Raw genomic sequence first — 57671 nt, 5'->3', positions numbered from 1 at the left:
CCAACTCACCCTGGTCGATTTCGACAAGGTGGAGCTCTCCAATCTGCAGCGTCAGGTGTTGCACAACGATGAGCGCATCGGTCACTACAAGGTGGACTCAGCAGCCCAGTCGCTGCGCGCGCTCAATCCCTGGCTCAAGGTGGAGACCCACGCTGCCGTGGCCGACGAGGCGCTGCTCGATACCCAGCTGCCCCGACATCAGCTGGTGCTCGACTGCACCGACAACCTGGCCATTCGCAACCTGCTCAACCAAAAGGCACGCCAGCATGGCGTGCCACTTGTCAGCGGCGCCGCCATCCGGCTGGAGGGGCAGCTCTGCAGCTTCACCTGGCAGGAAGATGAGCCCTGCTACGCCTGCCTCAGCGCCCTGTTTGGCGAGCAGGCCCTCACCTGCGTCGAAGCCGGTGTACTCGCCCCCGTGGTGGGATTGGTGGGCAGCCTGCAAGCGCTTGAAGCTATCAAGCTCTTGGCAGGCATGGGCAAAAGCTACAGCGGCCGCCTGCTGATGATCGACGGCCTGAGCGGCACTTTCCGCGAGATGAAGCTGCCCAAGCGCCCCGACTGCCCGGTCTGCTCCCACCCTTGACGCAAACGGGATCAAAAAAGCCGAACCCTGTGGTTCGGCTTTTTGGTACCTGCACCTAACAACCCCTTCCTCAATGGGTCGTGAGGATCCTTTGCAACAGGTGATTAAAGCCCGAGGGATCTTCCGCAGGCCAGGCGTGGTGGCCGTTGGGGGTGTGGATGGTGGCGTTGGGCAAGGCGGCAAACTGCTCTACTCGTTTGGCCAGCGGCAGGTAGTCGTGACTGGAGGAAATGATGGCCACCGGCTGCCAGATGGAGCCGAGCCGGGCCCGTACCGACCAGCCGGGTAACGCCTCCAGCAGCGCCTTGTAGGTTTTCTTTTTATTGCGCACGAAACGCAGCCGGAAGGTGTGGCGCACCTGTGCCAGATCCGGGCCCGGGAAGAGCTCGCGTCCCAGCCACCAGGCGAGCGGGCGCATGCCAAACCAGCGCAGCCACTTGAGGCGCTGGGCGTAACGCTCCTGCTCTTTGGGGGTCTCCAGCAGAAACTCGCTAAAACCGTTGACCAGCACCAGCCCCTGCACCTTGTGGGGCAGTTGCAGCGCCAGCTCCAGCGCGACCATGGCCCCGAGCGACAATCCGACAACCCAAGCGGGCTCCGGCTGCTCGTCGAGCCAGTTCACCACATCGGCTGCCAGGGTCGCCACATCGAACGGCCCCTCCTGCATGCTCTGGCCGTGGCCGCGCAAGTCCAGAGCCACCACCCGGTAGTGCTCGGAAAAATGCTCTATCTGTGCCTGCCAGTCGAGGCTGGAGGAACCCAGCCCGTGCAGCAGCAACAACAAAGGGCCCTCCCCCGCACTGCGCAGGGCAAGACCGTTGGATTTCATCACCTGATTGCGGCGCATCTGTTCACTGCCTCTCGACTCATCCGCTGAACCATCCTGTTGTTCGTTTTTTATGCTTCAACCAGATATATCCCGCTCAGCCCTCGCTGACCAGACTCACCGCCTTGATATAAGCGTAGATCTGCTGCTCCGGCACCAGCGCCAGCCGCCTGGCGGAGCGGCTGGTGATCCGGGCCAGCAGTATCTGCTGACCCAGCTCCAACTGCAACAGGGTCTGGCCGGGGCGCACCTCGCGCACCGCCAGCAGACGGGTGACGAGACAGTTGGAGAGACTGGAGTGCTCGATGGGGGCGGTAGCGATCACCACATCGCGCCCCGCCACCTTGATCTGCAAGGGGCCGCTCTCGTCCGGAACATGGGTCATGGTGACCCGCAGCTGCTGCTCACCGAGTTGCAAGGTCGCCATCTGCTCGCCGTCATCATAGTGGGCCAAGGTGGCATTCAGCATCACCCCGGCATCGTCACGGCTTGCGAGCGAGAGATCGGTGCGGGCGAAAATCTCGCTCGGCCTACCTTGCGCCTCCACCCTGCCACCTTCCAGCAACACCAGCTGATCGCAGAGCAGGCTCACCTCCTCCATGGCGTGGCTGACGAAGATCATCGGGATACCGCTCTCCTGCTGCAAGCCCTTGAGCACATGGGCCTGATGGATGCGGCTGCGCCGATCGAGCGCAGAAAAAGGCTCATCGAGCAGCAGCAGATCAGGCTCGGCCAGCAGCGCCCGCCCCAGCGCTACCCGCTGGCGTTGACCGCCAGAGAGGGCATGGGCAGGCTGCCCCAGCAGATCGACAAAACCGAGCCGAGCCGCCAGCGCTTCGGGCTGCCAGCGCCCTCGCCCCTTGCGGGCCGCCAGTTGCAGATTGCCGAGCACCGTCAGATGGGGGAAGAGCCGCGAGTCCTGAAATACCAGTCCGATCCGGCGCGCTTCGGGCAGCAGTTGAGCATACTCCCGATCGCGCCACCGCAAGCGATCCCCGCTTTGGCGATCGAGCCCGGCGATGATGCGCAGCAGGGTGCTCTTGCCGCAGCCGGAGGGGCCGAACAGGCCGAGGATCCCCCCCAGTTCGAGGGTCAGTGCGCAGTCGAGGGTAAAAGGGCCAAACTCGCGTCGGGCATGGAGGTTCAGGGCATGGCGGTGCGGCACGTTCACAGGCGGCATAGTGGCGGGCTGGTTCATCCAAACACTCTCCGCTGTCTGCGCTGCAACACACCATAGACCAGCACCAGCATCACCAGCGAGAAGGCCATCAGGCCGCCCGCCAGATAATGGGCTTGTCGGTAATCCATCGCCTCCACATGATCAAACAGGGCGATGGAGAGCACCTGGGTTTCGCCGGGGATATTGCCGCCAATCATCAGCACCACGCCAAACTCCCCCAATGTATGGGCAAAGCCGAGGGCCGCCGCCATCACAAAGCTCGGCAGGGTCATCGGCAAGATGATGTGGAAGAAGCGCTCCAGCGGGCCGAGCCCCAAAGTAGCGGCGGCCTCCAATTCCTTGTTGCCCATGTTGACGAAGGCGGAGGTGAGCGGCTGCACTACGAACGGCAGCGAATAGAGGATGGAGGCAAACAGCAGGCCGAGAAAGCTGAAGGCAAGAGGGGTACCAAAGGTGTCGCGCCACCAGGCGCCGAAGCCATATTCAGGGGAGAAGGCGAGTAGCAGATAAAAACCCAGCACTGTGGGGGGCAGCACCAGCGGCAGCGCCACCAGCGCCTCCACCAGCGGCCGCAGCCGATTCTGACTGCGCGACAGCCACCAGGCCAGCGGCGGAGCCAGCAACAGCAAAATCGCTGTGGTACTGGCCGCAAGCTTTAGGGTGAGCCAGACCGCCAGCAGATCCCCTTCACTCATTGCCGACCTCCCGGTTGATAAATGCCTCCAACGGCATGGTCTCCATCCTCATTGCAAAGAGTGGCCGACCCGAAGGCCGACCACTCAGGGTATCGCATCAGGCCCATCCCCTTATTGGGGCAAGGCATAACCAGCTGCCTTGATCTGCGCCTGACCCGGCCCCTTGAGCCAGGCCACCAGTGCCTCGACCGCGGCACCTTTCTTCAATACCAGCCCCTGCTGCTCGATGGGGGGATAGAAGCTCGCAGGCACTGCCCAGGCTTCACCGGTCTTGCCCGCTTCCACCAGATTGGCCCAGGCGACAAAGCCCAGCTCGGCATTGCCGGTGTCGACAAATTGCCAGGTCTGGCCGATGTTGGCGCCGGTCAGCAACCGGTACTGCTTGGGATCGATCTTGAGATGGGTGAGGGTCGCCATGGCGGCAGCACCATAGGGAGCTGTACGGGCATTGGCGATGGCGAGGTTGCCTTTCCAGCTACGCAGGGTCGCCTCGTCAGGGGCCGGCCCCCCCTTCTTCCACAGCCCCAGCTGGCCGATGGCGTAGGTGAAGCGATCGCTCCCCTTGCCCTCTTTTTCCAGCTTCTCGGGGGTCGCCGCATCGGCGGAGAGGAAGAGATCGAACGGCGCGCCGTGACTGATCTGGGTGTAGAGCACTCCGGTGGCGGCAGACGAGATGGCCAGGGTGTGGCCGGTCTTGGCGGTAAACTCCTTGCCAATACGCTCGATGGTTCCCTTGAAGTTGGCAGCCACAGCCACCTTCACTTCATCAGCCTGCACGGCACCGGTATGCAAGGTGGCGGCGCAGACGCCGGCGATGACAACAGATAACAGCGGTTTCATTCCCTTTCTCCTGATGGGGCCCGCACATCCGCGCCCCTTGGCGGGGCCGTGGTTCCCGTTGAACCTGTGCCCCTCGTGATGAACAGGTCAGGCTTGCCAGCGGGCAGCGGCGGCGTTGTCGCTCTCCTTGGCCTCGACCCAGCGTTGCACACCCTCGGCGGTCAGCTCTTTTTTCCAGAACGGCGCCCGGGTTTTCAAGAAATCCATGATGAAGTGGCAGGCATCAAAGGCTGCGTCGCGGTGGGCACTGCTCACCGCCACCAGCACGATTTGATCGCCAAGCCACAGCTCGCCGATACGATGAATGAGGGTACACTCCTGCAGCGGCCAGCGGCGGCAGGCCTCCTGCACGATATCGGCCAGCGCCTTCTCGGTCATACCAGGGTAGTGCTCGAGGGCCAGCCCCTTCACCTCCTCCCCCTGATTGAAGTCGCGCACCTTGCCAACAAAAGTGACGATGGCGCCACTGTCGGCGCGGGTGGCGAGGCGGGCATATTCGTCCGCCAGCGAGAAATCTTCCCGCTGCACCAGAATGCGATCTGTGATGGCTACGTCGCTCATCCTTAACCTCCGGTCACCGGTGGGAAGAAAGCCACCTCATCGCCATCGTTGATGGAGGTATCGAGGGGCACCAAGGTCTGGTTGACCGCGACCAAGAGCTTGCCTACTTCCAGCGCCAGCGCCCACTTGTCGCCGCGCTCACAGAGCGCTGCGCGCAGTTGTTCGGCGGTGGCGTAGTCGCACGGCAGGTTCAGCTCGTCACACGCCACCAGCTCTCTTACTTGCGCAAAAAATAGTACCTTGATCATGCTTGCTCCCCGCTATTTGACCCCAGCTGAAAATGGCCGGACTTGCCGCCCTTTTTCTCTACCAGCCGCACCTGTTCGATCACCATGTCTTTTTGCACCGCCTTGCACATGTCGTAGATGGTCAGCGCCGCAACAGATGCCGCCGTCAGCGCCTCCATCTCCACCCCGGTCTTGCCGGAGAGCTTGCAGAGGGTGCGGATATGCACCCGATTCTGCTCGGCCAGCGGCACTATCTCCACCTCGACTTTGGTCAAGGCCAGCGGATGGCAGAGTGGGATAAGATCGGAGGTCTTCTTGGCGGCCATGATGCCGGCGATACGGGCGGTGGCGAACACGTCACCCTTGTGGTGCTGGCCGCTCAGGATCAGCGCCAGCGTCTCGGGGGCCATGGCAACAAACGCTTCGGCACGGGCTTCGCGCTCGGTCACCTGCTTGTCGGTCACATCCACCATATGGGCTTCGCCGCTCTGGTTCAGATGCGTCAGGTTGGGCTGGGTCTGCTTGGGATCGGTCTGGTTCATCGTTTGCTCTCAGAGGTGGGAGACAAAGTTGCACGGCTTGGTGCGGGCATCGAGCTGATCGCGGATCAGTTGCTCCCAACCCAGCTGGCAAGCGCCGGTGGAGCCGGGCAGACAGCAGATCAGAGTGCGATTGGCGAGTCCCGCCAGCGCACGGCTCTGCATGGCGGAGCCTTTAATCTCGGCAAAAGAGAGTTGACGGAACATCTCGCCAAAACCCTGTACGGTGCGTTCGAACAGCACACCGACCGCTTCCGGTACCCGGTTCTGTTCATTGAAGCCGGTACCGCCGTTAATCAGTACCACCTGCACCCCCTCATCGGCGATCCACTCGCTCACCCGCGCGCGGATGCGAAACAGGTTGTCGGGGCAGAGCGCCCGATCGGCCAGCTGATGGCCCGCGTCGGTAAGGGCCGAGACCAGATAGTCGCCCGAGCTGTCATCGGCGGCGGTGCGGCTGTCGGAGACCGTCAGCACGGCGATCTTGAGGGGAATAAATGCGTTGTGTTTCTGTCCCATCGGGCAGCTCCTTGTGGCTATGGGCCGTCAACGAGGCAGGAAGAGAAGGGGTATGAGAGGCCAGCTGTCAGGGCGCAAAAACTGATGCAGACAGAGGTGACCAACTTGCTCAAGCGTGTGACGGCGGGCTGATTCTATCAAAGGTTTCACGAGATATGGGATTTAAAAGACACACAAATCTGATGCTTGTCCCATATATGAACAAAACGCAGGCCGGGCAAACCCGGCCTGTCGTCGCAGGATCAGAATCCTTTCACCCCGGTCATGTCGGGCAGCTGGTGAGCAATCCCCTTGTGACAGTCGATGCAGGTACTTTCACCACTGGCCAGATTGGTAGAGTGCATCTTGGCGGCACGCTGTCCTTGCAGGGAGAAGTCCATGTACTCGAAGTTGTGGCAGTTGCGGCACTCGCGCGAATCGCTCTCCTTCATCCGCTGCCACTCCCGCTCCGCCATCTCGCGTCGGTGTGCCTCGAACTTCTCGCGGGTATCCACCTTTCCGGTGATCATGCCCCAAAGCTCCTTAGAAGCCTGCACCTTGCGGATGATCTTGTAGGTCCACTCATGGGGCACGTGGCAATCCGGGCAGCTGGCCCGTACACCGGAGCGGTTGGCGTAGTGGATGGTATCGCGATACTCCTCGAACACATTGTCTTTCATCTCGTGACAGCTGGTACAGAAGGCCTCGGTATTAGACGCTTCCATGGCGGTGTTGAAACCACCCCAGAAAATCACGCCGCCGAAGAAGCCCATCAGCAGAATGACCCAGAGAGCCGCCTTCGACGGTGACTTGAAGGTGGTCCACAGACGCTGCACAAAACCGGGTAATTTCATCTATGGGCTCCTTAGTTCAGCGCTTCAACGGGCTTGAAGGTATTCTCCACCAAGGGCTTGGCATCTGTTTGCGGCACGTGGCACTGCAAGCAGAAGTAACGACGTGGGGAGACTTCACCCAGCGTCATGCCATCGCGGGTCTCGAAGTGAGTCGGGCTGATCTTGGGTGCCTTCATGGCGCTGGCATTCTTGAAGCTGTGGCAGGCCAGGCACTTGTTGACCTTGGTATCCACTTCGTAGTTGCGAATGTCGTGTGGGATCAGCGGCGGCTGATGCATGTACTGGCGGTCGTAGGGCGCGCCATCCTTGCGGAAGTTTTTCAGCGGCGCGGCGGTGGAATCGGTCACCAGATCGGTGGCGCCCCGCTCGGACTTGAGGCCACCGGTACTGTTGGTGATCTCGGGGGCCGCTGCCATCAAGGATCCCGCCATCAGGCAGGCCAGCATTGCTCCAATCAGCTTTTTCATTATTTTTTCTCCGACGTTTTTTCTGCCTTGACGGCAAAACCTACAGTGATTTCAAAAACTTGTTCCGCGCAAACATCAATGCAGCGGCCACAGTTGGTACACTCCTGAGCCGCAATCAAGGGCCCGTGACCGCGCTTGGCACCGTGAACAGGCCCGCGCAGGATGGGACGCTCCGGGCAGACCGCATAACAATCCATGCAGTTGTTGCACCGCTCGCGCCCCTTGGCAGAAATCTTGATAAATCCGACCCGATTGACCAGGGCATAGAAAGCCCCCACTGGACAGAGATGACCACACCAGCCCCGCTCAACCACGAAAAGATCGAACAGGAACAGCGCCACCAGCAGAGCCCAGCCCGCCCCCATGCCAAACAGCAAACCGCGCATGGCCAAGGACACAGGATTGACCAACTCCCACGCCATCACCCCGACCACCGCTGGCACCACCAGCACCATGGCCAGCAGCCAGTAGCGGGTCGCACGGCTGAACTGGCCATTGCCCTTGAGGCCAAGTCGCCCCCTGAGCCAAGCTGCGGCATCCGTGATGAGGTTGACCGGACAGACCCAGGAGCAGAACACCCTCCCCCCGACCAGCCAGTAACCGGCCAGCACAATGGCAGCCCCCAGCCAGAGAGTGGTGATGGGCCAGTGACCCGCCGCCAGCGACTGCAACAGCGTGAGGGGATCGGTGAGCGGCACCGTCTCCAGCAACAGGGAGCTGGAGAGGTTGCCCTTGAGGATCCAGATGCCCGCCAGCGGCCCCAGCAAAAACAGCCCGAGCACGCTGAACTGGCTGAGCCGACGCAGCAACAGGAAGCGGTGGGAACGCCACCACCCCAGCTTGATACGAGCCTCCTCTCCCGGATAACGACTCATAGTCCCTCCGGTTTGCGGGTGGGCAGGGTGAGCCTGTCGCCGATGATCGACTTGTTCCCCGCCTTGGCCTTCTCTTCCCAGCCGAGCCGGTAGTGATGACCCAGCTCACCTTTGGCAAGCTGGCGTGGCACCACCTTGATGGCGGCCTTCTCCAGCACGCAGGCGTGCTCACACTTGCCACAGCCGGTACAGACATCGCTGTGTACCGTGGGCAGGAACATGGCGTGCTTGCCGGTACGCTGGTTATGCTGCAGCTCAAGAGTGATCGCCTTGTCAATCAGCGGACAGACCCGATAACAGACATCGCAGCGCAGACCCAGATAGTTGAGACAGGTCTCGTGATCGATGAGCACTGCCACCCCCATCCGGGCCTGATCGATGTCGGTCATCTGCTGATCCAGCGCCCCGCTCGGACAGGCCACCACACAAGGGATGTCATCACACATCTCGCAGGGCACGGCACGCGCCTTGAAATAGGGGGTGCCAGTGGTCACAGGGTCAAACAGCCGGGCGAGCTTGAGGGTGTCGTAGGGGCAGGCCTCAACGCAGAGCCCGCAACGCACGCAGGCACCGAGAAACTCCGCTTCATCGAGGGCGGCGGGCGGACGCAGCGCCTGGGCAGGCACAGCTTGTGCCTGCTGGCGGGCCACGCCACCAAGCCCCACGCCAAGCAGGCCCACACCGCAGGCCCCCTTGGCCATGTCGACCAGAAACTGGCGACGACTACGACTCATCTCGCACTCCCCCGCCTTAAGCCTTCATCACCTTGACGGCGCACTTCTTGTAATCGGTCTCTTTCGAGAGCGGATCGGTGGCGTCCAGGGTCAGCTTGTTGACCAGCTGGCTCGCATCAAAGAAGGGCATGAAGACCAGTCCTTTCGGCGGACGGTTGCGACCACGGGTCTCGACCCGGGTCTTCACCTCGCCACGGCGGGAGGAGACGATCACCTCTTCGCCACGACGCACGCCACGGGCCTTGGCATCGTCCGGGTGCATGAAGAGCACCGCATCCGGGAAGGCACGATAAAGCTCGGGCACCCGACGGGTCATGGTGCCGGTGTGCCAGTGCTCCAGCACGCGGCCGGTGGAGAGCCACAGGTCGTACTCTTTATCCGGCGACTCGGCGGCGGGCTCGAACGGCAGGGCGAAGATGACCGCCTTGCCATCGGGCTTGCCATAAAAACGCACCCCCTCGCCCGCTTTCACATAGGGGTCAAACCCTTCGCGATATCGCCACAGGGTCTCTTTGCCATCCACCACCGGCCAGCGCAGACCGCGCGCTTCGTGGTACTGATCGAACGGCGCCAGATCGTGGCCATGGCCGCGACCAAAGGTGGCGTACTCCTCAAACAGACCCTTCTGGACGTAGAAACCGAAGTGCTCGGCTTCGTCGTTCAGCAGCCCTTTGCTCTGCTCTTTCGGGAACTGGTTGACCTGACCGTTGGCATAGAGCACGTCGAACAGGGTTTTGCCCTTCACTTCCGGCATCTTGGCAATCAGCTCAGCTGGCCACACTTCCTCGACCTTGAAGCGCTTGGAGAACTCCATCAGCTGCCACAGGTCGGACTTGGCCCCTTCCGGCGCTTTCACCTGCTGGTGCCAGAACTGGGTACGGCGCTCGGCGTTGCCGTAGGCTCCCTCTTTCTCCACCCACATGGCGGTGGGCAGGATGAGGTCAGCGGCCTGGGCAGTGACGGTCGGGTACGGGTCGGAGACCACGATGAAGTTGCGCGGATCGCGATAGCCAGGCAGGCGATCGGTATTCATGTTGGGGCCGGCCTGCATGTTGTTGTTACACATCACCCAGTAGGCATTGAGCTTGCCGTCCTTGAGCATTCGGTCTTGCAGCACGGCGTGGAAACCCACCTTGTCGGGAATGGTCCCCTCCGGCAGTTTCCAGATCTGCTCGGCAATGGCGCGGTGCTTGGGCTCGGTCACCACCATGTCGGCAGGCAGACGGTGAGCAAAGGTACCCACTTCACGGGCGGTGCCACAGGCAGAGGGCTGACCGGTCAGTGAGAAAGGACCATTACCCGGCTCGGAGATCTTGCCGGTCAGCAGGTGGATGTTGTAGCAGAGGTTGTTGGCCCAGACGCCACGGGTATGCTGGTTGAAACCCATGGTCCAGTAGGAGACCACCTTCTTGCTTGGATCGGCATAAAGCTGTGCCAGCTTCTCGAGCTTGTCCTTGGGTACGCCAGAGAGCTTGGAGACGGACTCCAGATCGTAATCCGCCACGAACTTGGCGAATTCCTCGAAGGTCATCGGAGTGGCATCGCCGCTGTCCGGGTTCTTCGCTTTCTGCTGCAGCGGATCGGTCGGACGCAGACCGTAACCGATGTCGGTGACACCTTTCTTGAACACTGTGTGCTTGTTGACGAAGTCCCAGTTCACCTTGTCGTTCTGGATGATGTAGTTGGCGACATAGTTGAGGATCGCCAGATCGGTCTGGGGGGTAAATACAATGCCGTTGTCCGCTAGTTCGAAGCTGCGGTGCTCAAAGGTCGAGAGCACGTGCACCTGCACGTCCGGGTTGGAGAGACGGCGATCAGACATCCGCGACCAGAGGATGGGGTGCATCTCGGCCATGTTGGAGCCCCACAGCACGAACGCATCGGCCTGCTCGATATCGTCGTAGCAGCCCATCGGTTCATCCATACCGAAGGTACGCATGAAGCCGACAACCGCAGATGCCATGCAGTGGCGGGCATTGGGGTCAATGTTGTTGGAGCGGAAACCGGCCTTCATCAGCTTGGCGGCGGCATAGCCTTCCCAGACTGTCCACTGGCCGGAGCCGAACATGCCGACAGCGGTCGGCCCCTTCTCTTTCAGAGTTGCCTTGAACTTCTCGGCCATGATGTCGAACGCCTGATCCCAGCTGATGGGGGCGAAGTCGCCATCCTTGTCGAACTGGCCGTTCTTCATCCGCAACATCGGCTGGGTCAGGCGATCCTGGCCGTACATGATCTTGGAGAGGAAGTAGCCCTTGATGCAGTTGAGGCCACGGTTGACCGGTGCATCGGGGTCGCCCTGAGTCGCCACGACCCGACCATCCTGAGAGCCCACCAGCACGGAACAGCCGGTACCGCAGAAGCGGCAGGGAGCCTTATCCCAATGGATGGCAGTCTTGTCGGTACTGGTGATGAGATTGGCTGCCAGCGTGGGGGCACTGACACCGGCCACGGCAGCAGCAGCTGCTACCGCGTTGGCCTTCATAAAGTCGCGTCGACTCAGCTTCATGGCATATCCTCACATTGCTTATCGCGTAATAGTTGTCGAATCTGTCGAACGGGAGCCAGCCATCAGCGGTAGAGGGCACGCCCGGCATCCCATCACTCTTTTCAGTGATCGCCCAGTTCATCGAACTGGTGGTAAATCAGGGCGGCTGAGAGCACACCCGGCATCGCCTGTATCGCATCAATGGCCGCCATGATCGGCCGCTGGCTCGGACCTTCCAGGGTCACGACCAGCTTGCCCTCGTCACTGACGGCGTGGATCTCGGCCCCTTCAAGGGCGCCAATCTGCTCGGCGAGCTGATGGCGCAAGGGGGGCTGGGTCAGCACCACCAGACTCGATACATGGAACTCCTGATCCATTGTGGCTTCTGTGTCACACGGCTTCTGACTCATTCTGACTCCTGCTTGAGGGTGGACTGGCTCGTAACACCGGATGGGGCGGCTCGCCCATCGACCTTGATGCTGCCAACCGGACAATCCTGCACGCAGGCGCCGCAGCCATTACAGCGATCCGGCTCGACCGTCGGGGTGGGCACACGCCCCAGCACCGGAATAAAGCGAATGGCATTGGGCTCGCAGCTGTCCTGACAGCGCTGGCAAAACACCTGACCATTGGCCAGACAGTTGGCCTCGATATGGGCCTTGTAGTGCCAGGGGGACTCGCTGGTCGGGCGAAACAGCGGCACCTTGCAGACCGTGACGCACTCGGTGCAGAAGGTGCATTCGCCACGCTGGAAATCGACCACCGGAAAACCGCCCTCGCCATTCACCAGGATCTGCTCCGGACAGGCGGCCAGACAGTCCCCGCAGCGGGTACAGTCGGCGACAAATGCCGACCAGTTGACTGACCAGGGCAACTGCACCGGCGGTTCGGCGGTTCTCAGCCGCCCCCGGAACAGGCCGCGGCGGGCAAGATCGATCTCATCCGGCATGTTGACTCCTGTTCTGGTGAAAAAGGGGACAGTGCGAGTCCATGATTGGCATTCTTGATACCAATTATAAGAGTGGGTGTATATTGCGGCCCTGACAAGGTAAGGGATATACCACCAGGGAGATAAACAGGGGGGATTCTTGCGCCAGATCAAAGCCTTGCAGCGCAATAAAAAAGGAGGTGTCGGTTAAAATACCTCCATGTGAGGATTGCTATTTAATCGTTGGCGATTTTTGCGGTTATCCGCCGATCGAGGCGAGATGAGGGGTGATACCGGCATTGCCCTCATGGAGACGATGGGTGGCACTCTTGCCCGCCAGTGCCGCGCGAATACGCTGTTGCAGCTCATCAGATTGCCCATCTGCGCCGAGCAGATCCCGCAAGTCGATGCCGTTGTCGCCAAACAGGCACAGATGCAGCTTACCCAGCGAGGAGACCCGCAGCCGGTTGCAACCGGCACAGAAATCCTTGCTGTAGGGCATGATAAGCCCCACCCCGCCCTGCGAATCGGGGTGCATAAAGACCTGCGCCGGACCGTCATCCGTGCCCCGCAACTGCTGCACCCAGCCACTCTCCAGCAAGCGCTGTTTGATCTGCTCCCCGCTGACATGGTGGTCACGAAACAGGGTATCCATCTCGCCGGTCTGCATCAGCTCGATAAAGCGCAGCTCGATGGGCTTGTGCCTGATCCAGCCCAGAAAGGCATCGAGCTGGTAGTCGTTGAGCCCCTTGAGCAGCACAGCATTGATCTTCACCGATTTGAAACCGGCGGCCAGTGCTGCTTCGATCCCCTCCATCACCTCGGCCAGCTTGTTCTCACCGGTGATCTGGTGAAACTGGCGCGGGTCGAGACTGTCGACACTGACATTCAGCGCGTTGAGTCCGGCATCAAACCACTCCTGAGCCCGCTCCTTGAGGCGATAGCCGTTGGTAGTCATGGCGACCTTCTCGATACCCGGGGTGGTGGCAATCACCTTGACGATCTCGGTGAAATCGCGGCGCAGGGAGGGCTCGCCCCCCGTGATGCGCACCTTGCGGGTGCCCATGGCGGCAAAACCGCTGACCACGCGGCGGATCTCGTCAATCGAGAGAAAGGGTTGACGCCCCGCTTTGTGACCTTCGGGGGGACGATAGCCGTCAGGCAGGCAATAGGTGCAACGGAAATTGCACACATCGGTCACTGACAGACGCAAATAGTAAAAACGACGGGAAAAACCATCTTCAAGTGGCAACATAAACACCTTTCCAAATACGGGAGGCCAGGGCATTTCTTTCCTGACCCTTACAGCTCGAACGTCGGCTGACGGCTGGTTTCCCCCTATCGCTAGGACTTAGGCAAAACCGCTCGGAGTTCATCTAGTTTTTCGATGCTAACACAAGTTGGAGTACACTCCCACGCATCTTGCGGGGTCCTTATCACTATTCAGAGGTGCGCATCAGTATGGGAAAACGGTTCAGGGTCCATTCGGTCAGCAGTGCCATTGGTCGCGCCATGGTGTTGATCCTCTTCATGGCCAGCCTGATCGCGCTGGTCGCCATGGTCACCCTCTTCTACTCGGTGCCCGATGCCAAGGCGATCAACCTCTCCGGTTCGCTGCGGATGCAGGCCTACCGGATGGCCTACGAAATCGAGCGGGGCGACAGCGTGCTGGGGCGCCTCTCCCAGTTTGAAGAGACCCTGCACGCCGAAGAGCTGCAGGAGACCCAGCGCTGGATCACTCCTGCCTCCCTGCGTCGCACCTATGGCGAGGTGCTCGGCCAGTGGCAGGTCATGCGCCAGCACATCGAGGATCGTACCCCCAGACGGTACACCGATAACACCGAACAGTTTGTGGCTGCCATCGACAATTTCGTCAATCAGATGCAGTACCACGTGGAATTCAAGGTGCGGATGCTGGCACTGGCAGAGGGGCTCGGCCTGCTGGCCATCATCACCATCGCCTGGTTCACGGTGCGCTTCACCCGCCAGCAGGTGGTCGCCCCCCTCAACCAGCTGGTCTACTGCGCCCGCCAGATCCAGCGCCAGGATTTCGATCTTCAGTTGCCCGCCCACGGCGAAAACGAGCTGGGGGAGCTGTCGCGCGCCTTCGTCACCATGGCCGACGAGCTGGGCAAACTCTATCGGGAGCTGGAAAACAAGGTGGAAGAGAAAACCGCCAAGCTGCAACAGGCCAACGACACCCTCTCGTTTCTCTACTCGACCGCCCAAAAGCTGCACGCTGCCCCGCTCAGCACCCGTACCCTTATCAAACTGCTGGACAGGGCTGCCGCCCACCAGCATATCGACCACATCCGGCTGACCCGCTTCGAGCACAACGCCATGCCGGTCTACATCTCGGGGCGCACCGGCTGGCCCGGCGATCTCGATGCGGTCGCCAGCTTCTATCTGCAGATGGATGAGCAGGAGTTCGGCCGCCTCGACATCATCAGCCAGCACCCCATCGATGAGCGGTTGATCAAGAACTTCACCATGCTGCTGGCTCAGGTGCTGCACAAGGATCAGACCCTGCTGCAACAGCAGCGACTGCTGCTGATGGAGGAGCGGGCGGTGATCGCCCGGGAGCTGCACGACTCGCTGGCGCAGGCCCTCTCCTATCTCAAGATCCAGTCCACCCTGCTCAAGCGCTCTTACGCCAAGGGGCAACATGACAAGGCGCAGGAGGCGATGCAGCAGATCGACGAGGGGCTTAGCAATGCCTATACCCAGTTGCGCGAACTGCTCGGTACCTTCCGTCTCACCATTGGCGATGCCAATCTGGGGGAAGCGATCCGCGTCATGCTTGATCAACTGCAACCTCAGACCCAGGCCGAAATCCGGTTCCATTACGGACTGGCCGACAACGACCTGGAGGCGGGCCAACATATCCACATTTTGCAGTTGATCCGTGAGGCAGTGCTCAATGCCATCAAACATGCCAACGCGCAAGTGATTGATGTTAGCTGTGAGACCCTCGCCAGTGGTAACATTGAGGTTCAGATTTCAGATGACGGTGTCGGGATCGGACTCGCCAGCTCGGCGATCAACCATTACGGGTTGAGCATCATGAACGAGCGCGCCAGCAAACTGCACGGTCTGCTGACCATCAACGAGCAGCAACCACAAGGCACCTGCGTGCATCTGACCTTTCCCACCAGTCTAACGAGAGACGCCTGATGGACGAGATGAAATACACAGTTCTGGTCGTAGATGACCATCCCCTCATGCGCAAAGGGATTGTGCAGCTGCTGGCTCTGGAAGAGAACATGGAGGTGACCGGTGAAGCCTCCAACGGCACAGATGCCGTGGCGCTGGCCAAAGAGTCAGAGCCGGATCTGATCCTGCTCGATCTCAACATGAAGGGGCTCTCCGGCCTCGATACCCTCAAGGCGCTGCGCGCCGAGGAGATCACCTCCCGGGTAGTGATCCTCACCGTCTCCGATGCCCGTCAGGATGTGGTGGCTTTGCTCAAGGCCGGTGCCGACGGCTACCTGCTCAAGGATACCGAGCCTGATCTGCTGCTGGCCCAGCTGGCCGACGTGATGACCGGCAAGCAGATCCTGAGCGAACCGCTGCGCCCCTATCTCGAAAACATCTACGAGCTGGATCACCTGCAGCAGAAGCTGGAAAGCTTAACGCGTCGCGAAATGCAAATCCTGCGCGAAATTGCAAAAGGCCTCTCCAACAAACAGGTCGCCTCGGTACTCCATATCTCCGAGGGAACGGTCAAGGTTCACGTGAAGAGCCTGCTGAAGAAACTCGAGGCGCAAAGCCGCGTGGAAGCGGCTGTCATGTATCTGGAGCAGCGCAACTAAGCGCCCTCAACCGCCCGAAAAGCCACCCTCCGGTGGCTTTTTTCATTCTCTGGCACAGTCGCTGCATTGTCATATTCAGCAACTACTCAATGGAGGATGGAACATGAAACTACAACCTTTGGCACTGTTCCCCTTGCCTTCCCACATACTGCCGGGCGGCAAGCTTCCTCTTCGTCTGTTCGAGCCACGCCACCTGCAGATGCTCAAGGAGTCATTCATCAACGATCAGGGCTTTGGCATCGTGATGGAAGAGTCGACCACCTCGGGACAATCCGGCCGCATTCTGCCGGTGGGCACCCGGGTCAAGGTGACTGACTTCTACAGCCTTAATGATGGCCTGCTGGGAGTGACGGTGCTGGGACTGGAGCGCTTCTGCATCCACGAGATGGAAACAGACGAGATGGGCCTGCGCCGGGCCAAGGTGGAGATGCTGCCCAACTGGCCGAGCACCCACTCAGATTTCAACGACAAGCTGCTGGTCAATCGCCTGCGGGAAGTGTTCGAGCAGTATCCGGAGCTTGATGAGCTCTATCCGGACAAGCGCTTTGAAGATGCCGCCTGGCTCTGCCAGCGCTGGCTCGAGATATTGCCGATGCCGATTTATGAAAAGCAGATGCTGATTGCCAAACAAAACAGCGAAGCGGCCCGTAAATTTCTGCATCGCCTGATTTCACAATGACAAAAACAGCGTTGCAAAATGCAATTATTCCAACAATGAAAATGTGAAATTCGCATTTTGCGAGTAAGTAGGAATGCAAAACGCCATAACAAGAGAGAGCCGCTGCGCTAAACGGCCAAAATTGAACACAAAAGAGTCCTAAAAAAGTTGGCACAGATTTTTCATATAGATTGATACAACCCGATTTATCCCGTGCTCTCTTCAGTATTTGCTGAAGAACTGGTCAACCCACAAAGTTGACCATTTTTTTTATCCGCGTGTCGGCAACCGCTGACCAAAGTGACGCTGCAAACACTCTCTCAACCGTGACAAGGTGATAGGCTTGGCGAGAAAGTCATCCATCCCCTGCGCCAGACAGCACGCCTTGTCCTCCGCCATCGCATTGGCCGTCAGGGCGACGATAGGCATGGTGCATCCCAACTCACGCAAGCGTCGGGTCGCTTCCAGTCCGTCCATCAGGGGCATCCGCATATCCATCAGGATCAGATCCGGGAGCTGCTCATCCACCTGCGCCAGCGCTTCCAGACCATTGGCAGCCAGCCGAACCTTGCCCACCAGTTTTTGCAGCATCAGCGACACCACCAGCTGATTCACCGGGCTGTCCTCCACCACCAGCACATCCAGTGGCAACAGTGCCGAAGCCCCCTCCTCCCGCTGCGGCTGGCTATGGCAGGGTAGCGCCATGCCGGGCAGTTCGAACCAGAAACAGCTTCCCTTGCCCGGCTCGCTCTTCAGGTGGATCTCTCCCCCCATAAGCGTCACCAGACGCTTGCTGATGGCAAGACCGAGGCCGGTACCGGAAAAACGCCGGGTGGCCGAGTTGTCGACCTGGGAGAAGGGTTCAAACAGCAGCGCCTGATCCGCATCAGCGATCCCGATCCCGGTGTCGGAGACCGAGATCAGCAGCTTCTCATCCTGCCAACCCAGATGGAGAGTGACCTCTCCCTGTTCGGTAAATTTGAGGGCGTTGTCCAGCAGATTGCCCATCACCTGGGTAAGACGCACCGGATCTCCCTGCAGCTCGGCAGGGACAGCTTCATCTACCCCATAGCTCAGTGTTATGCCCTTGCCGTCGGCACGGTTCTGCAACGGTTCGATCACGGATTGACACAACTGGATCGGTTGCAAGGTCTCGCAATGGAACACCAGGGTCTGGGACTCGATTTTAGAGAAATCGAGCACATCGTCGATGATGGTCTGCAGCAATCTGGCAGAGTGGGTGGCATGACGTAGCAACAGCTTCTGCTCGGGTGCCAGCTCGGCGTGTAGCACCAGGTCGAGCATCCCCAGCACCGCATTCATGGGGGAGCGGATCTCGTGGGTCATCATGGCAAGAAACTGGGATTTGGCACGGTTGGCCGCCTCCGCATCGTCCCGTGCCCGCGCCAGCTCCTCTTCACGATGGATCTGGTGGCTGATATCGCGTGCGGTACCGCGATATCCCGTAAAAGCCCCCCCATGATCAAAACAGGGTTCGGCACTCACCTCCATCCAGCGGGGGCCGTCGAGCATCGCAACCTGCATGCGTACAGCCCGAACCGGTTTACGCTGCTCCAATAGGTCGAGATATGCCTGTGACTCGGTACTCTGCTTGTTGCAGACATAGTCATAGAGGGTCGGCCGGGTTGCCAGCGGGGTCATCTCGTCAAGGTAACCGGGCTCGGAAGCATAGCTGAGCCGGTGTTCGGCATCGGTCTCCCAGAACCAGTCGGAGGCCATGGCGGCAAAACTGCGAAAACGGCGTTCACTGGCCTGCAGGGCCTGAGTTTTTAAATCGACCTGCTCCTGCAAGCGGGCCCGATAGGCAATGTTGACCAGCGCTTGTGAAATCAACGGACGGCAGCGCTGCATGGCCGCCTTGCTGGTCAGATCGAAGGAGCCGGCCAGCGAGTGCCGACAGAGGATAACGGCGGTAAAGCCGGGGGCCTGCAGCCCGGTCAGCATCAGGCTGGCCCAGCCCGGCTCGCTCGCCAGCGGTGCCAGCTCAGGCAACTGGAACGGGTCATAGATCACCAACGTCTCTCCGGCAATGGCACGAGCAAAGGCCGGGGTCATCAACCAGCTGCGACCGCACTGTTCCGGCTCGGTACTGAGGTGGGTGATGCCCTGTTCCCCACTCCAGGCCACCACATCCGCATGTTCAAATCCAATAAAGGGCTTGAGCACTTGAATGAGGCTCTCCAGCACCTGCTCCAGCGTTTTGGCATCAGCCAGTGTAGCCACCCCTTTCAGCAGGGTATGGGATTCATGACGATACTTGGCCTCGCGCTCACGACAGCGCATAAGATCGACCAGGGTCGCCTGCAGTTTGTCGCCAAGGGCTTCCAATTCACTGTTGCCAATCATCTTGTATCCTGCTCTGCTCAAGCGGTCAGAAAGATCACACTCGATACCATCAGGTTGCCGTGGGCCAGCTCGCCATTGGGCAGCCGCCCCTGCTCGCCGAAGGTAAAGGGGGTGATAAAAGGGATCTTGCCGAGGCGAGCCTGGCTCTGCTCGACAAATTGGCACAACATATCACCTAGCGCCAAACGGCAACCAGCACAAAAGATAATAAGCGCGCCTATCGGCAGCAGCTCGGCATCGACACCATAGGCAGGTTCGATCCGAATAGCGTTAAGGCTGCGCTGCAACAGCCCCTCCTGGCTGCTGTACATCAGCAGCAGGCGCTCCCCTTGCACCACATCGGTAAAAAGCCGCAGCCCCCCCTGTTCGGTCACCGCCTCGGGATGGGAGAGCTTGTAGTAAGGAATGCCATCAAGAGCCCCCACCTGACGGGCCAGCGGGGTGAGCGTGGTCTCCCGCAAAATCGCCCCCACCGGCCAGGACTGCTCACGCCCACACCATCGGGCATAGACCTCAGCGGCGGGCAGGTGATCGATGGTGAGTACCTCCCGCCCATCACAGGCGGTGATCTCGCCGCTGAACTCGGCAGGCACGTAACCGGAGTGAAACTGAAAGGCCAGCTGGCAATCGGGGTAAAGCACCGCCAGACCGATCCCATCCTGAGTCACCGCATCATCCCAGCAGAGCTGCCAGTCACCGCTGACGCTGCTATCAGCCGCGGATCCACCGACCACCGGCACCGAGGCACCGAGTTCTGCCTCGATTCCGGCCAGCAGCCCCTCCTCCTTGCCGGGACTGGCATGAAACAGGATCAGCTGGGGCAGCTCGCCCGGTCGACCACAGTCGCTCATGGCTCGGCGCAGCAACTGCCGCACATCCACCCCGTCACCGCTGGCACCGGCTACCCCGAATGCCCCTTTCTCATCGTAAAGAGCAGCAACCGCCAGCCCATATCCGTCTCGGGCGTGGTGTCCCATCTCGGTCATGACACCACCGCAAGAGCTGCACCCAAGCAGGCGGGTCGTCGGGAACTGGCCTTTGAGCGCGTCGCGCAGTATCGCCCCCTCATGGGCTTGGGTAAAATAGAGCAACAGCAGGGAGGGGGCCTGATCGGCATGGTGGCGCAGCTGCGCGCAGATATCTTGGGCCGCCAGCGATGAATTCTGGGCGAGGGAGTGAACGGTCAGAAATTTCAACACCATCTCCTTGTTTTATCGAATGGCAGCCTCAAGCAAAAATCATACCTTTATCAAACAATTATCTCGCTTCGCTTGCTAACATAGCGGTCAACTGAGACCAATGACAGGACGCCCATATGTGGCAAAAAAACATCAATGACTTCGATCGGGTCGTTGCCATCGGTGGTGGCCACGGCATGGGACGAGTGCTTTCGTCCCTCTCGTTTCTCGGTCAACGGCTCACCGGCATCGTCACCACTACCGATGATGGTGGCTCGACCGGACGCCTGCGCAAGAGTCAGGAGTGCATCGCCTGGGGCGATCTGCGCAACTGCCTGAACCAGCTGGTCACCGACCCCAGCATCGGCAGCCTGTTGTTCGAGTACCGCTTCGCCGGCAAAGGCGAGCTGGCGGGCCACAACCTTGGCAACCTGATGCTGCTGGCGCTCGATAATCTCTGTGTCCGTCCTCTTGATGCTATCAAGCTGATCAGTGACATGCTCAAAATCGAGTCACAATTGCTACCCATGTCTGAATTTCCCACCGATCTCTGCGCCCATATGGAGTGTGGCACCCAGATCCTGGGAGAGGTATCCATCGATCAACTGGCAACCCCTCCCCTCTCCCTCGGCCTGATGCCGGAAGTGCAAGCGACCCGGGAAGCGGTGCTGGCATTGCAGCAGGCGGACATGATCATTCTTGGGCCGGGCAGTTTTCTCACCTCCATCATGCCGCCACTGCTGCTGGCCGAGATCGCCCAGGCCATCAACGAGAGCAGCGCCATGCTGGTTTTCGTCTGCAATCTGGTGGCGGAAAACGGTCCTGCCAGTCAGCTGGATCTGATGAGTCAGTGTCGCTGGCTGGAGTCCCGGGTCGGCCAAGGTCGGCTGGATGCCATCCTGGCCCCACAAGGCGCGGGTGATGCGGGGGATTGGCAAGGGCGTGTGATCGAAGCCGAGCTGGGCGAGCTTGAGTTGCCCCATCGGCATGATCGGTTGAAGCTGAAACTGGCGCTGGATCGGATCATCCAGCAACTGCTCAACCAGCGTTAGGCAACGGTCACGGCGCCCCGGCATCCCTGCATGGCGCCGTTACTGATAATCGGCAAGAAACGCGAGCACCTTCGGCAAGGATGCCTCCAGCAGTTGCAACTGGCGCTCTACCTCGGCCACATCGGCCTGCTTGCTGGCCATCTCCAGCGCCATCACCTGCTGATAGCTCGGCATGGCGCCGTAGCTGCCACAGGATGATTTCATGCTGTGCGCCACCCGAGCCAACGCCTCCCACTCCCCCTGCTCGTAGAGGGGTCTGAGCTGACTCAGCTGCTCGCCCACCTCTTCAATAAAGACTGCGATGACCACGGGCAGCATATCCGGACCGATATCCTCTGCCAGCTGCTGCAACACCTTGCGATCCACCCACTCCATGCGAGGCTCCTCCAGAACGGTATTCAAACAGACCATACTATAGATAGTTTTCGATGTCGTGGCTCACGACCAGGCAGTGATGAAGCACCCGATTGGATGGCTCAGGGAATAAAGTGGCAAAAAATGTGATCAGTATCGAAATAGCGATGCTGAAACGCCCCTCAAGACAACAACTTGATTGCCACAAATTAACAATTGATCAACACTCAATGCCGTCAGAGTGATGATGCTCAGCAACACCTCTCATCCCTTTTGCCTTTTATGGCTGCTGCGAAGAACCAGGGTAGGTATCTACTCTGGTATTTTTTTATCTTGCTCAAGCGCAACCCGATTGGTCGCCACCCGCTCCCCCATGCGAAACAGATTGAATTCGCCGGGCGCCATTTTGACCCAATTCTCATTGCCGGTCAGCGGACGGGTGGTGATCAGGGTCACCACATCGTTGGGGGTGGTCTCCCTTTGAAAGTCGATCACCACCTCCTCATCCAGCAGGCTCGCCTCGCCAAAGGGCGCACAGCGAGTCAGCCAGTGCAGGTTGTTGCTGCAGTAGCTCATCACATACTCCCCGTCCGAGAGCAGCATGTTGAATACCCCAAGCCCCCTGAGCTCATCACACAAGGTGGCCATATAGCGAAACATGGCGGGAAAGTTGGCGGGACGCTTGGGGTACTTCTGCTCCAACCGGTCGAGCAGCCAGCAGAAGGCGTGTTCGCTGTCGGTATCCCCTACCGGACGGTGGCGACCGGTTGGCAGCTTCTTGTAACCGGTCAGCTGACCGTTGTGAGCGAAGGTCCAGTAACGGCCCCACAGCTCACGGGTAAAGGGGTGGGTATTTTCCAGCGACACGCAGCCACGGTTGGCCTGCCGAATGTGGCTGACCACGGCGCAGCTCTTGATGGGCAGCGCTTGTACCAGTCTGGCGATGGGAGATTGGGCGCTGGGCTCGGGATCCTTGAAGGTGCGAAAGCCCTTCCCCTCGTAGAAGGTGATCCCCCAGCCATCCTTGTGGGGCCCTGTCTTGCCGCCGCGCAGCATCAACCCGGTAAAGCTGAAGCAGATATCGGTCGGCACATTGGCACTCATGCCGAGCAGTTCGCACATATCCGGCAGACTCCTTTCATGATTTGGCTTGTATCATGTTCGACCAGCACGCTGGTTCGACAGACAGCAGGGGAAGGCGCAATTCCTTCCCCTGTGACTGGCAGCACCGGTCGATGACAAACCATCAACCTGTGATGCCCTTGTCCGGTAGCGTGGCCTGATTACTTGGCCATCTCTTTTTCGACCAGCTGGATCAGGATGTGGATCACCTTGATGTGCACTTCCTGAATACGGTCGGCATAGCCAAAGTGCGGCACGCGGATCTCGACATCCGCCAGACCGGCCATCTTGCCGCCATCCTTGCCGGTCAGAGCGATCACTTTCATCCCTTTGGCGCGGGCAGCCTCGATGGCTTTCAGGATATTGCCGGAGTTGCCGCTGGTAGAGATGCCAAGCAGCACGTCGCCACGACGGCCGACCGCTTCCACATAGCGGGAGAAGACATAGTCATAGCCAAAGTCGTTGGAGACGCAGGAGAGGTGGCTCGGATCGGAGATGGCGATACCGGCATAACCCGGGCGGTTCTCGCGGTAACGACCGGTCAGCTCTTCGGCAAAGTGCATGGCATCACAGTGGGAGCCACCGTTGCCACAAGAGAGCACCTTGCCCTCTTCCTTGAAAGAGTCAGCCAGCAGTTTGGCGGCCGCTTCGATGTTTTTCAGGTTCTGCTCATCAGCCAGGAAGGCCTGCAGCACGCTGGCAGCTTCGGTCAGTTCATTGCGGATCAATTCTTGGTACATGATGTCTCTTCCACTGTTTTTAGTGTGCGTGTAGATCGCGGCTATTCTCGCACAAGCGAATCGCACAGTCGCCCCCCTGCGAGCCACAGCGCTGGCGGCGCGTGAGCGTTATGGGGATCACAGAGAGAAGGTAATGAAGATGTAAACAGCTTGATAACTTTGTGCGTATGAATTACAACAGGGGCCATATCCAACAGGTCAGACCTCTGGATCAGTTACGCCACGTTGGCAACCTAACCACGCAAGGAGCAAGCAATGACGACGACCCTCACTCTGCTCGGGGTGATCCTGGTTATCGGAGCCCTGGCCTATCGCCGGGCATCCCTGTTCATCTCCACCTTGGTCACCGGCGCCGCCCTGGTGCTTGGCGCCATCTATGGTCATGTGCCCTTGCTGGTATGGGCGCTGTTCGCGGTGATCGCCATCCCGCTCAATCTGGTGGAATTTCGCCGCAATCAAATAACCAAGCCGCTGTTCAAGATCTACAAATCGATCATGCCGGAGATGTCCCGCACCGAGAAAGAGGCGATTGAAGCGGGAACCACCTGGTGGGAAGCCGATCTGTTCGCGGGCAACCCGGACTGGAAAAAACTGCACGCCATCCCGGTCAGCGCCCTCTCTGCCGAAGAGCAGGCCTTTATGGATGGCCCGGTCGAGGAAGTGTGCCGCATGGTGAGCGACTGGGAAGTGACCCACGAGCGCGCGGATCTCTCCCCCGAGGTGTGGCAATACCTGAAGGACAACAAGTTCTTCGCCATGATCATAAGGAAAAAATATGGCGGTCTGGAGTTCTCGGCCTACGCCCAGTCCTGCGTCCTGCAAAAACTGTGCGGCGCCAGCGCCGTGCTCGCCTCCACCGTCGGCGTACCCAACTCGCTGGGCCCGGGCGAACTGCTGCAGCACTACGGTACCGACGAGCAGAAAGATTACTACCTGCCCCGCCTGGCGGTAGGTAAAGAGATCCCCTGCTTCGCCCTGACCAGCCCGGAGGCAGGTTCGGACGCCGGTTCCATCCCCGATTTTGGCATCGTCTGCAAAGGCGAGTGGGAAGGGAAAGAGGTGCTCGGTATGCGCCTCACCTGGAACAAACGCTACATCACGCTCGCCCCCATTGCTACCGTGCTGGGTCTGGCCTTCAAACTGCGTGACCCCGAGCTCCTGCTGGGTGAAGAGGAAGAGCTCGGTATCACCTGCGCCCTCATTCCCACTCACATCAAGGGTGTCGGCATCGGCCGTCGCCACTTCCCGCTCAACGTGCCGTTCCAGAACGGTCCGACCCAGGGCAAGGATGTGTTCGTCCCGCTCGATTTCATCATCGGTGGCCCGGCCATGGCCGGTCAGGGCTGGCGCATGCTGGTCGAGTGTCTGTCGGTTGGCCGCGGTATCACATTGCCCTCCAACAGCACCGGTGGCGTCAAGATGCTGGCCCTGGCGAGCGGCGCCTACAGCCGCATCCGTCGCCAGTTCAAGCTGCCCATCGGCAAGATGGAAGGGATTGAAGAACCGCTGGCCCGCATCGGCGGCAACGCCTACATCATGGGCGCCGCAGCCAACCTGACCGTGACCGGTATCGACCTTGGCGAGAAACCCTCGGTCATCTCCGCCATCGTCAAATACCACCTCACCGACCGTGCCCAGAAGTGCATCATCGATGCCATGGACATCCACGGTGGCAAGGCCATCTGCATGGGCCCCAACAACTATCTGGCCCGTGGCTATCAGGGTGCCCCCATCGCCGTTACGGTGGAAGGGGCCAACATCCTGACCCGCAGCATGATCATCTACGGTCAGGGCGCTATCCGCTGCCACCCGTATGTACTGCCGGAGATGCTGGCCGCCAGCCACCCCGACAAGGAGCAGGCGCTGAAGGATTTTGACAAGGCGGTATTCAGCCACGTCGGCTTTGCCATCAGCAACCTGGTACGCAGCTTCTGGCTCGGTATCACCGGCGCCCGCTTTGCCGCGGCACCGTACAAGGATCAGACCAAGGGCTACTACCAGCAGCTCTCCCGCCTCTCGGCCAACCTGGCGTTCCTGTCAGACATGGCGATGGGCACCCTGGGTGGCGAGCTCAAACGCAAGGAGCGGGTCTCCGCCCGTCTTGGCGACGTGCTGAGCCAGCTCTATCTGGCCTCCAGCGCCCTCAAGCGCTATCAGGACGAGGGACGCCAGCAGGCCGACCTGCCGCTGCTGCACTGGGCACTGCAAGATGCCATGTTCAAGGCACAAGAGGCGATCGACGAGCTGCTGCGCAACTTCCCGAACCGCTGGATTGGGCTTGCCCTGCGCGCCGTGGTGCTGCCGCTGGGTCGTGACCTGAACCGTCCGTGCGACAAGCTGGATCAACAGGTTGCCCGTCTGCTGCAAACCCCGAGCGAGACCCGCAGCCGCCTGGCCAAGGGCCAATACCTGACGCGCGAAGAGGGCAACCCCTTCGGCCTGCTGGAGCAGGCGCTCGATGACGTGCTGGCCGCCGAGCCGCTGTTCGAGAAAGTCTGCAAGAGCGATGGCATCAAGCGTCCCTTCATGGCGCTGGACAAGGTGGCCGACATCGGTCTGGCCGCTGGTGTGCTGACCCAGAGCGAAGCCGAGCTGCTGCGCCGCGCCGAGGTAAGTCGCCTGCGCACCATCAACGTCGATGATTTTGACCCCATCGATCTGGTGGCCAACAAGAAGCTGTTTGAAGCCTCCGCTTACCATCACGCGGCCTGATAACCAGCTATCGACAACGCCTCCCTTGTGGAGGCGTTTTTTATGGGCGCTCACCACTATTCACGGCCCGAACAGTCACCACTCGCACGCACAGCTCCCCCGACCAGCTGCGGGCCCCGTGTGGTCAGCCGGGAAAAAAGGCACAATAGCTGACAAATCGAATCACCAAGGAAGCCAAGATGACCCTTGAGCACCTGATCCTGTGGCGCCGCGACCTGCACCGCCTGCCGGAAGCAGCCTGGAAAGAGTTTCGCACCACCAGCCTGATTGCCCACCACCTGAGCGAGCTCGGTTATCGCATCGTGCTCGGCGACAAACTGCTGGCCAGCAATCTGATGATGGGCCGTGATGTGGATGTGGCGGCCGAGAAGGCTCGCGCCCGCCGTCAGGGGGCCCATCCCGACTGGCTGGAGCGGATTGGCGATGTCACCGGGCTGATGGGGGAGCTGGATACCGGCCGTCCCGGCCCGACCCTGGCCTTTCGCTTCGACATCGATGCGGTGGAAGTGGAAGAGTCCGACGCCGAACAGCACCAGCCGCAGCAGGAGGGTTTTGCCTCCCACAACAAGGGGTGGATGCACGCCTGTGCCCACGATGGCCACACCGCCATCGGCATGGGGCTAGCCAGCCAGTTGATGGCGATGAAAGAGCAGTTGTGCGGTCGCATCAAGCTCTTCTTCCAACCCGCCGAAGAGGGGTGCCGCGGTGGCAAGGCGCTGGCTGCCGGTGGCGCACTCGATGACGTGGATGCCCTGCTCTCGCTCCATATCGGCATTCACGCTGGCAGCGGCGAGCTGGTGATCAACCCCACCGAGTTTCTCTGCTCCACCAAGTTCGACGTCCACTTTATGGGCACCGCCGCCCACGCCGGGCTCGAACCCAATGCCGGCAGCAATGCACTGGCAGCCGCCTGCATGGCCACCACCGCCATGCTCGGCATTCCCCGCCACCGCGACGGCATGACCCGCATCAACGTCGGCCAGCTTCACGCTGGCAGCGGCCGCAACGTCATCCCCGATCACGCCGAGCTACGCGGTGAAACCCGCGGCGCCGATAGCACGCTCAACGACTACATGTTCAGTCAGGTACAGCGCATCGTCGAAGGTACCGCCCTCGCCCACGGCGTCACCTACCGCATCATCAAACAGGGCGAGGCCATTGCCCTCGACAACAGCCCGGCCCTGCAGGCCGAGCTGGCGGCGCTGGCCCGCAAGCAGGGGCTCGCCACCATCCAGACTCGCCGCTTTGGCGCCAGCGAAGATGCCGGTTTTCTGATGGAGCGGGTGCAAAAGCAGGGGGGCGAAGCGGCTTACCTCATCCTGGGGGCCGATCTGGCGGCGCCGCACCATCACAACGAATTCGATTTCGATGAGCGGGTGATGCAAAGCGGGGTCGAGCTACTGGCCGCCTGGGCCCGCGCCCGGCTGGGTGTGATAGAAGCAGCCCTCTCTTGATATCCCTTCGGCCAGTTCACCGGCTAACGGGATCAAAAAAAGGCGCCTCGGCGCCTTTTTTCTGCAAGAAAAACCTGAGCACTACTCGCGGAGCTTGCGATGTACATCGGGGCGGCCACCGGTCACGCTATCGGCTCGCCCCTCCTCTTTGGCCTTCTCGGCCCGCTTTTTGCGCATCTCGCGGGGATCGGCGATGAGTGGACGGTAGATCTCGATACGATCGCCGTCGTGCAGCGGCTCGCTCCCTTTCACCGGGCGGCTGTAGATACCGAACTTGTTGACCGACAAGTCAATCTCGGGGTGCTTTTGCACGATGCCGGACTGCTCGATGGCCGCCAGCACGCAAGTCTCGGGCGCCACCCGCAGGGCAATCACCGTCTGCTGCTGCGGCAAGGCATAGACAACCTCGATATTGAGCTGGTCAGACACCGTAGACCTCCTTCGCCCGGTTGGAGAAGGCGGAGACCATGGAGCTCACCAGATCGCGGAATACTTGACCAAATGCCACCTCGATAAGCTTGGAGGTAAACTCGAAATCGAGATCAAACTCCACCTTGCAGGCGTCGACATCGAGCGGGGTAAAGGTCCACCAGCCCGCCAGCTTGCGGAACGGGCCATCCACCAGCTCCATCCTGATCTGGCGGTTCACATCCAGCTGATTGCGGGTGGTAAAGGTCTTGGCAATCCCCGCCTTGGCCACATCGACCGACGCCATCATGTAGTCATCGCCAGCCTCGTGGACACGGCTGCCAACACAGCCGGGCAAAAACTGCGGATAGGCATCCACATCGTTAACCAACTTGAACATCTGTTCTGCACTGAACATCACCAGGGCACTGCGCGTAATTCGGGGCATGGCTTTTCCTCATCCAATCGGCGCGATTTTATCACCATGTTTGGGGTTGTGGAGGTAAAACCTCAGCCAAACCGCTCAGAAAGCCACCACTTGACCTGCTGCGCGTTTTACAGCCGCCCCTGCCTACGTATAATACGAGCCTCCTAGTCATTGCCGGAAATCGCCCGTCATGAGCAAAAAAAACAGTAAAAACAAAGCCGGGTCCAGCACCATTGCACTCAACAGAACCGCGCGCCACGAATACTTCATCGAAGAGAAGATCGAAGCGGGTCTGTCCCTGCAAGGGTGGGAAGTCAAATCCCTGCGGGCGGGCAAGGCCAACATCAGCGAAGCCTATGTCATCTTCCGCGATGGCGAGGCCTATCTGTTCGGCTCCAGCTTCCTGCCACTGCAAGCGGCCTCCAGCCACGTGGTATGTGACCCGACCCGCACCCGCAAACTGCTGCTGAGCCGTCGTGAACTCGACAAGCTCGAAAGCCTGATTGCCCGTCAGGGCTACACCATAGTTCCCCTCGCCCTCTACTGGAAACAGTGCTGGGTCAAGGTCGAGATCGGCCTGGTGAAGGGCAAGAAAGAGCACGACAAGCGCGAAGATACCAAGGCCCGCGAGTGGGATCGGGAAAAAGCCCGCATCATGAAGAACAAGCATCGCGGCTAACCTGCTACTGGCAGGATCAGGACGTCAGTTCACCTTCCCCCAGCGCAGCTGGCTCTTCAGGTTTAGCTGCGTACAATAAATCGGCAAACAGACTGGCTGCCAGAGGGAATGGGTATCAACGCCTTGCTATGACAGCATTTTTGCGTACAATCGCAATTAACAACTTGGGGCTGATTCTGGATTCGACAAGATTCACGAAACCCAAGGTGCATGCCGAGGTGCGGTAGGCCTCGTTAATAAACCGCAAAAAAATAGTCGCAAACGACGAAAACTACGCACTAGCAGCTTAATAACCTGCATAGAGCCCTTCTACCCTAGCTTGCCTGTGTCCTAGGGAATCGGAAGGTCATCCTTCACAGGATCGTGTGGAAGTCCTGCTCGGGGCGGAAGCATTAAAACCAATCGAGCTAGTCAATTCGTGGCGTGTCTCTCCGCAGCGGGTTGGCGAATGTAAAGAGTGACTAAGCATGTAGTGCCAAGGATGTAGTAATTTTGGACGGGGGTTCAAATCCCCCCAGCTCCACCACCTGCTAAAGCCCTGATTCGTCAGGGCTTTTTCTTTATGGCTGGTCAGGGAGTGACACACTGAGGTGTCACATATGCTCTATCCCGGTCTCATCAAAAACCACTGTGGTGTCTACTGCTACCGCCTGATCTTCCCCCCGGCCCTCCGCCAGTACGGAGCTCCTCGTGAGACCCGTTTCTCACTCGGCACAAAAAATCGCGCTAAAACGGGAGAATTGTGGATCCATGCTTTCAAAATTGACAGGCTCCTACTTGTAGTGGTCAACTAAATCCGGACACTTGGTTAGGCCGATCTTCGGCTTTTGCTGGCGGTATCCCATTATTGTGGTGATGTGGACGCCGCCAGTTGTAGTAATCCATCAGGTAATAACTGATATCTCGTTTCGCCTCTCGCAAGCTCATATATCCCATAGCCGGGAGCCACTCTGACTTCAGGCTTCTGAACAGTCGCTCCATCGGGGCGTTATCCCAGCAGTTTCCACGACGACTCATGCTCTGGGTTATGCGATAACGCCACAGTCGTTGCCGAAATGCCCGGCTGCCATATTGGCTGCCCTGGTCGGAGTGAAATAGCACACCGGATGGGCAACCCCGCTACTGATAGGCCATCTCCAGTGCTTTGATTGCCAATTCTGCATCAGGTTTATCAGACATCGCCCAGCCCACGACCCGCCGGGTGTACAGGTCAAGCACCGCTGCCAGGTAATACCAACGACCACCTGCCCAGACGTAGGTGATATCACCACACCTGATTGGGTTGCTGGACATCAAATTCGCGGGCCAGCAGATTGGGAGTGCCCGGTCGTTCAGACCGAGCGACCTGATAGCGATGAGCGCCCGGTTGCTTGGATACCAGACCGGCTTCCTTCATCAGGTTACGTACTTTGAATCGACCAATCTGATACCCCAACTCCCGCATCATCGACATCAAGGCACGGCTGCCTGCCGAGTTCCGGCTCACTTTGAACAAACGGCGCAACTCACAGCGATGCTGCATGCGCTCACGGTTAATCGTCCGCCTGCGAGCCAGATAGTCGTAAAAACAGGATGTTGGAACATCGAAAGCGCAGCAGACCAGGGTGATGGGGGCTTGCTCCCTTAATCGGTCTATCAGCGCGTACGTGTGAAGTCGTCCGACATCAAGAGAGCAGTAGCCTTTTTTAGAATGACCTTTTCACGTTCGAGTCGGTTGATACGGGCTTCCAGCTCCTGGATTTTCTGCTGCTCAGGAGTTAGCGCTTTGCTGATTGGGGTTGTGCCACTGCGTTCGGATTGCAGTTGCTGAACCCAGCGACGAAGTACGGTTTCACCGACGTCCAGTGAACGGCTGGCTTCGGGGACTGAATATCCCTGGTCGAGCACCAGGGATGCGGCTTCGAGTTTGAATTCGGCAGTAAATGAGCGACGTAATCTTGTCATTGAACACCTCAAGTCATGGTGGCGACTGTACCACCTAAAATGGTGTCCGGGATGATTAGACCACTACATTATTACCCTACATTAAAATTTCATTGAACCTTGCAAAGTGCGAAGTTTAAACGATTAGCTACCAGTCTCTCAATGCAGAGTGGTCGCAATCTCAACGTAACACCAAACATCGAGGCATCTGAACGGCAAGATTACGGGTAGGTTACGGGGGCGATCCTGACAAATCCTGTGCCTTGGGAGATATGCCCTAACAGGCTATAGGTTGCAATCTGTTGGGCCCAGTGTTGGGCCAATTAACCATATAAAACAAAGGGTTAGCTTCGATGAGAAGCTAACCCTTTGTTTTATATGGTGCCGATAAGGGGGATCGAACTCCTGACCTTCGCTAGTAGTTAAGATCTCCAATAGACAATTGAAGTGTAAGATTGTGAGTTTGACAAACTCTCCAAGCGAACTACCCTTTGAGTCAGAGTGGTGATTGCAAGGATGACATGATGCAACTAACAAAGGCACAACGGATTGTTCTAATACATCATTTGCCTAATACGGATGCATATCTGTCCACCTACCCTATCAATAATCATTCTCAACCTATTACAAATGGTGACTACTATATAACAGATCTCAATAACTCATCTGACTCAGATGATAGCGTTTATCTATTTCCAATATTACTAGAGGCCGATGGAACACCGTGGTATTTAGCCAATCTTTTTCTACTTAAAATAGCAATCGACAATAGAGATAATTACAAAGATACAAGGGACATACGTAAAAAGGCTTCCCTCCTGCTCGATTATAAGATTTTTTGCGAAAGCGTAAGAAATAATAACAACGAACTGACACCAATTGATCTCTTCGATTTCAAACACTCATTAAAATCCAAACGACCTACATGGCGGTACTATTCACATCTGATGCATGTGGAGAAACCAAGACCTGGATTATTAAATGCAAAAACAGGTGCTGTATATCAATTTTATAAGTTTGCTGCAACGCAGCCGAATATTGACTTAGATCTTGAAAGAGTAGAAAAACTAACCAGCTTTACTGTTTTTAAACAAACCGCCTCTGGAAATCTTTATCGCATCGATGGTGAAAAGCGCTCTCAAACTGTCAGAACAGCAGAGCCAGCACCTGTTAGCATTGGCTATGTCAGAGATGAAGGAGAGGATTTACGACCCCTGTTTCAAAAAGAACTGGATGCGCTATTAGATGCATTACAGACTGGTGAATTCGAAATAGATGAGAAGTTAATAGTTTATCTTGCATTATGCACAGGGGAGAGAAAACAGACCATTCTCACTATGCGAATGAGGCATTTGAAATTTTTTGAGGATCAGTATTTAAGCCAAAAGAAAATGAGTTATAAGCTATTTGCGAATAGCCAAAATGGTTGCGATACAAAATATGATAAACCTCACATTTTGCATGTGCCTGCCTGGTTGGGCGAAAAAATAAAAACATGGGCATATTCAAAAAAAGCCACTGAGCGCAGAGAAAAATTCAAACAAAAATTCGGTGATATTTTTAACGATGATGATATGTATCTGTTTTTAAGTCCTACAGGAGACTGTCGATATATGTCGCATTTAGATCCACGCTACAAAATGACACTATCGCCAGCACTCGGCCAAGTAACGAGAAATTTGAAATACAAATTACTGCGGATTACAGGAAATAAAATATCACCCGACTTTTCATTTCATTGGCTCAGAGCAACATTCGCCCTACTTTTATATAAAGGATGCCAAAAACTGATTGCAGAAAAAAAGATGATGGCAGGGTCAGAGCTCAACCATATACGCTATCGTCTACATCATGCGCATCAATCTACTACTGAGAATTATTTAAAGTTATTCAGCCAAACCAGTGAACTACTAGAGGCTCAAGAGACATTTGAAAATGTCCTCTTCGGTGATGTATTGCAGAACAAAGATATATCCGATGAGGTCAAATGAAAATGGATCAGATAAGACATCCTGACATGATCACAAGAGAAACTATCGATCTCGAAACGAGCCAACTACTTACGTATGAAGATGCACCTGAAAAAGTTTGCCTTTTGTTACCAAAATCTATACTCAAAAATTCATTTGATATTGGCATAATTGCATACAGTGTTAGAGGTATGAAATATAAGCCTCAAAAAAATATACAACCAGTTTGCATTGATAGTTTACAAAAAGAGCGACAATACTTTTTAACTTTGCTGTACGATCATATAGTAACTCAAAAATGGGAAGATACATCCATTTTAACTTTTCTAAAGTATATTCGAACCATTCTAAACTGGACTGACAGTAACAACTACGCAGATCTATTTAAAACACCAGGGGCATTTCGTTTAGCATATATTGCGTTTACAAATCATCTAAACGACCAAATTTACCATAGAAAAATACAACCCATTACTGCTTGCCCTAGGCAGAGAGCCATGAAAGACATGGCCACAATCCATTTTGGGGAGGAAGAAAGTAAACATATCACCTCTGGCATTATAACTATCACCTTTGAAACTCAAGATGAAGATGCACCAGAAAAGTCGTTAGTACAACACAACGCTGAAGTATTTCTAGCTATCGCTAAAGGATATGGCTCTGCTGTTTTAGAAATGCAACCGTATCCTTGGTTACTGAAAATGCCTAACTATCATACTTATGTCTTCCCATCAAACCGCAGCATTAAAACACCATTTACAACCACTTATGCAGACATGTATAACTATAAGGAGGGTAGATTATCTACCGCAGATGAACTAAGTAATATTAACCATAGAACCAAATTTAAGAACTCTCAGGATATAAAGAGGTCACAAAAATGCATAGAAAAACATAATAGTCTTGGCTTAAATAGCCCTTATCGGATAGCAGATGCAGCAATGGCTTTAAATGCATATATGCAAGTTTTTATGCTAATGACTGGATCCTATGGTACTGAAGCTAGGAAAATTATTTATGAAAACACTCTTAATATTGAACGTCATATTACTAACAATAGCTTTAGAGCTGTGAAATTTAGAGCAGGTGGTAAGACTGTAGAATACAGCCTTGGCTCCCAACATGGCTTAAGGATTTTAAAAGACTACCTGACATTTCGCGAATATATTTTACAGGGAAAAGAGTTTAAATATCTATTCTTTAGAATAAATAACAATGGTGAATATGTTCAATATACAGAGGCAAACATAGCAGGCTTAGTGACACGAGCAAGAAAATTCTTCTTTTATAAAAAAGCTTCAATTTTACGTAGTCGTAAGGTAAGGAAATTTAAAAGCGTTCACTATCATGAAGAGAAACATGGAACAAAAATAACCGCCAAGGCCCTAAATCATGATGAAAAAACAAACCAAAAATCATATACACCATCGTCACCAGATACCAGCAAAAAAGAACTAGGTACACTATGGTCAGCAATAAAGAAAGCAGCCAAAGAAATTAAAATCACAGAAGATAAAATAGGGAGTGATATATCAATCTCTACCGGCCACTGCTCTAATAAAGGGAATCCAGAAAAAATACAGGAATACACACCAATTGAACCAGACTGTAAAAAACAATTCGGTTGTTTATTTTGTTCCAAATACATAATTCATGCAGATCGTGATGATATACACAAAATATTAAGCGTGCGATACGTCATAGAACAGGTATTGAAAATGTCAACTGACACTCAAAGAACAGAAAAACTTCTTAGGGTGCTTTGCGTACGTATTGATTATCTAATAGAGCGTTTGCAAAATTACTCTGTTAAAACAAAAATGCTTATAGATAAACTGTATGTTGATGTTTTTGAGTATGGTGATTTAACAACATTTTGGTCTTTTAGGCTAGAACGTTATGCTGAAATGGGAATGATATTATGAATGTTATTACCAACAAATTGTATAACTCCCAAAGCCACTCAAACTCCAATATATACAGGCCAGACGAATTTTCTGGAGAATTAGACACAACACCTCCATCGGATAATTTTGTTCTATGTAAGGATTCAAAGGGAAACCCAACCGCGATATATGGCAATGATATTTGGAATTTTACTCCTTACGCCCCCCTTGGAAGTTCAGCCTCTAACCTAGATTTTAAATCGATTTGTGGTGTGAACGAGGAACACTCGTTACAACTAAGAAAAGAAGTCAAATGGCTTATGTTTTGTCTAATTTACAAGTCAGGTTCTGGGCGGCTGGGTCGGTTATCCACTTCAACCTTATATGAGTATTTTCGTGTTATACATAATATTACAGACCTAGCCTCAAAACTTAGCAACAACCCATTCAACAACCGACTAATTTATATTCGCGACGTGCTAGAAAACAAAGCAAATATACAAGCACTTGCTCATAGTAAAGACAGAAGTAAAAAATCTTTAAATAGCCTCATTTCAAAACTGGTTGATTTGGGGAAGGATAAAATTGGCTATACTGTTTGTTGTGTAAAACTATCTCGCAACAAAAATAAGGAAAAGCAACACCCTGTGATACCCGTTTCTTTATACCTTCACCTTGTAAATGCACTCACGGATGAGATGGAGAGATTACATTCTGGAACATCAAAAATAACTGCATTTTTAGTTAGGTTTTCGGAGAAAGGTTATGGCCTAACACACTCGTCTCAGAAAAAGACCAAAGTTAAATGCCAGCCAACAATGCAAGAAGCGATTAGGGCATATGACCTAAACAGTATTTTTCCAAATGTTACAACAGTGCATGAGTTATTAAGCAGCATTAAACAGATACAATTTACATTAAAAACTGCAATTCACCTATATACTGGCATGCGTCATCAGGAGGTTATGCGTCTACCATTGAATTGCATATCCACTATTGATATACATAAAGAAGAAAAAGACAATAGTGGAAAAGTTGTTGTGCCAGCAAGAATGATAAAACTTATTTCCACCACAACAAAATACACTGGTTACAGAAAAGAAGATGCTTGGTATGCACCAGATATTATCGTTAAAGCCATTGAAGTATTACAACGCATTGCTAAAGGGCTATGTTTCGGGTCAGAAATTGCCTGTACAAGTGAAACGCCTCTATTTTTAAGCGCAGGCATTTTAATAGCACCGGTTAATGAAATTAATAACGAGGGCAAGCATGCACTATTCGGTAAAATCAAGAACCTGGGACTACCCCAGTGGTTTCTAGATGCGGTGATAACCGAAAAAGATATGGAACTGTTGAAAGCGAGCGATCCTTCCCGCGACTTCGAAAATGAAAGAGACGGTAATGGAGAATTAAAGTTCAAAATTGGTGGTGTATGGCCATTGACTAGCCATCAACTCCGCCGCTCTCTAGCATTTTATGCATGTAGCTCGGGTTTTGTCTCTATCCCCACATTGAAGCGTCAGTACAAACATCTAACAGCCGAAATAACTAAATACTACAGTCGAAACCATCAGAATATCGTTTCGATCTTCGGGCACTATGATGCACAAACAGGAAAATGGATGCTTCCTGAAACACACGTTATTTTCGATTGCCAAGCAGCCTTCACCATGGATGTTGCGGAACAATTTATTAATGACCTACTAGAGGATGAGCCACTATTTGGTAAATCAGGTAGCTATATGTCGAGACAAGCAGAACGAATTTTTGATGGTGAGGTCAGTATTGTTGAATTTAGAGCGACAACAGAAGAAAAAATTAAAAATGGCGAAATCGTATATAATAAAACTCTGTTGGGGGGTTGCACTAACATCAATGGGTGCGATTGCCGTATCCTAGGTGAGTTTACTGATTGTTTAAGCTCGGATTGTGCTGTAATAAAACGGGATAAAGTAGAAAAACAAATCCTTGAAATTCAAAAGGCAATGCAATTCTATGCACCAAAAGATGGTGAATATCAGGTATTAGAGGCTGAATTAGACAGTCTTAATAAATTTAAAAAATATCAAATGAACAAGGATTAAAGTTATGAAGAGCAATAATGGATTGGAAAAGTGTTATGCTGCCTTCCAACGATTAAAAGAGGGTAAGCCTGAACTGGCGAAGTACAAAAACTTAGCTCCATCAGCAATTACCCTCTCTGTTGTATCACAAGAAGCAGGTTTAGATGCAGGGTATTTAAAACCGAAAAGAGAAAAGCATCAACCACTAATCACGCTCATCAACGCATACAAAAATGAAATAGAGTCTCCTAGAACAATACAAAAGCGAAAACTTGAAAGTATTAAATTAGCTAAAGATTTAGGTGAGGAAGAGATAAAGTCACTAAAAATGCAGTTAGATGCCGCATTAGGCAGAGAATTACTATTGGTTCGCCAGTTACAAAAACTTGAAGAAAAAATTGAAGAGTTAAAAAAAGATCTAAATACCAATATATTGCAATATTGAATACAAACATGACAGATACAAGATCAGTACAGATCGAGTTATCACCTGACACCGATCTCAAACCAGTGTCTTGTTTTGGCTACGTTTGGGCATACTGCCTTTTAGAGCCTATTCAACGTGCTGTAGGGGACAGCCCTTCAATCATCCAGCATCATGGTAAGTCCGCTCCTACGCATCCTCTAAAGTTCAATGAGCTCGCCTGGTTAGGAAGTAATCAATATCCCCTTTGTAACCGAGCAAACTGTCGAGCCAGCGGTTGCTTACATAAGTCTGATGATTGCGTAGAACTGCTGACTGCCATCAGCTGATTACCACCACTTCTTAAGTGGGTCATCAAAATGGCTATCTCTCCTTGCCTTGTTCATCAACTCCCTTTTCTCTTGTTCATTCAAACTAACCAAGTTATGAGAAAACTCATTAAAAAACAGCACAGGCTTAAATAAATATTGTGTTGAGTCAAGAAATTCATGATTCACTCGCATCGAGAGATACTCAAGTTTATCAACGAACCTATTGTAAACCCAGCCACTTCTACGGCCTTTATTCCTGGCAGCCTCTGCAAGAACCTCTATCTCTCTCGTCAAGAATGAGCTAACCAGCTCAGCCTGTGCAGGAACATTTGCACACAATGTTTTAAATGAATCAACCCACCACCGCTTAAACGGAATAGAGGAAAATGCACAACTACCGCCAAGCCAGGGTGACCGATACCCAATATCTAATCTACGAGTCGCCTCGTTTGAAGACAAAGGGAAAAATTTTTCAATACTATCGAGTCGTGAGCAGAGACTGAAGCCTGCTGTCCCCTCTGCTTCGTATACCTCACCAGTGTTGTAGCTGCCGATGTGGTGGTATAGAACCGTACCAAAGGGGGCACTGCGTTGGTCTTCCACTAACAGGTATAAAGCAATAGACCTACAATCTCCCAGATCCCACCCAACTTTTAAATCTTCACACAGGCTAGCGTTGGTCGAAAACGTGCTATTAAATTCATTTATTATATTTAATAACTCAGTCATCTTTAATCCCCTTTGAATGCAGCTATCTGTAATACAGATCGTCAATACAAAGCTAATAAATTAGCTCGCACAGCCTGTACAGTTCTAGTTATCCTCTGACACCGGCCTCAAACCAGTGTCTTGTTTAGGCTACTTTCGTGCGCCCTTCCTTTGGTATCAATTTCAGACCTTTTTCAACGTGCTGTAGGAGTGTGTGATCTCTGCCCCTGCCCATCCTCTAAAGCCAAATGAGTTAACCTGGTGAGGGAGTAATCGAGGACTCCCTTTGCAACCAAGCAATCTGTCTGGATTGGGCTCCATAGGTCTGATAATTGCGGTAGATTTCGTAGAACTGCTGGCGGCTGTAGCCGATGAGTTTGCGTGCTTGACTGACGCAATTGAGTTCCTTGGCGAGCTCTAGTAGACGCGCCACTTTCTTGTCGGTGGTCATACGGTGACCCCAGATAACACACTAGGAGAACCATTTGGCATCCAGCTTGAATCCGTATGACCACAATCTTTAGTGAGCAGATGTCAGGTGATAACCATCTCCATACACCTTAGCTATACATCCAGAAAATCACTTATGATGAATAGCGATTCCACGATGGAGTTCCCCTAGCAAAGTTATTCAGGTTACTCCACCTTTGACCTCTGTCCTCTACATAATGATTTAACGAATTATTTTTAAGGTACTTTGTTACAACCGGATAAAGGCCGAGATATTCTTGCCCTTCAAAGTTTTGATTCTCGAAATCTACGAGTGGCAGAATCGCAACTTGATTAGGCTTGTGCCCATCAAAGAAACCTAGTTCCCAAGGCATCCATTTTGAGCTGGATGCATTATCGGTGGCGATGTACATCATAGAACTAGATAATTTCATGCGTTCCCGAAGAACCGCAGCAGTCTCCTTATTCACGGAATTACGATCTAATTGGCGATCAACAACCCAATCAACATAGACGCGCAGACCCTGCTTCTGCAACAGGGTCATAACCCCCAGCACCAGCTCTGCATCATCACTAGAGTGAGAGAGAAATACATCGAACCTTTCCTGTTCTTTGTAACTCTCCATACCTTCTCTCAGTACAGTATTTGCTGCTTTATAGCCACGAGCAGATGCGGCAGCTGCTCGTGCTTCGCTTTTTGTAAAATAGGCCATCTTATCTTCCTGTTGATTACTTATTGCTTGATTGCATTTTCTATCCAAGTTGCCAAATTATTCTTGATATCATTATAAGCATCGTTGTCATTGGGTTCATAAACCAGTGGCGTAATTACTTTATCGCCACGCTTGAAAGTGAATTGATCGAATGGATTAGCTCCTTTCTTATCATATCCATTACGAGGGCAATTAAGTCGATGGATATAAATACCAACTACTGCCTTACCTTGGTTCCAAGCTCTTTCAATCTCATACTTAACCCACGGTCGCTTAGCCGTTTGACTCCCGATAAGTACAACTAAGCAGGATTTACCTTCTATATTTTTGTTGATCCAATTCTTAACACCCTGCTCGGTACGTTTGATCTCTTCCCAAGTATTGGCACTGACAGGCTCATCACCTTCTAGTTGCCCCATGTTGCGGATCTGCTGCACTCGCATAACATCATTATCAAAATGAAAACTGTAGAAAACCTTCCTTTTCATATCTAACCTCCTAATTTTTTCAAAATAGACAGAATATCTTGGTTGATTTTGGTTCTATCAATTGCTGGGTCTAAAAGTTTGGCTACTTCCTTTTCCAGCCAAGGATAATGAGTAAAATTCTTCTCTGGTTCTCTCAACATCTCCTCAGCCAATTCTTTAGCCATATATCCAGTTACACCAATTGGAAGTACAGCAACTCCTGTACCTTGGGCGATTTCAAATTCTTTACGAACACCGCCAGCATTGATTACTTCATCCTCTTCGTTAAGCTTGTTGCCGAATAGAAACAAGGCGATACCAGAGAGGCCGATCATGCGATGTCGATATTCACTCCACAATTCAGCTAACTCTTTACCGTTTGATGGATGTTGTGGAAATGGACGCATGACAAGTTGTTCTTCGGAGTATTTATCAGGTCTAGAGTAGATAGCATCAAGAGCTCCATTAATGACAGCACTACCAATTCCCCAACCAAAACCATTAACAACTCGATAGCCAGCTTTCACTAGTGATGCTGAGAGTGTATGTACAAAGCTCAACGCTACCTGTTTGTCCCAATCACCATATTCTTCCGCACTGCCAGAGATAAAGATAGTTTTCTTACGGAACCGACTTTCAATTTCCTTCAAGATAACAGGAATATCATCGTATTCTTCAACAAGTACAGCTTCGATACCGAACCTGAGTAAGTCACGGATATGATGCTCTTGTCTACGTTGCCTATACATTGCACCAGCTTCATCCTCATTATGCTGCTTCGTCGCTGGCTCCTTACGAAGGAAGCAATAGTGAGTACGCCTATGATGATCAGGCACATGTAAACGGCTCAGTATATAGTCAAGATTAGGGTCTGTGAAACTGAAGCCAATAAAAAGAAATGTTTTTGAAATCAGATCGCCACTTAATGCAGTTATAAAACCTTCATGAGTTTTATAGTACTGTTCATATTGAGCCTTGTAGAGTACTGCTGCTCCTGGTGAATCTACATCACCATGCATTTTGTAAACAACTGCATCTCGCTTCGGACGAGTAAGAATAAGATCATCGACTTTGCGTTTGACATCAGCAACCCGATAGTTTTCTTTGAGACTATCCTCGATCAATGTATCGTAATTAGTTGTCCAGTATGTTCTTATCGGGAGTCTGGCAAGAATTCTATGGGCTTCAGATGGTTCAGCTTGCTCTGAAAACTCTTCTAAAATTTTCCTAGATAATCCTGTTGGACTATTTTTCTTATTAACGTGATATTGCGCAACGGAAATAAGATCGTGTTCAAACTCAACAGATAATTCCAACTCCTCCGCAATTTCACGAAGGAGTTCTTTCCAATTAACAAATCCGCAAGTTCTAGATAAACCTGCGCCTGCAAACACAGCCGCAGCACCTTCCTCTAAATCTTTTACATATCTTTTTATGAAAGCTTCAACTTCAGCAGAAAACCGAGAGCTCATTTTTTAGCCTTTCCTGTTGGAAACTATAATAAATAACATACCAAAAATTTGTCATTTATGTCCTTTTAGAAGCACCCTCCTAGATCCAAGCGCACCCACTTACTCTACCCCTAAAGAACTGATATTTAAACTTCTTCTGTGCTAGAAAACAGCATTTCTCTGGCTTTCTAGATGCTTCAAGAATCTCATGCAGAGGTTCATCAGAAGGTATTGCGGACAAGCAACAAGGTGCCGTATAAGAATTCATTCTTCCTCCGTCAATACTGCACAGCTTAGATATCAACTCATATGAACTCTAACCCGCACAACCTCGCAGGAACATAAGGCCAACAACTATAATAAAAAGCCATCCTCCCCAACCTAAGCCAGATGACTTCCTATTAGTACCGATTGGGTTGTTCCTTGCAGAATTGCCCATGTTTGAAGATAGATGTACGGGGGACGCACTCGTGTATGTTACCTGAGGTACTTGCTGAGCCCGCATCTTCTCAAGAAGCTGCTGATTTGAGCTCTTCTGGGGAGCTGTGGGGGTTGGCCTTATTTGAATTGGCGAATTTGAAGCTCTAGTACCTTTTGTCATTGTTGAGAGAATACCTGCATTTTGACTCGGCACAGTCCTAGCCGGAGCAGCGATCCCCCCAAGAAGACGGTATCTGGCTTCCTGTTCTGGTATCTGCTGTATCTGACCTGGTGCAGTTATAGTGATTGAGATATGTGTGTAGCTAGTCGATTTTGCATGTCCATGATAAGGCGCATCAACGAGGCCTGTAACGGACAGCCAACGACCAACCCAAGTCTGGTCAGGTACATTAGCACCAATCGCATTCATGCCATCAGACCAGATAGCTAACTTGACAGCCTTGCCACGCCAGTCAGAGAAATTCACGAATACATAAGGTTTTCTATTCGCTCCCCACCCACGGCGAACAGAATGGATTTTACCAATGAGCTCTATTCTGCTCCCAACCTGTTCAAATACTTTTTCATATTTCAACGCATCACAAACTACATATGCACCTTGATAGCCTGCCTTAGCCAAGGTAGCCCCTTGGCCAAATATAATTTCCTCGTGGTAGATCCCCTTATTCTGAAGAAAATCTACAAGGGTAGGAACTTTATTAAAGTCCCCAAGTGCCACTCTAGCTAAGTTTTTTACATGCAAACCCACGCCAGTGATTTTTAAAACCTCTTTAAATATCACTGAAGAGCCAGGATCTAAAAAGTCATTCCGCCTAAATACAACCGCACTCGGTTCAGACCGAGAAATAGTCCAAATCGAAGAAGACGCAATCAATGCTTGGAGTGCGACATCCAGTGTTAAAAATGAAAAGCGGTCAAGCTTTTCATTGAAATCATTAGCAGTACGCTTGGGATGTTGAAAGTTAACCTGTCCCAATTCAGTTGCTTTAGATGATTGCAGTGCTTCAACATACATTCCATCATAATCAATGAGTTGAATCGTGCTACCACCTGCACTCACCATTATATTTTCTGGCTGAATATCACCATGAGAAATCTGATTTTTCTCTAGAAAGTCTGCTAAATTAGCCAATGCTTGCCGCAGTCTTTGAAGAGACTGAGGGTTACGATATTCATTCTCTAGGAATTCAGCTAATGTTTGTCCTTGTGCCCAAGCCATCTTTACGATGGGATACATAACCCCCTGAATACGAATACCCGCTGGGATGAATTCAAATGGTAGAAAATAAGGACTCGCCAATTGCTTAATTCGAGAGGATATAGCTTGATATCTTCTCTCTAACTCTCGTGATTCCTTGTGAAAACAACGCAGTGCAAATTTCTTACCTCCAGCCTGTACAGTATACGTGAGTGCAAATCCACCACATAAAGCCAGAGGAAGCCCTAAGCCAGTAGTCTTTAATGTACCATGCTTTAACTCTGCGTCTTGTAATACGAGTTGTGGGGATTGTAGAGCCTCGTTGTATTGCTCAAGGGTTGGATATGCCATGGCTTAAACTTCACTGGTCAGGCTAATGAGAATTAAAGTAGTATCATCTCGACGGAGTTTTCCAATTGCGCGTTCTGTTTCAACAAGCTTCTGAAGTTCCTGTTGGCTTCTGATACTAATAAGCCTCTCAAAAGCCGAGCTATCACCATGCTCCTGATGATGCAGTAGCCATGCCCCGAGAGCATCAGTCATACAGAGAAGCAATTTCGTCTGATCGTCCTTGTAACTCCAGTCCTTTTGAGTCAACAAAATACTATTAGTGTCGCTTAATAATGGGTTTAACTCATTGCGCGTTGATAGAAGAGTCGGTTTTTGAGTGAATTGGTCTGCACAATAATACGGTATTGTATCCAACAGGGTATGACCATCGCTCCAAACAGCAAGACTATCTCCCAGGGCACACACGTTGATGTTCTCGTGAATGGGGTCATCTTGGACAATCAACATCGTAGCAAAGCTGCCTCTTTCGTAAGCAGCTGCCTTTGACCAAGACAGAGTGCTCGGATCATGTAGAAGGTTATATTTTGTGATGCATGAAGAGAGCGCCTCATCCAAAGGCGCTGTATCTATACATTCATCCACAAGCAAATTAGCCCAGCTTTTAGCATCAAACGACTCAGAAGCCCCATCTGACAGCACTACACGGCCTCGTTCTTGGTCTATGCGGTAAGCATCTTCGTTATCGTTTGGTTGCTCAATATGCTTGGCTACGGTTCCATCAAACAGGATGTGGAATTCCATAGTTAACGTAGCTGGGCGGCACGGGTGCCAATATCAAAGAAGTCCACAACCTCAGTAATCTCGCCATTGAAAACAAAGCCACGAGATTCCATCGTTGCTTTTATCCCTTTTTCTTCTGCAACTTTTTGAAGGTGTACAGGTAAAGGGCTGGACATACTGAAAAGGAGTCTTGCATAGCTGTCACTTAGACCAGCGTCAGATATAGGGAATTTTACGGGGTCACCACCACTAGAACTCACATGAAGATTGAATAGCAGAACGTTGCCATCGTTGGTACTAATCTGTTGGAGTTGTTGAGCTAGGCTCCCAGGTTCGCCATCTGTAGACTCACCATCAGTGATGTGCAGAACAGTCGGTGGATAGCTGTCTGGGTGTGCATCACACCAAGCCACTAACTGTTCAGCAGCACAGGTGATGGCGTTACACATAGGCGTTCCGCCCGCAGCCTTGGGCTCAAACCATACCGGAAATTTGATAGCTTGGTCGACTAGACCACCCGCACCATCATCTACTCGCTTAATCCGATCTTCTACACGCAATGGATTAGCTTCAATTTGAGAGATTGGATGAAGAATTGTCCCTGATAATGCACCACCAAGACCGTTTTCTGCGGTAGAACCGCTATAGCCTAAAACACCAACCTCGAAGTAATCACGAGTCCCTTCTGACTTAGTGCAGCGAGTAATGAGAGTGGCTAAAGTTCGATTAAGAACATCGGCTACAAATTGGGCTTTGGACTTGCCATTAGTCATGGAATCTTGCATCGACCCAGATTGGTCTACCAAAAACAAGAACGCTGTAGGACTGGTACGGCTGATTTCGGCACTATAGCTCATAGAATCCTTCAATGATGTGTTTTATCAAAAGGATAAGATAAAATAATCAGCAAGGATATTTGTTAACTCAGGTCACATTTTTCAACCAACAACCAACAACCAACAACCAACAACCAACACCGCCAAGCGTTGCTTGACCTTAAAACTCTTGCCGCCCACCACCCAGCAACTGATGTCACTATCGCTGGAACCTTCCTTTCTCCCGTCCCCTACGCAACTCGAAGCTCAAGAGCAAGCGTATGACCCAATGAACCCTGTTGTTCGGCATACCAGAGAATATATGTGGTATTTATGATGTATATACAACATTTATTATTTCCACCATGATATGTGCATCGTCACTTAGGAGCTCATTCATATGGGAAGAACATCGTTTGTCATCAATCCTGAAAGGCTGAAGGGTCTACGTGTTGAATCAGGCCTGACCCAAGAAATGTTGATGAGTAAGGCTTACAAGATTTTGGGTCGCTCTCCAGAGGCCGCTCCAAAAACCCTCATTGGTCATTATCAACGAGTAGAAAAGAACGGACACACCAGCAAGGCTTTGGCAAATGCTCTAGCTCAAGTGCTTGAAACAACCGTAGAGATATTACAAGGAAAAGACACTCCCGAGTCTTATCACTATATAGATAAATTAGTCAAGCAACTAAAAGCACAGCTGGAACTCGGCAATAACCTAGCGCTTAACACTGAGTTCTCTGAGTGGCAAAGAAAATATAATAGTGAATGTCCCGATATAGACGAAGACATCCATGGTTTTGCAAAAGATCTTGGCATCCAAATAGAACTGGCTCAATTGATTGGACAACCTGACGAGTTAATAAAACTTCGAGATATTACAGGTTGGAGTAGCGAGCAAATTCTAAATCCTGCAAATGTACATGGTCACTGGTTTATCCGTAAGACTGTAATGGATTCAATAAGTACAAGTTTTGAGTATGGCCTTAGTGAGATTATGTGGGAGGTACGGGATGTCATCAAGAAGGTGGGTCATTACTATACTGAAGATATGCATATCAGCATTAAGCATACATATCCTTGGATACATGTAGATCTTATCCATCCCAGAATTAGTGGCTTCCATAAAACCACTTTCATTTTTTCAAGAACGTTACCTAAGCCTGATGGATTAAAATGGGTATCACCCAGTGAAGCAGATAAATGGATGTTGTCTGAGTTAGACCGAATAGCTTTTGATGAGGCTAATTTCGTCACCTTAAATGATGAAGTTCTGTATCCATCAGACATAAAAAATCTGAGACTGAAAGTAATTGAAATAACGGACAATGCTAAGAGCAGAACTGCATATTCCGGAGGTTGGTTTACTGACCAAGAAGATTCGGTATTTAACAGGTTTATAGTTAGTGGTAGATCTCACGCCTGGATAGTTAATAAGCTTACTAGTGGTCTAGCAGAGGGATTGCGTACTCATCTTCATCAACTACCTGAGGTCTCATGGAAGGTCAGTCCGAATAATGGAACAATTAATTTAACCTACGACACGTGGAGATTATCTCCGGAAAAACGTAGAAAACTTGGCTTTTACAATCTAAGTTACACTATTTCGTTAGTTGAACTAATGCCTGATGGTAGCTATCGAGCTGCACCGTGGTCTAAAAAAGGCATAGAAGATGCAGCTAATAATATAACAAGACAATTACAGTGGGTATGGGCATCAGAAGATTTTGCTTCTGATGATGAGCGGATAATCCTTCACTTTCAGTGATATAACAAAACTTGAAGAAACAGTTATAGATTTAACTAATGCATCCTCGCCGGAGGAGTCATGAGATATTCAACTTCTAAAGAAATAGATGTTATTGTGCGGAAGTATATCAAACGAAAATGGAGATACAAACGAGGTAAAAAACATGGCCTGTTATACCCTCCAAACTGTGGTTTATTTATCGTAGTACCTGGCTCTCCTAGTGATAGCCTTGCAGGGTGCATTTTTAATCAAGAGATAAGGCGACTAGAAAGGCGTGTTTGTTATAGCTATAGCTAAGCTATTTTATAGAGAAACCAAGCAAACCATATTTGAAGCCGAAGCCAGCGCAGGATCCCGTCATCAAAGGATTGCACACCTGACATTGTTCGACCTCAAGAGCACGCCACATAGCGTACAAGCTCTATGGGCTCTATGGGCTCTATGGGCTCTATGGGCTCTATGGGACAGCAACAATCACGTCCCATGCTGCTGCGTATGGCGACAAGCGGGAGAGTTCGGCGTATCAACGTTCAGCACCATCCTTGACGATACAGAAAACCAGAAATTTCTACGTTAGTAGGTTTACGAAAGCACATACGCATGCCAATATTTTCTTGTGAAGATGTTAGTGTTGCTGACTAATCGCCGCACTATGGTTTATATCAATATAATAGAGAGGTGAAATTGCCATGAAAAGGATTCTTCTAATACTCATCTCTTTTATTATATCTGTCGATGTAACTGCAAAAGAGACAATCCATTGGGTTCAATATGATATCCCTCCATTTTATATTAAGGATGGTAGCTATTCAGGTAGAGGTGTGGTTGATGTTACTGACGCTATGATCAGAGCTGAATTGCCCCAGTATAACCATGTGATCATATGGGCTAACATCGCCAGAATCCGGCATATGATGGAGCAAGGACAGAAAGTTGTTTGTGGAAATATGATAAAGACACCTGAAAGAGAGAAGTATCAAACATTTTCTACTTTTCATAAAACACTATCAACTGCACCACATGTAATCATACCATCCAGTGAGCTTAACACTTATAAGCAGTATATAATTGATGGAGACGGTGTTGATTTGCTTCGGTTGATTCAATCGAAGGATAAACTTGGCTATTTCATAGCATCTCGTTCATATGGAAGTAAATTTGACCTCGCAATTAAAGATAAAACAAATAAGAGAGTTAACTACTCTCTCAATGCTCCGATGGGTAATGTCCTGGATATGCTATTAAAAGATGTAAATGGTTTTACCGTTGCATACCCAGAGGAAATTATCTATTACACAGAAAGTAAGTTTGGGTATGGCTCATCAACAGTATCTGATTTAAATAAAAAGGCTTATCTAGGGAAGTTCAAAGTTCTTCCGATAGCTGGACAGCCAAAAGAAATATCAACTTATGTTGCCGCACCGAAAACTGAGTGGGGTTATAAAGTTATATCTGATATCAATGAAGCGCTATCAAAGTTAAAATCCAATCCAGCATATATTAACGAAGGCTATATGTGGCGTGACTTACCTAACCATGATATGCGTTAGGTATATAGTGATTCTATCCATTGAATACATATACCCTAACGCTATCTAAGTTCATATCCCAACTATCACAACCTAACCTGGATACACCTTATTTCATCAATGTTGATTATTTATGCTTTTGTGAGATAAGACATCAACTCTAATGTGAAAGACTCGACAGAATATCCAATAGGTAGCGGCGTTGTTCTAATGGTGTTTTGCTTGTCCAAAAATCGAAAATCACATGAGCTAGCAATGGCATTAAGAGAAGTAAAACACACAACATTGCAAGCAGTTTCTTTGCTGAAACCTTTTTATTCGCAGTGCCAAAATGAATAGCATTAGCTTGTTTTGGGCATGCAGAGATACAAGTTAAACAGTTTGTACACTCAATATTTCTGACAGATATAAGTTCATGAACCTGTATCCTTGATGGACATGCTCTACTGCATTTATCACAATCGTATCCCTTGCTTCGTAAACAGCTGCTGGAAGACCTGCGAATACGTAATGGTGTCAGAAGTCCTAACAAAGAAAGCCATCCACCATAAGGGCATAGGTATCTACAGAAGCCTTGCTTGAAAAACATCGTGATACATAATACCCAGGCAACAAAAATGCCTGATATGAAGTTCAAGTTGAAAAAGAAGGCTCCCATTTTCATGTCAGCAGCTTGGTGATACTGGCTCATCAAGTACCCTGGCAGTGCAACATTTGGAACAGCAAGAATAACTATGAACATCAGAAATGATAGAACTAGAAATTTCTGAGACTTGAGCAGTAGGTCTAACCATTTTGGCGGAGTCCACTCACCAGGTAGCAGCAAATTTCGAAAATGATGCAGCCATTCACCGACAACCCCAAGAGGGCAAAACCATGAGCAGAAGGCACGACCTAAAATGAGTCCAGATAAGGAAATAACCAAGACTGTGATTGTTGCAGCTGGGTGGTGGTAATCAGTAATGCCCAAGCTCAACAACGCTCGCAAGCCAAGACCGCCCGCTATAGGTAGAAAGCCATCTACGATATCAGGTCTAGACAGCCAAGGTAGGTCACCCTGGTGGAGTTGAAAAATATAAACACCATACTGTATTGTTACAAATCCCCACGATATAACTAAGAAATATCTAACTAAACTACGAAGTTGTTGATCTCCCGAATCATATAATACGGATATTAATTTATATCTATAAAGCATGCCAATAGCGACAGCAAGCACGATTAAACTACTTAGTGGTGGTTTGGCTGCTACCGTCAACCATACAGCAGCGGTTAGCATCAGGAACGGCAGCCAAGACCAACCTGAACGCTCATGCCACTGGAACAACAACAGATACACCAAGCCACTCAGCATGGTTATGGTTTCAATCCCACTCATCTAGCCAACCCCCATCGAAAAACGACCAATCATAAGCAACATTCCAGTTGTTCATTTTGATCTGGATGGGCAGTTGGCCTGGTTTGTGGCGATGACCAGATTGTAATTTATTCTCTCGTCTTAATGAGTGGGGTGTCTGAGCTTACGTTTTCAGCCCAAAAGTGGATATTGAATCTAGCATCTTCAGACAGTTCAACCCTGTGCCAATACTGAGGTGGGCTGGTTGCAAACTCTCCAGCTCGGATTACAAGCGTAATTTCAGGAGTCTCTGCTGTTTCATCAGCAAAACCGTAATATGTTACCGTCCCCTCCATTACACATAACTGACCGAATACGCCAGCAGCTGTATTGTGATGGGTTAGTAGAGCATGTGGTACGTTTTCATTTGTAAAAAATGGGGTAGAGCGGCGAACAACCCAATGAGCGGGTATAATATGCAGTAGCGACATGTTTTATCCTCAATAGCCTATAAAATTAAGTAAGGCTGAGCATATGCTCAGCCAGCAATTACTTATCTAGAAAGAAGGCGTAGAAGTGGGAATGCAGCGCCCATTTGGTCTCCACCTACGACAAAGCCACACATTTCACCATCCTCGCTGCGAGCTTCAGCAACCATTCCATTTTTATTCCATCTAAACTGCCATGAAAGGTCAGCACCTTGTGTTCTACCAGCTAACTGCAAAGGATATTGAAGTGTTTTGACCTTCACTAGCATTGGAGGAAGCGTTAGTGGTGTTGGCTTACCAATCAGAGTTTTAGATAATGCATTTGCACCGAGAACAATTGGCTGCAAAAAGGGGCGTAATTCACCTTTCCACTCAACGCAATCACCAAGCGCATAAATGTGCTCACTCGATGTTCTCAGGTAATCATCCACTACAATTCCACGCCTTACAGTCAGCCCAGCATTCATCGCTAATGATAGATTCGGTTGTAGACCTATAGCTGAAATGACAAGATCCTGTTCACTGAAACTGCTGTCAGTGAGCTCTATCGTAAAGGATTCGTTGGCATCTCCTCTTTGTATCGACTTGATACCTCGACCAAGTTTTAGGTCAACCCCCTGCTCCCGTAATGCTTGCAGTAACGGTTGACTCAATGCGGCTGGCATTAATGTACTTAGGGGGCTGTCCGCCAGATCTACAAGCGTCACAATTCGGTCTTGACCCACCATATCCATAGCCAACTCACAGCCGATCAAACCTGCTCCGAGTACCATAATACGTTTTGCATTCTTAATTAATTGTTCAGCATTGGCATAATCATTTTGGCTATTAAGAGTCACCATTTGATCTGAATTCGGCATGGAAGGCCGTATAGAACTGGCCCCAGTTGCCAGCACTAGCTGGCCATATGAAAAATCACCATGATCTGTGTGTACAATTTGTTTAGTCGGACTAATGCTATGCACAACCGTATTTGGTGACAGAATAATACGTTGTTGTTCAGCGAATTGAGCCCCCGTCAACTTTGTCATTGCGTTGGCTGTGTAGCCACGGCTGACCACATGACTCAAGTCTGGTTTGTTATACTCATTGCCATTATCAGCGGTAATAAGGCGGATCGGTCTTTCTCCATCCAATTTGCGCAAGCTTTTTACCAACTGCTGAGCGGCAAAGCCGCTGCCGATGATGACTATATCCTGGCAGGAACCAACATCACGCTCATTTAAGGCGCTCATACACATGCCTCCACTGCGCATGGTTCGAATACCTCCTTGCCGATGCCGCAGCCAGGGCAAAGGAAACTCTCCGGTACAAGGCTCCAGGGAGTGCCAGCCGCAACCAATTGATCCGGCTCGCCTAAGGCGGGGTCATAAACCCACTGGCAGACTGTGCAAAGCATTGCTTGCTCATCGTCTACTCCGGCTACAACTGACTGGGTGGTTTCCTCTACAGGGGAGATATCAACAGTGAATGGCACTTGATGGGCTGCTTTTTCTGGGCGAGGCACCTCAATAGGATGTAACGCCCATTGACGAGCGAGCTGGCGTCCATGCTCTCGGCACTCTGCCAGTGCAGAACCATCTGGTCGCCATTTGGCTTTCAGAGAAATGCTGATATCAAAGCCTGCATCCATCAATCGGGTCTGGATACGATCTACTGCACCACCAGTCCAGCCGTAACTGCCGAATGCAGAAGCACGCTTGTTTCTAAAGCGCAGGCCAGTTATCTCCTCCAGCATGCCTGCCACCTTAGGCATCATGACGTTGTTCATTGTGGATGAGCCCACGAGTATTCCCTTGGAGCGGAACACTTGTGTCAGGATCTCGTTCTTATCGTGGCGGGCTACGTTGTAGATCTTGACTGCGACCCCAGGGTCAACTTCGTGAATACCCTGTGCGATTGCATCGGCCATCATACGGGTGTTGTTTGACATCGAGTCATAGAACAGGGTGATACGATCTTCTTGGTAGTGGTCTGCCCACTCCAGATACTTGAGAATAATTTGGGTCGGATCCTCACGCCAGACAATACCGTGGGAGGTTGCCACCATGCTTACTGGCAGGTTGAATCCAAGCACCTCTTTGATTTTAGCTGTCACAAGTGGGCTGAATGGGGTGAGGATATTTGCGTAGTACCGTTGGCACTGCTCCATCAATTCGGTTTGATCTACTTCGTCATTGAACAGATGCTCATCACAATAGTGTTGACCGAAGGCATCGTTAGAAAACAACACTGCGTCCTCAGTCATGTAGGTCATCATGCTGTCGGGCCAGTGCAGCATAGGTGTTTCAATGAACACCAGCTGCTTGCCATTACCGATGTCGAGACTGTCGCCTGTTTTGACTGGATGGAAGTTCCATTCAGGATGATGATGGTGTCCCGTGATTGAGTCGATAGCGTTGTGAGTGCAGTAAATCGGAGTGCCTGGGATACGAGCCATCAATTCGGTCAGTGCCCCTGCGTGATCTTCCTCAGCATGGTTGATCACCACATAATCGATAAGGTTAAGGTCGATCTCTGCTGCAAGGTTTTGAACGAACTCTCGGCTGAACTTATGATCGACTGTATCAATCAGCACGTTCTTCCCTTCACGGATGAGATAGCTGTTGTAGCTCGTCCCCTTGTTTGTCTTGTACTCAGTACCATGAAAATCTCGAACTTCCCAGTCCCGTTGGCCGACCCAGTGAATGTTGTTTTTGACATGAATGGTCATCTGGCAATTCCTCAGTATGTAATAGTTGGTATTTCTTGATATCAACTATTGCAGCTAACATGCCAACCCATAACTTATTGTTTTTATGAGATTTAATTTATTTATTTGTTAAAATGACATAGCATTGATATTGTTTAAATGACAGCATTAATGTCATTTGGACACTAACGATGATTTCGACAGACAGTTTGGCTCGTATTGCTATAGACATACAGCTGGGGATTTCACATCAAGACAGATTCCACCGCCTTATCCAGAGTATTCGCAGCCTACTGAACTCAGATGCGTCAGCCTTGCTACGGTACGAAGGAGGCCAGTTCATCCCGCTCGCCATCGATGGCTTAATGCAGGACGTATTAGGACGCCGTTTCGCCATCAAGGAGCACCCACGCATGGAGGCAATTGCTCGTGCTGGTGACGTAGTACGCTTTCCGGCAGATAGTAACTTGCCAGACCCCTATGATGGCTTGATCCCTGATCATGCAGAATTTAAGGTGCATGCTTGTGTTGGTTTACCTCTGTTCTCCGATCAAGTCTTGATTGGTGCATTGACCATCGATGGAATGAATCCTGCCCAGTTTGATGACATTAGCGATGAAGAGTTGCGTTTAGTTGGTGCACTAGCGGCAGCGGCGTTAAGTAACTCATTACTACTAGAGCGTTTAGCTCGCCAGAGCAGTGAGCCATTAATACCTTCAACACCAACAGGTGCAGATAGATTCGAGATAATCGGGCATTCTCGGGCGATGCAGCAGCTAAAGCATGAAGTAGATATAGTTGCTAATACTGATTTAAACGTCCTAATTTTGGGCGAAACGGGTGTAGGTAAGGAGTTAATAGCAAAAGCTGTACATCTTGGCTCGCCACGGGCAGATCGCAAATTGGTATATCTCAATTGCGCAGCTCTACCGGAATCCGTAGCAGAGAGTGAACTATTTGGACATGTGAAGGGAGCGTTTACAGGCGCTATTCATAACCGTGCGGGTAAATTTGAACTAGCGGATAAGGGCACATTGTTCCTGGATGAAATTGGTGAATTATCCTTATCATTGCAGGCAAAATTGCTACGTGTCATTCAATATGGAGACTTGCAGCGGATTGGTGATGACACTCCACTAAAAGTCAATGTACGTGTGCTTGCTGCAACGAATCGAGACTTGAAGAAAGCGGTCATCGATGGCGAGTTTCGAGCAGACCTCTATCATCGCCTGAGTGTTTTCCCTATACATGTACCAGCCTTGAGAGACAGAGAGGATGATATCTCCTTGCTGGCTGGTTACTTTTGCGAGTGCTGTCGAGTGAGTATGGGGTTAGAGCAACTGCGGATCCAACCTCAAGCACTGCATCTTTTGAAGGGCTATGACTGGCCTGGTAATGTGCGCGAACTGGAGCATGCCATTCATCGTGGTGCCGTATTGGCTAGAGCAGAGCAACGAAGTCCGGTTCTGACGCTTGCAACCCATCATTTCAGTATAGCTATACCACCAATGCCTCAATCTGGCATAAGTCCTACCGAAAATATGGATGACTTCGCTAGTAACCAAATGGGTTTGAGAGCATCAACTGATGCATTTCAGTCTGCGTTAATTAAAAAGGTACTAGCAGATCATAATGATAATTGGGCTGCAACAGCACGAGCCTTAGACATTGATTGTGGTAACTTACATCGTCTAGCCAAACGACTGGGGTTAAAATGATAAAGATACATAGCTATGGGCCATTATAGAGTTGCATCCTGAATATTGGTTAACGTGTTGATTTATAGTGTTTTTTTATGCACGTATGGTGTAATGTGACGCTAGCATGGTATTGAGAATGTAGTTATGGATAACAAAGTTTCAATCGAAGAAATGCAAGCATTAAAAGTATTGCTTGTAGATGACCACGCTATATTGCGGGCAGGAGTCAAAGCTACACTCTCAACAGATCACCTTATGAAGGTGATTGCAGAGGCTGGCAATGGTAAAGAAGGATTAGATCTGGCAGTAGAATATGAACCAGATTTAATATTGCTTGACCTTCAAATGCCAGTGCTTAATGGATTAGAAACGCTGAAGAGAATCAGAGCAAAGAAAATAAAAAGCAAGGTCGTTATCTTCACCGAGTCAGATTTGGAAATTGATGTTGTAGAAGCGTTTAGGTTCGGAGCAAATGGATATCTTTTAAAAGATATTGAACCGCTTGATTTAATCAGCTGCATTAAGAGTATATGTGCAGATGCATCAGTTGAAAGCCCTCAGCCAAAAAATAAACTCATGTTAAGTTTATCATCAGAAATAAATGTTGGCATTATCGAATCATTAAGCCATAGGGAAATTGATGTAGTAAAGCTTCTTGCTGAGGGCCACTCGAATAAAGTTATATCCAAACTTTTATTCATATCACCAGGGACTGTAAAAATACATGTGAAAAATATTTTAAGAAAACTTAATCTAAAATCAAGAGTCGCCGTCACTATATGGGCGCACAACAGAACTATTAAGTAGATTTAATAATCTGAATGAGCACAGATAAAAAAGTTCATGTTGCTCTTATCATTGTAACTCATTAATCTCCTGCTGAGAACACATAATTAATTTACCCATGGCTAGCATCTAATTTATCCATCTTGCTTGCAACGATACATTTCGTCATCTGCTAATCGAAGTAACATGTTTAGATCTGGTGGAGTCGTGGGATTATAGCTCACTATACCTACTGAGCAAGATAGGGTGTAGGCTTTACCGCTGTGTAAGTTGAATTCATCAAATGAGATATTTATCCTACTACGCATATATTGTAAATACTCATAGTTTGTCTCAGGAACTAAAACTACATATTCATCACCACCTAATCTTGCACAAATATCAGAGTTTCTAAAAACCATATTTATTAGTCTGGCAGCTTGGCACAATGCATCATCTCCCACATCATGACCAAAGCGATCGTTTATCGATTTAAAATTATTCAAATCGATAAACAATAATGAAAGACTTCTCTTTGTTCTAAATGCATGCTGCAAATATTTCTCAGCTAAAAGAATAAACCCTCGTCTATTAGTGATCCCAGTAAGTTCATCTATTGTAGCCATTTGTACAGCACGTAACTCGCTCTCAACTGTAGATGCTAAGTCAGTAAATAAACGTCTCTCTTTGTCACCAAAAACCCTTGGCTTCCGATCTATAATGCACAAGGAACCAATGTGCAGTCCATTCGTTATGACTAATGAGTGTCCAGCATAGAAGCGAATATATGGCTCCCCAATAACCATCGGATTCTCAGCATATAGGGGATCTTGAGTTGTATCCTCTATAACAAGCATGCTCTTTGTGAGAAACCCTTTTTTACAAAAGGAGATATTCGGAAGTGGTTCATGCATGTTTAAACCATAACAAGGTTTAGCCCATCCATGCTCATTATCTTCAAAGGATATTAGGGCAATAGGCACGTCAAAAATATTACGAGCCATCCTTGTTATACGAATGAAACGTTCCTCTGTAGGGGAATCAAGTGCTTGAAGACGGCGTAACGCATCTAGGCGTAGAAAGTCGGGATCTGAGGTTTCATGAAGAGGTTGCATCCTTGCTTCCTTTTTTCATATCGGTTTTAAACGCAAATAGTATGGCATTCTTTGAGATGCAACAGAATGGAATGTAGCATTACATATGACGGATTTTAGTTGTAGTGTGATCGTTAACACATTAGCTTCTCGCATGGGATTCAACTCGACAGGAGACCAAGCCAGCATCACATCATGAGCGGCCTCAATGGAAGCCTTGCGGCTAAGGGGAGACCATGGAGGATGATATTACAATGCGCGGCAAAAAATATTTCTAGTTAATCATGGTAGCAATATTTATCTTTCAACTGTTCAATCTTATTTTCCACTTTCATCATGTTTAGCGTAGAGGCTAATCTTTGTGCTAGCGTAAAATGCCTATTATTAAGATAGGCATAGCCTTCTAATTTATCTACAACGCCAGCCGAATGTACTTTTTCGTATTCTGGTGAGCTTTCAAGTAGGTCTTTTTTGTTTTTATCAAATACAAGGGTTTGCTCAATAAATATATCTGTACGCCCTTTTATCAGTTTTTTCAATCCCTGTTCTGTCGTATTCACATCAGTAAGTAAAGATGGTTTAATCAACTTTGAGAGAACCTCTCCTGCGCGCTTAGAACCTCTTCTAAACTCAATCTTTAAACCATCTTTGTTTAAGTCATCCCAAGAATTAAATTCTAACTTTTTATCATATACATATGCCTCGATAGTCACATAAAAATGTGACTCGTTCACTCTAATCATATTTTTTGTTTGTTGCTGATATTCTAATGGTCGATGTATCTCTCCATCGACACTTCCATTCTCAGCCAGAATTGGGGCTCGTCCACCAGGAACGCCACGATAAATTAGTTTATATCCTAGTCTGGAGAATGCCTCGCTGTAAATATTATGAAGCCAACATCCATACCTTGATTTGAAGGTGTCATCTGAACTCACCAAAACTATAGTGTTTTCAACAGCACTTACACCTAGCGAGAATATAATGAAAAAAATATAAAATATGTTTTTTATAAGGTTTTGTGAAAACATATAGATCTCACATTGACATATCATACGCTCAATATAGCTCAAAATTAAACTTTCTTCATTTTTAAATGAAAAATATATGATGACTACTGGATTGCTTTGTAATATTTACATATTTAACTTTAAAGATTACTCGC

Annotated in this window: 52 protein-coding genes, 1 other RNA gene, 2 pseudogenes and 1 riboswitch (1 of these 56 only partly in view); of the genes and pseudogenes, 17 read left to right on the top strand and 38 right to left on the bottom strand. The window is 51.3% G+C overall.

Translation table 11 applies throughout. From position 1 onward, the window contains the following. Positions 1-586, top strand: the 3' portion of a protein-coding gene (gene moeB, locus G5380_RS04655; RefSeq protein ID WP_421352434.1) for a molybdopterin-synthase adenylyltransferase MoeB. The gene continues 170 nt to the left of window position 1, outside the view; only the last 586 of its 756 coding nucleotides appear in the window; its start codon lies off the left edge, out of view; its stop codon occupies positions 584-586. A 70-nt stretch (positions 587-656) separates the two neighbouring features. Here moeB and G5380_RS04650 read toward each other — a convergent pair whose 3' ends face one another. The 16 genes from G5380_RS04650 to moaA form a co-directional block, all read right to left on the bottom strand. Further along, on the bottom strand, positions 657-1433 hold the full coding sequence (locus tag G5380_RS04650; RefSeq protein ID WP_421230713.1) for an alpha/beta fold hydrolase: 777 nt from the start codon (positions 1431-1433) through the stop codon (positions 657-659). Between the two features lie 76 nt (positions 1434-1509). Next, positions 1510-2610, bottom strand: a complete 1101-nt coding sequence (gene modC / locus G5380_RS04645) for a molybdenum ABC transporter ATP-binding protein (protein WP_421230714.1) — start codon at positions 2608-2610, stop codon at positions 1510-1512. Continuing rightward, positions 2607-3287 (bottom strand): molybdate ABC transporter permease subunit, encoded by a 681-nt coding sequence (modB, locus tag G5380_RS04640; RefSeq protein ID WP_309507037.1) that lies wholly within the window; start codon positions 3285-3287, stop codon positions 2607-2609. Before modB ends, modC begins: the two co-directional genes overlap by 4 nt. Before the next feature lie 111 nt (positions 3288-3398). Then, positions 3399-4127: a molybdate ABC transporter substrate-binding protein gene (gene modA / locus G5380_RS04635; protein ID WP_043821148.1), complete on the bottom strand. Its 729-nt coding sequence runs from the start codon at positions 4125-4127 to the stop codon at positions 3399-3401. An 87-nt stretch (positions 4128-4214) separates the two neighbouring features. Beyond that, entirely contained in the window at positions 4215-4688 is a 474-nt protein-coding gene (moaE, locus tag G5380_RS04630) for a molybdopterin synthase catalytic subunit MoaE (RefSeq protein WP_323913157.1), read from the bottom strand. A gap of 2 nt (positions 4689-4690) precedes the next feature. Further along, positions 4691-4936: a molybdopterin synthase sulfur carrier subunit gene (gene moaD / locus G5380_RS04625; protein WP_323913156.1), complete on the bottom strand. Its 246-nt coding sequence runs from the start codon at positions 4934-4936 to the stop codon at positions 4691-4693. After that, complete coding sequence (gene moaC / locus G5380_RS04620; protein ID WP_110302479.1) at positions 4933-5457, bottom strand: cyclic pyranopterin monophosphate synthase MoaC; 525 nt, start codon at positions 5455-5457, stop codon at positions 4933-4935. The genes moaD and moaC overlap by 4 nt, the downstream gene beginning before the upstream one ends. Positions 5458-5466: 9 nt before the next feature. After that, the gene (gene moaB / locus G5380_RS04615) at positions 5467-5973 is read right to left on the bottom strand and encodes a molybdenum cofactor biosynthesis protein B (RefSeq protein WP_005344126.1); all 507 of its coding nucleotides are present in this window, start codon (positions 5971-5973) and stop codon (positions 5467-5469) included. A 242-nt stretch (positions 5974-6215) separates the two neighbouring features. Further along, positions 6216-6806 (bottom strand): cytochrome c3 family protein, encoded by a 591-nt coding sequence (locus G5380_RS04610; RefSeq protein ID WP_421352433.1) that lies wholly within the window; start codon positions 6804-6806, stop codon positions 6216-6218. 11 nt (positions 6807-6817) lie between these two features. Continuing rightward, positions 6818-7273 (bottom strand): nitrate reductase cytochrome c-type subunit, encoded by a 456-nt coding sequence (locus G5380_RS04605; protein WP_421211642.1) that lies wholly within the window; start codon positions 7271-7273, stop codon positions 6818-6820. Further along, entirely contained in the window at positions 7273-8148 is an 876-nt protein-coding gene (napH, locus tag G5380_RS04600) for a quinol dehydrogenase ferredoxin subunit NapH (RefSeq protein WP_421244101.1), read from the bottom strand. Before napH ends, G5380_RS04605 begins: the two co-directional genes overlap by 1 nt. Then, entirely contained in the window at positions 8145-8882 is a 738-nt protein-coding gene (gene napG, locus G5380_RS04595; RefSeq protein WP_236319247.1) for a ferredoxin-type protein NapG, read from the bottom strand. Before napG ends, napH begins: the two co-directional genes overlap by 4 nt. A 16-nt stretch (positions 8883-8898) precedes the next feature. Continuing rightward, positions 8899-11388: a nitrate reductase catalytic subunit NapA gene (napA, locus tag G5380_RS04590; RefSeq protein ID WP_421244102.1), complete on the bottom strand. Its 2490-nt coding sequence runs from the start codon at positions 11386-11388 to the stop codon at positions 8899-8901. 101 nt (positions 11389-11489) lie between these two features. After that, entirely contained in the window at positions 11490-11744 is a 255-nt protein-coding gene (locus G5380_RS04585) for a chaperone NapD (protein WP_374995576.1), read from the bottom strand. Positions 11745-11773: 29 nt separating this feature from the next. After that, complete coding sequence (napF, locus tag G5380_RS04580) at positions 11774-12316, bottom strand: ferredoxin-type protein NapF (protein ID WP_139410607.1); 543 nt, start codon at positions 12314-12316, stop codon at positions 11774-11776. A 238-nt stretch (positions 12317-12554) separates the two neighbouring features. Then, the gene (gene moaA / locus G5380_RS04575) at positions 12555-13550 is read right to left on the bottom strand and encodes a GTP 3',8-cyclase MoaA (protein WP_041202199.1); all 996 of its coding nucleotides are present in this window, start codon (positions 13548-13550) and stop codon (positions 12555-12557) included. After that, positions 13538-13678, bottom strand: a riboswitch (molybdenum cofactor riboswitch). It overlaps the preceding gene by 13 nt. 78 nt (positions 13679-13756) lie before the next feature. Here moaA and narQ point away from each other — a divergent pair. From narQ to G5380_RS04560, 3 genes are all read left to right on the top strand, one after another. Then, positions 13757-15469, top strand: a complete 1713-nt coding sequence (narQ, locus tag G5380_RS04570; protein WP_279505429.1) for a nitrate/nitrite two-component system sensor histidine kinase NarQ — start codon at positions 13757-13759, stop codon at positions 15467-15469. Next, positions 15469-16107, top strand: coding sequence for a two-component system response regulator NarL (gene narL / locus G5380_RS04565; protein ID WP_005334471.1), 639 nt, complete (start codon positions 15469-15471; stop codon positions 16105-16107). The genes narQ and narL overlap by 1 nt, the downstream gene beginning before the upstream one ends. Before the next feature lie 103 nt (positions 16108-16210). After that, positions 16211-16786, top strand: a complete 576-nt coding sequence (locus tag G5380_RS04560) for an LON peptidase substrate-binding domain-containing protein (protein ID WP_201937094.1) — start codon at positions 16211-16213, stop codon at positions 16784-16786. 249 nt (positions 16787-17035) lie between these two features. Here the strand turns inward: G5380_RS04560 and G5380_RS04555 are convergent, their stop codons facing one another. Both G5380_RS04555 and G5380_RS04550 read right to left on the bottom strand, forming a co-directional pair. Beyond that, positions 17036-19132: an ATP-binding protein gene (locus G5380_RS04555; protein ID WP_421352432.1), complete on the bottom strand. Its 2097-nt coding sequence runs from the start codon at positions 19130-19132 to the stop codon at positions 17036-17038. Positions 19133-19149: 17 nt separating this feature from the next. Continuing rightward, positions 19150-20334, bottom strand: coding sequence for an FIST signal transduction protein (locus G5380_RS04550; protein WP_421352431.1), 1185 nt, complete (start codon positions 20332-20334; stop codon positions 19150-19152). Between the two features lie 113 nt (positions 20335-20447). Here G5380_RS04550 and G5380_RS04545 point away from each other — a divergent pair, with 113 nt between their 5' ends. Then, a complete protein-coding gene (locus G5380_RS04545; RefSeq protein ID WP_005334480.1) occupies positions 20448-21362 on the top strand; it encodes a gluconeogenesis factor YvcK family protein in 915 nt (304 codons plus the stop codon). A 39-nt stretch (positions 21363-21401) separates the two neighbouring features. On the opposite strand, the gene G5380_RS04540 is transcribed toward G5380_RS04545, so the two are convergent. The 3 genes from G5380_RS04540 to lpcA form a co-directional block, all read right to left on the bottom strand. Beyond that, positions 21402-21737 (bottom strand): Hpt domain-containing protein, encoded by a 336-nt coding sequence (locus G5380_RS04540; protein ID WP_204481248.1) that lies wholly within the window; start codon positions 21735-21737, stop codon positions 21402-21404. Between the two features lie 291 nt (positions 21738-22028). Then, positions 22029-22838 carry a class II glutamine amidotransferase gene (locus G5380_RS04535; protein ID WP_421352430.1) on the bottom strand — a complete coding sequence of 270 codons (810 nt, stop codon included), beginning with the start codon at positions 22836-22838 and terminating at the stop codon, positions 22029-22031. Between the two features lie 161 nt (positions 22839-22999). Continuing rightward, positions 23000-23578, bottom strand: a complete 579-nt coding sequence (lpcA, locus tag G5380_RS04530) for a D-sedoheptulose 7-phosphate isomerase (RefSeq protein WP_005334485.1) — start codon at positions 23576-23578, stop codon at positions 23000-23002. Between the two features lie 255 nt (positions 23579-23833). Here lpcA and fadE point away from each other — a divergent pair, with 255 nt between their 5' ends. Together fadE and G5380_RS04520 are read left to right on the top strand one after the other, a co-directional pair. Then, positions 23834-26290, top strand: coding sequence for an acyl-CoA dehydrogenase FadE (gene fadE, locus G5380_RS04525; protein ID WP_421352429.1), 2457 nt, complete (start codon positions 23834-23836; stop codon positions 26288-26290). A gap of 179 nt (positions 26291-26469) precedes the next feature. Next, positions 26470-27744, top strand: coding sequence for an amidohydrolase (locus G5380_RS04520; RefSeq protein WP_058059899.1), 1275 nt, complete (start codon positions 26470-26472; stop codon positions 27742-27744). 81 nt (positions 27745-27825) lie between these two features. Here G5380_RS04520 and G5380_RS04515 read toward each other — a convergent pair whose 3' ends face one another. Together G5380_RS04515 and G5380_RS04510 are read right to left on the bottom strand one after the other, a co-directional pair. Then, positions 27826-28173: an RnfH family protein gene (locus G5380_RS04515; protein WP_058059898.1), complete on the bottom strand. Its 348-nt coding sequence runs from the start codon at positions 28171-28173 to the stop codon at positions 27826-27828. Then, a complete protein-coding gene (locus tag G5380_RS04510; RefSeq protein ID WP_005334496.1) occupies positions 28166-28600 on the bottom strand; it encodes an SRPBCC family protein in 435 nt (144 codons plus the stop codon). The genes G5380_RS04515 and G5380_RS04510 overlap by 8 nt, the downstream gene beginning before the upstream one ends. A gap of 169 nt (positions 28601-28769) precedes the next feature. On the opposite strand from G5380_RS04510, the gene smpB reads away from it, so the two are divergent. Both smpB and ssrA read left to right on the top strand, forming a co-directional pair. After that, the gene (gene smpB, locus G5380_RS04505; RefSeq protein ID WP_005334498.1) at positions 28770-29258 is read left to right on the top strand and encodes an SsrA-binding protein SmpB; all 489 of its coding nucleotides are present in this window, start codon (positions 28770-28772) and stop codon (positions 29256-29258) included. Positions 29259-29424: 166 nt separating this feature from the next. Continuing rightward, positions 29425-29784: a transfer-messenger RNA gene (gene ssrA, locus G5380_RS04500) on the top strand. 260 nt (positions 29785-30044) lie between these two features. On the opposite strand, the pseudogene G5380_RS04495 reads toward ssrA, so the two are convergent. Continuing rightward, positions 30045-31202: pseudogene (locus G5380_RS04495) on the bottom strand (IS3 family transposase). A gap of 500 nt (positions 31203-31702) precedes the next feature. Between G5380_RS04495 and G5380_RS04490 the strand changes: the two are divergent. From G5380_RS04490 to G5380_RS04475, 4 genes are read left to right on the top strand one after another with little or no spacing between them, the layout of a single operon-like run. Next, positions 31703-33172: a hypothetical protein gene (locus G5380_RS04490; protein WP_421265977.1), complete on the top strand. Its 1470-nt coding sequence runs from the start codon at positions 31703-31705 to the stop codon at positions 33170-33172. Then, positions 33169-35076 (top strand): hypothetical protein, encoded by a 1908-nt coding sequence (locus G5380_RS04485; RefSeq protein ID WP_127008741.1) that lies wholly within the window; start codon positions 33169-33171, stop codon positions 35074-35076. The genes G5380_RS04490 and G5380_RS04485 overlap by 4 nt, the downstream gene beginning before the upstream one ends. Beyond that, on the top strand, positions 35073-37124 hold the full coding sequence (locus G5380_RS04480; protein ID WP_127008739.1) for a hypothetical protein: 2052 nt from the start codon (positions 35073-35075) through the stop codon (positions 37122-37124). The genes G5380_RS04485 and G5380_RS04480 overlap by 4 nt, the downstream gene beginning before the upstream one ends. Before the next feature lie 4 nt (positions 37125-37128). Further along, complete coding sequence (locus G5380_RS04475; protein ID WP_421265979.1) at positions 37129-37548, top strand: hypothetical protein; 420 nt, start codon at positions 37129-37131, stop codon at positions 37546-37548. Positions 37549-37856: 308 nt separating this feature from the next. Here the strand turns inward: G5380_RS04475 and G5380_RS04470 are convergent, their stop codons facing one another. From G5380_RS04470 to G5380_RS04435, 8 genes and pseudogenes are all read right to left on the bottom strand, one after another. Beyond that, on the bottom strand, positions 37857-38567 hold the full coding sequence (locus G5380_RS04470; protein ID WP_421352428.1) for a hypothetical protein: 711 nt from the start codon (positions 38565-38567) through the stop codon (positions 37857-37859). Positions 38568-38856: 289 nt separating this feature from the next. After that, positions 38857-38997 (bottom strand): annotated as a pseudogene (locus G5380_RS04465) (IS481 family transposase); the annotation flags it as partial. Positions 38998-39130: 133 nt separating this feature from the next. Next, positions 39131-39709: a TIR domain-containing protein gene (locus G5380_RS04460; protein ID WP_182927756.1), complete on the bottom strand. Its 579-nt coding sequence runs from the start codon at positions 39707-39709 to the stop codon at positions 39131-39133. 20 nt (positions 39710-39729) lie between these two features. Beyond that, the gene (locus G5380_RS04455; RefSeq protein WP_110302987.1) at positions 39730-40197 is read right to left on the bottom strand and encodes a TIR domain-containing protein; all 468 of its coding nucleotides are present in this window, start codon (positions 40195-40197) and stop codon (positions 39730-39732) included. A 2-nt stretch (positions 40198-40199) separates the two neighbouring features. After that, entirely contained in the window at positions 40200-41648 is a 1449-nt protein-coding gene (locus G5380_RS04450; protein ID WP_270660513.1) for an SIR2 family protein, read from the bottom strand. Between the two features lie 295 nt (positions 41649-41943). After that, on the bottom strand, positions 41944-43617 hold the full coding sequence (locus tag G5380_RS04445) for a protein kinase family protein (protein WP_421352427.1): 1674 nt from the start codon (positions 43615-43617) through the stop codon (positions 41944-41946). Positions 43618-43620: 3 nt separating this feature from the next. Beyond that, entirely contained in the window at positions 43621-44358 is a 738-nt protein-coding gene (locus G5380_RS04440; RefSeq protein WP_123172657.1) for a hypothetical protein, read from the bottom strand. Between the two features lie 2 nt (positions 44359-44360). Next, positions 44361-45194 carry a vWA domain-containing protein gene (locus G5380_RS04435; RefSeq protein ID WP_128816369.1) on the bottom strand — a complete coding sequence of 278 codons (834 nt, stop codon included), beginning with the start codon at positions 45192-45194 and terminating at the stop codon, positions 44361-44363. 358 nt (positions 45195-45552) lie between these two features. Here G5380_RS04435 and G5380_RS04430 point away from each other — a divergent pair, with 358 nt between their 5' ends. Continuing rightward, positions 45553-46920: a hypothetical protein gene (locus G5380_RS04430; protein ID WP_421352426.1), complete on the top strand. Its 1368-nt coding sequence runs from the start codon at positions 45553-45555 to the stop codon at positions 46918-46920. A gap of 671 nt (positions 46921-47591) precedes the next feature. Beyond that, positions 47592-48452, top strand: a complete 861-nt coding sequence (locus G5380_RS04425) for a TIGR02285 family protein (RefSeq protein ID WP_156854057.1) — start codon at positions 47592-47594, stop codon at positions 48450-48452. Positions 48453-48591: 139 nt separating this feature from the next. On the opposite strand, the gene G5380_RS04420 is transcribed toward G5380_RS04425, so the two are convergent. The 4 genes from G5380_RS04420 to norV all read right to left on the bottom strand — a co-directional run bounded on the left by G5380_RS04420 (position 48592) and on the right by norV (position 52968). Continuing rightward, a complete protein-coding gene (locus G5380_RS04420) occupies positions 48592-49809 on the bottom strand; it encodes a 4Fe-4S binding protein (protein WP_421352425.1) in 1218 nt (405 codons plus the stop codon). Between the two features lie 107 nt (positions 49810-49916). After that, entirely contained in the window at positions 49917-50258 is a 342-nt protein-coding gene (locus tag G5380_RS04415; protein WP_139425413.1) for a DUF1971 domain-containing protein, read from the bottom strand. A gap of 62 nt (positions 50259-50320) precedes the next feature. Further along, positions 50321-51490: an NADH:flavorubredoxin reductase NorW gene (gene norW / locus G5380_RS04410; protein ID WP_323911416.1), complete on the bottom strand. Its 1170-nt coding sequence runs from the start codon at positions 51488-51490 to the stop codon at positions 50321-50323. After that, a complete protein-coding gene (gene norV, locus G5380_RS04405; protein ID WP_107683367.1) occupies positions 51487-52968 on the bottom strand; it encodes an anaerobic nitric oxide reductase flavorubredoxin in 1482 nt (493 codons plus the stop codon). The genes norW and norV overlap by 4 nt, the downstream gene beginning before the upstream one ends. Before the next feature lie 170 nt (positions 52969-53138). Here norV and norR point away from each other — a divergent pair, with 170 nt between their 5' ends. Further along, a complete protein-coding gene (norR, locus tag G5380_RS04400; protein ID WP_058053329.1) occupies positions 53139-54665 on the top strand; it encodes a nitric oxide reductase transcriptional regulator NorR in 1527 nt (508 codons plus the stop codon). A gap of 126 nt (positions 54666-54791) precedes the next feature. Further along, positions 54792-55454, top strand: a complete 663-nt coding sequence (locus G5380_RS04395) for a response regulator (RefSeq protein ID WP_058055682.1) — start codon at positions 54792-54794, stop codon at positions 55452-55454. Positions 55455-55567: 113 nt separating this feature from the next. On the opposite strand, the gene G5380_RS04390 is transcribed toward G5380_RS04395, so the two are convergent. After that, on the bottom strand, positions 55568-56527 hold the full coding sequence (locus G5380_RS04390) for a sensor domain-containing diguanylate cyclase (protein WP_081043421.1): 960 nt from the start codon (positions 56525-56527) through the stop codon (positions 55568-55570). Positions 56528-56784: 257 nt separating this feature from the next. After that, the gene (locus tag G5380_RS04385) at positions 56785-57537 is read right to left on the bottom strand and encodes a hypothetical protein (RefSeq protein WP_107683372.1); all 753 of its coding nucleotides are present in this window, start codon (positions 57535-57537) and stop codon (positions 56785-56787) included. Between the last annotated feature and the right edge of the window lie 134 nt (positions 57538-57671).

The sequence above is a fragment of the Aeromonas sp. 604443 genome, from assembly GCF_049170315.1.
GTDB classification, from domain to species: Bacteria; Pseudomonadota; Gammaproteobacteria; order Enterobacterales; family Aeromonadaceae; genus Aeromonas; species Aeromonas veronii_A.
This window is presented reverse-complemented; position numbering and strand designations above follow the sequence as displayed.

Coding starts and splice junctions, on each gene's coding strand:
- G5380_RS04650 (WP_421230713.1), bottom strand. CDS start 1,433: ATGCGCCGCAATCAGGTGATGAAATCCAACGGTCTTGCCCTGCGCAGT.
- modC (WP_421230714.1), bottom strand. CDS start 2,610: ATGAACCAGCCCGCCACTATGCCGCCTGTGAACGTGCCGCACCGCCAT.
- modB (WP_309507037.1), bottom strand. CDS start 3,287: ATGAGTGAAGGGGATCTGCTGGCGGTCTGGCTCACCCTAAAGCTTGCG.
- modA (WP_043821148.1), bottom strand. CDS start 4,127: ATGAAACCGCTGTTATCTGTTGTCATCGCCGGCGTCTGCGCCGCCACC.
- moaE (WP_323913157.1), bottom strand. CDS start 4,688: ATGAGCGACGTAGCCATCACAGATCGCATTCTGGTGCAGCGGGAAGAT.
- moaD (WP_323913156.1), bottom strand. CDS start 4,936: ATGATCAAGGTACTATTTTTTGCGCAAGTAAGAGAGCTGGTGGCGTGT.
- moaC (WP_110302479.1), bottom strand. CDS start 5,457: ATGAACCAGACCGATCCCAAGCAGACCCAGCCCAACCTGACGCATCTG.
- moaB (WP_005344126.1), bottom strand. CDS start 5,973: ATGGGACAGAAACACAACGCATTTATTCCCCTCAAGATCGCCGTGCTG.
- G5380_RS04610 (WP_421352433.1), bottom strand. CDS start 6,806: ATGAAATTACCCGGTTTTGTGCAGCGTCTGTGGACCACCTTCAAGTCA.
- G5380_RS04605 (WP_421211642.1), bottom strand. CDS start 7,273: ATGAAAAAGCTGATTGGAGCAATGCTGGCCTGCCTGATGGCGGGATCC.
- napH (WP_421244101.1), bottom strand. CDS start 8,148: ATGAGTCGTTATCCGGGAGAGGAGGCTCGTATCAAGCTGGGGTGGTGG.
- napG (WP_236319247.1), bottom strand. CDS start 8,882: ATGAGTCGTAGTCGTCGCCAGTTTCTGGTCGACATGGCCAAGGGGGCC.
- napA (WP_421244102.1), bottom strand. CDS start 11,388: ATGAAGCTGAGTCGACGCGACTTTATGAAGGCCAACGCGGTAGCAGCT.
- G5380_RS04585 (WP_374995576.1), bottom strand. CDS start 11,744: ATGGATCAGGAGTTCCATGTATCGAGTCTGGTGGTGCTGACCCAGCCC.
- napF (WP_139410607.1), bottom strand. CDS start 12,316: ATGCCGGATGAGATCGATCTTGCCCGCCGCGGCCTGTTCCGGGGGCGG.
- moaA (WP_041202199.1), bottom strand. CDS start 13,550: ATGTTGCCACTTGAAGATGGTTTTTCCCGTCGTTTTTACTATTTGCGT.
- narQ (WP_279505429.1), top strand. CDS start 13,757: ATGGGAAAACGGTTCAGGGTCCATTCGGTCAGCAGTGCCATTGGTCGC.
- narL (WP_005334471.1), top strand. CDS start 15,469: ATGGACGAGATGAAATACACAGTTCTGGTCGTAGATGACCATCCCCTC.
- G5380_RS04560 (WP_201937094.1), top strand. CDS start 16,211: ATGAAACTACAACCTTTGGCACTGTTCCCCTTGCCTTCCCACATACTG.
- G5380_RS04555 (WP_421352432.1), bottom strand. CDS start 19,132: ATGATTGGCAACAGTGAATTGGAAGCCCTTGGCGACAAACTGCAGGCG.
- G5380_RS04550 (WP_421352431.1), bottom strand. CDS start 20,334: ATGGTGTTGAAATTTCTGACCGTTCACTCCCTCGCCCAGAATTCATCG.
- G5380_RS04545 (WP_005334480.1), top strand. CDS start 20,448: ATGTGGCAAAAAAACATCAATGACTTCGATCGGGTCGTTGCCATCGGT.
- G5380_RS04540 (WP_204481248.1), bottom strand. CDS start 21,737: ATGGAGTGGGTGGATCGCAAGGTGTTGCAGCAGCTGGCAGAGGATATC.
- G5380_RS04535 (WP_421352430.1), bottom strand. CDS start 22,838: ATGTGCGAACTGCTCGGCATGAGTGCCAATGTGCCGACCGATATCTGC.
- lpcA (WP_005334485.1), bottom strand. CDS start 23,578: ATGTACCAAGAATTGATCCGCAATGAACTGACCGAAGCTGCCAGCGTG.
- fadE (WP_421352429.1), top strand. CDS start 23,834: ATGACGACGACCCTCACTCTGCTCGGGGTGATCCTGGTTATCGGAGCC.
- G5380_RS04520 (WP_058059899.1), top strand. CDS start 26,470: ATGACCCTTGAGCACCTGATCCTGTGGCGCCGCGACCTGCACCGCCTG.
- G5380_RS04510 (WP_005334496.1), bottom strand. CDS start 28,600: ATGCCCCGAATTACGCGCAGTGCCCTGGTGATGTTCAGTGCAGAACAG.
- smpB (WP_005334498.1), top strand. CDS start 28,770: ATGAGCAAAAAAAACAGTAAAAACAAAGCCGGGTCCAGCACCATTGCA.
- G5380_RS04490 (WP_421265977.1), top strand. CDS start 31,703: ATGATGCAACTAACAAAGGCACAACGGATTGTTCTAATACATCATTTG.
- G5380_RS04485 (WP_127008741.1), top strand. CDS start 33,169: ATGAAAATGGATCAGATAAGACATCCTGACATGATCACAAGAGAAACT.
- G5380_RS04480 (WP_127008739.1), top strand. CDS start 35,073: ATGAATGTTATTACCAACAAATTGTATAACTCCCAAAGCCACTCAAAC.
- G5380_RS04475 (WP_421265979.1), top strand. CDS start 37,129: ATGAAGAGCAATAATGGATTGGAAAAGTGTTATGCTGCCTTCCAACGA.
- G5380_RS04470 (WP_421352428.1), bottom strand. CDS start 38,567: ATGACTGAGTTATTAAATATAATAAATGAATTTAATAGCACGTTTTCG.
- G5380_RS04460 (WP_182927756.1), bottom strand. CDS start 39,709: ATGGCCTATTTTACAAAAAGCGAAGCACGAGCAGCTGCCGCATCTGCT.
- G5380_RS04455 (WP_110302987.1), bottom strand. CDS start 40,197: ATGAAAAGGAAGGTTTTCTACAGTTTTCATTTTGATAATGATGTTATG.
- G5380_RS04450 (WP_270660513.1), bottom strand. CDS start 41,648: ATGAGCTCTCGGTTTTCTGCTGAAGTTGAAGCTTTCATAAAAAGATAT.
- G5380_RS04445 (WP_421352427.1), bottom strand. CDS start 43,617: ATGGCATATCCAACCCTTGAGCAATACAACGAGGCTCTACAATCCCCA.
- G5380_RS04440 (WP_123172657.1), bottom strand. CDS start 44,358: ATGGAATTCCACATCCTGTTTGATGGAACCGTAGCCAAGCATATTGAG.
- G5380_RS04435 (WP_128816369.1), bottom strand. CDS start 45,194: ATGAGCTATAGTGCCGAAATCAGCCGTACCAGTCCTACAGCGTTCTTG.
- G5380_RS04430 (WP_421352426.1), top strand. CDS start 45,553: ATGGGAAGAACATCGTTTGTCATCAATCCTGAAAGGCTGAAGGGTCTA.
- G5380_RS04425 (WP_156854057.1), top strand. CDS start 47,592: ATGAAAAGGATTCTTCTAATACTCATCTCTTTTATTATATCTGTCGAT.
- G5380_RS04420 (WP_421352425.1), bottom strand. CDS start 49,809: ATGAGTGGGATTGAAACCATAACCATGCTGAGTGGCTTGGTGTATCTG.
- G5380_RS04415 (WP_139425413.1), bottom strand. CDS start 50,258: ATGTCGCTACTGCATATTATACCCGCTCATTGGGTTGTTCGCCGCTCT.
- norW (WP_323911416.1), bottom strand. CDS start 51,490: ATGAGCGCCTTAAATGAGCGTGATGTTGGTTCCTGCCAGGATATAGTC.
- norV (WP_107683367.1), bottom strand. CDS start 52,968: ATGACCATTCATGTCAAAAACAACATTCACTGGGTCGGCCAACGGGAC.
- norR (WP_058053329.1), top strand. CDS start 53,139: ATGATTTCGACAGACAGTTTGGCTCGTATTGCTATAGACATACAGCTG.
- G5380_RS04395 (WP_058055682.1), top strand. CDS start 54,792: ATGGATAACAAAGTTTCAATCGAAGAAATGCAAGCATTAAAAGTATTG.
- G5380_RS04390 (WP_081043421.1), bottom strand. CDS start 56,527: ATGCAACCTCTTCATGAAACCTCAGATCCCGACTTTCTACGCCTAGAT.
- G5380_RS04385 (WP_107683372.1), bottom strand. CDS start 57,537: ATGTTTTCACAAAACCTTATAAAAAACATATTTTATATTTTTTTCATT.